The organism is Pikeienuella piscinae (genome assembly GCF_011044155.1).
Taxonomy (GTDB): Bacteria; Pseudomonadota; Alphaproteobacteria; order Rhodobacterales; family Rhodobacteraceae; genus Pikeienuella; species Pikeienuella piscinae.
Genome location: NZ_CP049056.1, coordinates 2,136,462 through 2,193,656 on the forward strand (window position 1 = coordinate 2,136,462; position 57,195 = coordinate 2,193,656).

General features: G+C 67.3%; 48 protein-coding genes and 1 tRNA gene (2 of these 49 running past the window's edge). 21 read left to right on the forward strand and 28 right to left on the reverse strand.

All coding sequences use genetic code 11. The annotated features are described in order from the left end of the window. Window positions 1-488, reverse strand: the start of a protein-coding gene (locus G5B40_RS10340) for a glycosyltransferase family 4 protein (RefSeq protein ID WP_165098213.1). Its footprint begins 520 nt before the window's first position; only the first 488 of its 1,008 coding nucleotides appear in the window; it begins with the start codon at window positions 486-488; its stop codon lies off the left edge, out of view. Window positions 489-494: 6 nt separating this feature from the next. Further along, window positions 495-1,829 (reverse strand): KpsE/RkpR family capsule polysaccharide export protein, encoded by a 1,335-nt coding sequence (locus G5B40_RS10345; protein WP_165098215.1) that lies wholly within the window; start codon window positions 1,827-1,829, stop codon window positions 495-497. A 208-nt stretch (window positions 1,830-2,037) separates the two neighbouring features. Between G5B40_RS10345 and G5B40_RS10350 the strand changes: the two genes are divergently transcribed. After that, window positions 2,038-2,838, forward strand: a complete 801-nt coding sequence (locus G5B40_RS10350; protein WP_165098217.1) for an ABC transporter permease — start codon at window positions 2,038-2,040, stop codon at window positions 2,836-2,838. A gap of 10 nt (window positions 2,839-2,848) precedes the next feature. Next, window positions 2,849-3,508 carry an ABC transporter ATP-binding protein gene (locus tag G5B40_RS10355; protein ID WP_165098219.1) on the forward strand — a complete coding sequence of 220 codons (660 nt, stop codon included), beginning with the start codon at window positions 2,849-2,851 and terminating at the stop codon, window positions 3,506-3,508. A 5-nt stretch (window positions 3,509-3,513) separates the two neighbouring features. Here the strand turns inward: G5B40_RS10355 and G5B40_RS10360 are convergent, their stop codons facing one another. After that, window positions 3,514-4,746: a capsule biosynthesis protein gene (locus tag G5B40_RS10360; RefSeq protein WP_165098221.1), complete on the reverse strand. Its 1,233-nt coding sequence runs from the start codon at window positions 4,744-4,746 to the stop codon at window positions 3,514-3,516. A 138-nt stretch (window positions 4,747-4,884) separates the two neighbouring features. Between G5B40_RS10360 and G5B40_RS10365 the strand changes: the two genes are divergently transcribed. Together G5B40_RS10365 and G5B40_RS10370 are read left to right on the forward strand one after the other, a co-directional pair. Further along, window positions 4,885-6,135 carry a capsule biosynthesis protein gene (locus G5B40_RS10365; protein WP_165098223.1) on the forward strand — a complete coding sequence of 417 codons (1,251 nt, stop codon included), beginning with the start codon at window positions 4,885-4,887 and terminating at the stop codon, window positions 6,133-6,135. Then, window positions 6,132-6,887 (forward strand): SDR family NAD(P)-dependent oxidoreductase, encoded by a 756-nt coding sequence (locus tag G5B40_RS10370; protein WP_165098225.1) that lies wholly within the window; start codon window positions 6,132-6,134, stop codon window positions 6,885-6,887. Before G5B40_RS10365 ends, G5B40_RS10370 begins: the two co-directional genes overlap by 4 nt. A gap of 27 nt (window positions 6,888-6,914) precedes the next feature. On the opposite strand, the gene G5B40_RS10375 is transcribed toward G5B40_RS10370, so the two are convergent. Continuing rightward, complete coding sequence (locus G5B40_RS10375) at window positions 6,915-8,267, reverse strand: aminotransferase class I/II-fold pyridoxal phosphate-dependent enzyme (RefSeq protein WP_165098227.1); 1,353 nt, start codon at window positions 8,265-8,267, stop codon at window positions 6,915-6,917. Window positions 8,268-8,281: 14 nt separating this feature from the next. After that, the gene (locus tag G5B40_RS10380) at window positions 8,282-15,730 is read right to left on the reverse strand and encodes a type I polyketide synthase (protein ID WP_165098229.1); all 7,449 of its coding nucleotides are present in this window, start codon (window positions 15,728-15,730) and stop codon (window positions 8,282-8,284) included. A gap of 217 nt (window positions 15,731-15,947) precedes the next feature. On the opposite strand from G5B40_RS10380, the gene G5B40_RS10385 reads away from it, so the two are divergent. Beyond that, entirely contained in the window at window positions 15,948-17,297 is a 1,350-nt protein-coding gene (locus tag G5B40_RS10385; RefSeq protein WP_246209845.1) for a glycosyltransferase family 2 protein, read from the forward strand. Between the two features lie 28 nt (window positions 17,298-17,325). On the opposite strand, the gene G5B40_RS10390 is transcribed toward G5B40_RS10385, so the two are convergent. From G5B40_RS10390 to G5B40_RS10400, 3 genes are read right to left on the reverse strand one after another with little or no spacing between them, the layout of a single operon-like run. After that, on the reverse strand, window positions 17,326-18,138 hold the full coding sequence (locus tag G5B40_RS10390) for an ABC transporter permease (RefSeq protein ID WP_165098233.1): 813 nt from the start codon (window positions 18,136-18,138) through the stop codon (window positions 17,326-17,328). Next, on the reverse strand, window positions 18,131-18,898 hold the full coding sequence (locus G5B40_RS10395) for an ABC transporter ATP-binding protein (RefSeq protein WP_165098235.1): 768 nt from the start codon (window positions 18,896-18,898) through the stop codon (window positions 18,131-18,133). Before G5B40_RS10395 ends, G5B40_RS10390 begins: the two co-directional genes overlap by 8 nt. A 33-nt stretch (window positions 18,899-18,931) precedes the next feature. Next, window positions 18,932-19,951: an ABC transporter substrate-binding protein gene (locus G5B40_RS10400; protein WP_165098237.1), complete on the reverse strand. Its 1,020-nt coding sequence runs from the start codon at window positions 19,949-19,951 to the stop codon at window positions 18,932-18,934. Window positions 19,952-20,213: 262 nt separating this feature from the next. Here G5B40_RS10400 and G5B40_RS10405 point away from each other — a divergent pair, with 262 nt between their 5' ends. Further along, on the forward strand, window positions 20,214-21,158 hold the full coding sequence (locus G5B40_RS10405) for a collagen-binding domain-containing protein (protein ID WP_165098239.1): 945 nt from the start codon (window positions 20,214-20,216) through the stop codon (window positions 21,156-21,158). On the opposite strand, the gene pgi is transcribed toward G5B40_RS10405, so the two are convergent. Together pgi and eda are read right to left on the reverse strand one after the other, a co-directional pair. After that, window positions 21,155-22,741: a glucose-6-phosphate isomerase gene (gene pgi, locus G5B40_RS10410; RefSeq protein ID WP_165098241.1), complete on the reverse strand. Its 1,587-nt coding sequence runs from the start codon at window positions 22,739-22,741 to the stop codon at window positions 21,155-21,157. The two genes, G5B40_RS10405 and pgi, sit on opposite strands and share 4 nt — an antisense overlap. After that, entirely contained in the window at window positions 22,738-23,391 is a 654-nt protein-coding gene (eda, locus tag G5B40_RS10415; RefSeq protein ID WP_165098243.1) for a bifunctional 4-hydroxy-2-oxoglutarate aldolase/2-dehydro-3-deoxy-phosphogluconate aldolase, read from the reverse strand. Before eda ends, pgi begins: the two co-directional genes overlap by 4 nt. Before the next feature lie 301 nt (window positions 23,392-23,692). On the opposite strand from eda, the gene G5B40_RS10420 reads away from it, so the two are divergent. The 3 genes from G5B40_RS10420 to G5B40_RS10430 are packed head-to-tail and all read left to right on the forward strand — an operon-like array spanning window position 23,693 to window position 27,820. Then, on the forward strand, window positions 23,693-24,400 hold the full coding sequence (locus G5B40_RS10420; RefSeq protein ID WP_179961616.1) for a response regulator: 708 nt from the start codon (window positions 23,693-23,695) through the stop codon (window positions 24,398-24,400). Window positions 24,401-24,452: 52 nt separating this feature from the next. Then, window positions 24,453-25,616, forward strand: coding sequence for an FIST N-terminal domain-containing protein (locus tag G5B40_RS10425; RefSeq protein ID WP_165098245.1), 1,164 nt, complete (start codon window positions 24,453-24,455; stop codon window positions 25,614-25,616). Between the two features lie 5 nt (window positions 25,617-25,621). After that, window positions 25,622-27,820: a PAS-domain containing protein gene (locus G5B40_RS10430; RefSeq protein WP_165098247.1), complete on the forward strand. Its 2,199-nt coding sequence runs from the start codon at window positions 25,622-25,624 to the stop codon at window positions 27,818-27,820. A gap of 15 nt (window positions 27,821-27,835) precedes the next feature. Here G5B40_RS10430 and G5B40_RS10435 read toward each other — a convergent pair whose 3' ends face one another. Next, window positions 27,836-29,191 carry a sensor histidine kinase gene (locus tag G5B40_RS10435; protein ID WP_165098249.1) on the reverse strand — a complete coding sequence of 452 codons (1,356 nt, stop codon included), beginning with the start codon at window positions 29,189-29,191 and terminating at the stop codon, window positions 27,836-27,838. Beyond that, window positions 29,188-29,439, reverse strand: a complete 252-nt coding sequence (locus tag G5B40_RS10440) for a DUF6324 family protein (protein WP_165098251.1) — start codon at window positions 29,437-29,439, stop codon at window positions 29,188-29,190. The genes G5B40_RS10435 and G5B40_RS10440 overlap by 4 nt, the downstream gene beginning before the upstream one ends. Before the next feature lie 126 nt (window positions 29,440-29,565). Here G5B40_RS10440 and G5B40_RS10445 point away from each other — a divergent pair. Continuing rightward, window positions 29,566-29,642, forward strand: a tRNA-His gene (locus tag G5B40_RS10445). Window positions 29,643-30,031: 389 nt separating this feature from the next. Here the strand turns inward: G5B40_RS10445 and G5B40_RS10450 are convergent. From G5B40_RS10450 to gcvA, 6 genes are all read right to left on the reverse strand, one after another. After that, window positions 30,032-30,832 carry a COG3904 family protein gene (locus G5B40_RS10450; protein WP_165098253.1) on the reverse strand — a complete coding sequence of 267 codons (801 nt, stop codon included), beginning with the start codon at window positions 30,830-30,832 and terminating at the stop codon, window positions 30,032-30,034. 5 nt (window positions 30,833-30,837) lie between these two features. Next, on the reverse strand, window positions 30,838-32,136 hold the full coding sequence (locus G5B40_RS10455; protein ID WP_165098255.1) for a hypothetical protein: 1,299 nt from the start codon (window positions 32,134-32,136) through the stop codon (window positions 30,838-30,840). Window positions 32,137-32,327: 191 nt separating this feature from the next. Further along, the gene (amt, locus tag G5B40_RS10460; RefSeq protein ID WP_165098258.1) at window positions 32,328-33,683 is read right to left on the reverse strand and encodes an ammonium transporter; all 1,356 of its coding nucleotides are present in this window, start codon (window positions 33,681-33,683) and stop codon (window positions 32,328-32,330) included. Window positions 33,684-33,715: 32 nt separating this feature from the next. Beyond that, window positions 33,716-34,054: a P-II family nitrogen regulator gene (locus G5B40_RS10465; RefSeq protein WP_165098261.1), complete on the reverse strand. Its 339-nt coding sequence runs from the start codon at window positions 34,052-34,054 to the stop codon at window positions 33,716-33,718. Window positions 34,055-34,259: 205 nt separating this feature from the next. Beyond that, window positions 34,260-34,997, reverse strand: coding sequence for a type 1 glutamine amidotransferase (locus G5B40_RS10470; RefSeq protein ID WP_165098265.1), 738 nt, complete (start codon window positions 34,995-34,997; stop codon window positions 34,260-34,262). 67 nt (window positions 34,998-35,064) lie between these two features. Further along, window positions 35,065-36,006, reverse strand: a complete 942-nt coding sequence (gene gcvA, locus G5B40_RS10475; protein ID WP_165098268.1) for a transcriptional regulator GcvA — start codon at window positions 36,004-36,006, stop codon at window positions 35,065-35,067. Between the two features lie 103 nt (window positions 36,007-36,109). Here gcvA and G5B40_RS10480 point away from each other — a divergent pair, with 103 nt between their 5' ends. Continuing rightward, window positions 36,110-36,277: an RSP_7527 family protein gene (locus G5B40_RS10480; protein ID WP_165098270.1), complete on the forward strand. Its 168-nt coding sequence runs from the start codon at window positions 36,110-36,112 to the stop codon at window positions 36,275-36,277. Between the two features lie 103 nt (window positions 36,278-36,380). Here the strand turns inward: G5B40_RS10480 and phbB are convergent, their stop codons facing one another. The 3 genes from phbB to G5B40_RS10495 form a co-directional block, all read right to left on the reverse strand. Then, entirely contained in the window at window positions 36,381-37,103 is a 723-nt protein-coding gene (gene phbB, locus G5B40_RS10485; protein ID WP_165098272.1) for a beta-ketoacyl-ACP reductase, read from the reverse strand. A gap of 104 nt (window positions 37,104-37,207) precedes the next feature. Then, a complete protein-coding gene (locus tag G5B40_RS10490; protein ID WP_165098274.1) occupies window positions 37,208-38,383 on the reverse strand; it encodes an acetyl-CoA C-acetyltransferase in 1,176 nt (391 codons plus the stop codon). 94 nt (window positions 38,384-38,477) lie between these two features. Then, complete coding sequence (locus G5B40_RS10495; RefSeq protein WP_211907446.1) at window positions 38,478-39,716, reverse strand: alpha/beta fold hydrolase; 1,239 nt, start codon at window positions 39,714-39,716, stop codon at window positions 38,478-38,480. Between the two features lie 320 nt (window positions 39,717-40,036). Between G5B40_RS10495 and phaR the strand changes: the two genes are divergently transcribed. After that, the gene (gene phaR / locus G5B40_RS10500; RefSeq protein WP_165098276.1) at window positions 40,037-40,657 is read left to right on the forward strand and encodes a polyhydroxyalkanoate synthesis repressor PhaR; all 621 of its coding nucleotides are present in this window, start codon (window positions 40,037-40,039) and stop codon (window positions 40,655-40,657) included. A 25-nt stretch (window positions 40,658-40,682) separates the two neighbouring features. Here the strand turns inward: phaR and G5B40_RS10505 are convergent, their stop codons facing one another. Continuing rightward, on the reverse strand, window positions 40,683-41,981 hold the full coding sequence (locus G5B40_RS10505; protein ID WP_165098278.1) for a GGDEF domain-containing phosphodiesterase: 1,299 nt from the start codon (window positions 41,979-41,981) through the stop codon (window positions 40,683-40,685). A gap of 83 nt (window positions 41,982-42,064) precedes the next feature. Between G5B40_RS10505 and G5B40_RS10510 the strand changes: the two genes are divergently transcribed. From G5B40_RS10510 to G5B40_RS10525, 4 genes are all read left to right on the forward strand, one after another. Beyond that, the gene (locus tag G5B40_RS10510) at window positions 42,065-42,664 is read left to right on the forward strand and encodes a DNA-3-methyladenine glycosylase I (RefSeq protein WP_165098280.1); all 600 of its coding nucleotides are present in this window, start codon (window positions 42,065-42,067) and stop codon (window positions 42,662-42,664) included. Window positions 42,665-42,838: 174 nt separating this feature from the next. Next, window positions 42,839-43,216: a type 2 periplasmic-binding domain-containing protein gene (locus tag G5B40_RS10515; protein ID WP_165098284.1), complete on the forward strand. Its 378-nt coding sequence runs from the start codon at window positions 42,839-42,841 to the stop codon at window positions 43,214-43,216. Between the two features lie 56 nt (window positions 43,217-43,272). After that, the gene (locus tag G5B40_RS10520) at window positions 43,273-44,109 is read left to right on the forward strand and encodes a 4-hydroxythreonine-4-phosphate dehydrogenase PdxA (RefSeq protein WP_425500081.1); all 837 of its coding nucleotides are present in this window, start codon (window positions 43,273-43,275) and stop codon (window positions 44,107-44,109) included. A gap of 255 nt (window positions 44,110-44,364) precedes the next feature. Then, window positions 44,365-44,664, forward strand: a complete 300-nt coding sequence (locus tag G5B40_RS10525) for a DUF1127 domain-containing protein (protein ID WP_179961617.1) — start codon at window positions 44,365-44,367, stop codon at window positions 44,662-44,664. 919 nt (window positions 44,665-45,583) lie between these two features. Here the strand turns inward: G5B40_RS10525 and G5B40_RS21530 are convergent. Then, window positions 45,584-46,126: a pyridoxal-phosphate dependent enzyme gene (locus G5B40_RS21530; RefSeq protein WP_425500082.1), complete on the reverse strand. Its 543-nt coding sequence runs from the start codon at window positions 46,124-46,126 to the stop codon at window positions 45,584-45,586. A 53-nt stretch (window positions 46,127-46,179) separates the two neighbouring features. Next, window positions 46,180-48,165, reverse strand: coding sequence for a hydantoinase/oxoprolinase family protein (locus tag G5B40_RS10535; RefSeq protein ID WP_165098290.1), 1,986 nt, complete (start codon window positions 48,163-48,165; stop codon window positions 46,180-46,182). A 229-nt stretch (window positions 48,166-48,394) separates the two neighbouring features. Here G5B40_RS10535 and G5B40_RS10540 point away from each other — a divergent pair, with 229 nt between their 5' ends. From G5B40_RS10540 to G5B40_RS10560, 5 genes are all read left to right on the forward strand, one after another. Then, the gene (locus tag G5B40_RS10540) at window positions 48,395-48,838 is read left to right on the forward strand and encodes a YtoQ family protein (RefSeq protein ID WP_165098292.1); all 444 of its coding nucleotides are present in this window, start codon (window positions 48,395-48,397) and stop codon (window positions 48,836-48,838) included. A gap of 144 nt (window positions 48,839-48,982) precedes the next feature. Further along, complete coding sequence (gene pcaF, locus G5B40_RS10545) at window positions 48,983-50,185, forward strand: 3-oxoadipyl-CoA thiolase (RefSeq protein WP_165098294.1); 1,203 nt, start codon at window positions 48,983-48,985, stop codon at window positions 50,183-50,185. 418 nt (window positions 50,186-50,603) lie between these two features. Next, entirely contained in the window at window positions 50,604-51,662 is a 1,059-nt protein-coding gene (locus G5B40_RS10550) for a TRAP transporter substrate-binding protein (RefSeq protein WP_165098296.1), read from the forward strand. A 105-nt stretch (window positions 51,663-51,767) separates the two neighbouring features. Next, window positions 51,768-52,430 carry a TRAP transporter small permease subunit gene (locus G5B40_RS10555; RefSeq protein WP_165098298.1) on the forward strand — a complete coding sequence of 221 codons (663 nt, stop codon included), beginning with the start codon at window positions 51,768-51,770 and terminating at the stop codon, window positions 52,428-52,430. A gap of 3 nt (window positions 52,431-52,433) precedes the next feature. Next, the gene (locus G5B40_RS10560; protein ID WP_165098300.1) at window positions 52,434-54,053 is read left to right on the forward strand and encodes a TRAP transporter large permease; all 1,620 of its coding nucleotides are present in this window, start codon (window positions 52,434-52,436) and stop codon (window positions 54,051-54,053) included. Between the two features lie 39 nt (window positions 54,054-54,092). On the opposite strand, the gene galE is transcribed toward G5B40_RS10560, so the two are convergent. The 4 genes from galE to G5B40_RS10580 form a co-directional block, all read right to left on the reverse strand. Next, window positions 54,093-55,082: a UDP-glucose 4-epimerase GalE gene (gene galE / locus G5B40_RS10565; RefSeq protein ID WP_165098302.1), complete on the reverse strand. Its 990-nt coding sequence runs from the start codon at window positions 55,080-55,082 to the stop codon at window positions 54,093-54,095. Next, entirely contained in the window at window positions 55,079-55,864 is a 786-nt protein-coding gene (locus tag G5B40_RS10570) for a 3-deoxy-manno-octulosonate cytidylyltransferase (RefSeq protein ID WP_165098304.1), read from the reverse strand. Before G5B40_RS10570 ends, galE begins: the two co-directional genes overlap by 4 nt. Before the next feature lie 5 nt (window positions 55,865-55,869). Beyond that, on the reverse strand, window positions 55,870-56,661 hold the full coding sequence (gene cysQ / locus G5B40_RS10575) for a 3'(2'),5'-bisphosphate nucleotidase CysQ (RefSeq protein ID WP_165098306.1): 792 nt from the start codon (window positions 56,659-56,661) through the stop codon (window positions 55,870-55,872). A gap of 91 nt (window positions 56,662-56,752) precedes the next feature. Next, on the reverse strand, window positions 56,753-57,195 hold the 3' portion of the coding sequence (locus G5B40_RS10580; RefSeq protein WP_165098308.1) for a glutathione S-transferase. The gene runs 187 nt beyond the window's last position; the window shows 443 of its 630 coding nt (coding positions 188-630); the start codon falls outside the window, past its right edge — the gene reads right to left on this strand; it ends in the stop codon at window positions 56,753-56,755.

The window sequence follows — 57,195 nt, forward strand, 5'->3', positions numbered from 1 at the left end:
TGCACCTGGCTGCCGAGAAAGGCCACCCGGAACGGCCCATCGGCGCGGTGATGCGACAAGCTCGAAAATTCCGTTTTCCAATAAGGATTTAATACCCTCACATCGAGCCCCGACGCCCGCGCCCGGATCATCCCTTCCAGCGCGGGGGAGCTGACCACCGCCGCCGCCGCGCCGGGCAGGAAGCGCGCCGCCGCCGCGCGCTCCACATTGTCGAGCTTGAACCGCCAGTAGCGCGAGAGCGCCGCGTCCGCGCCGTCGAGATCAATGGCGTCGTCGATCAGATAGACATGCCGGGGCCGCAGACTGGCCCGCCCGGCCCGCCCGTCATGGCGAATGACCAGCCGCACGGTCGCGGAGGCGAAGACCGTCGGCGCGTAGCGCGTGACCAGCCCGCGCCGAAGCCAGTCGGCGCAGGAATCGGCGAAATAAAGATCGGCCGTGGGAGAGTTCAGCGTCGTCAGCGCGCGGGTGAAGACGCGGCGCAGCATCCCCGCTCAGCGCCGGTCCTTGATGTTATAGGCGATCATCACGAGGACGACCCACCCCATAAAGAGGAAGACGAAGCTCAGACCGCCGAGCATGTACCGCTCCGGGTACTCCGCCGTCTGGGCCAAAGTGGGCGCGACATGGGCTGAAAGATACCGCTGCTGGCGACGCGCCTCCCCCTTCGCGTTTTCGAAGGACGCGAGCGCGACGGCATAGGCCTGTTCGGCGAGTTCGCGGTCGACGGTCAGCTCCTCGAACTTGCCGACGGCCTCGGAAAGCGTCTCGCCGGCGCCGTTCGAAGCGAGCTTGGCGCGCTCCTCGGAGATCGCCGCCTCCAGCGAACGGATCCGGCGCTCGGCGGAAACCACGCGCGAATCGCTCTCGTCGGCGAACTGCCTGAGCTGGTCGAACTTCAGTTGCTCGGTCGTGAGTTTCGCCTCCAGTTCGCCGATGCGCTGCATCAGCGCCTGCACGTCGAGCGACGGATCGACACGCTGTTCGCTCGCGCGAAGCTCCGTGAGGCGGAGCCGCACGTCGCGCAGATGGTCGACCGCCTCCTCGAGATAGACACGCGCGTCGCGCAGCGCATCCTCGCGCGCTTCCGCCGAAAGCCGATTGATCAGCAGCGTGCTCTCCTTCAGCACAGCCTTTGCGATGGTCTGCGCATCCTGCGGATCGAACGCGCGCACCTCCACCTCGACGATGCCAGCGTCGAACGAAACGAGAACCATGCTCTTCCAATACTCGGTCAGCGCCTCGATCGAGGGATCGTCGCCGAGCGAATACCACCAGTCGGTCGCCTGCGGCCGGTTGTAGATGGTCCTGAGGTCGAGCTCATCCTGCAGCTTCTCAACCAGGTTCTGACTCTGGATGTAGCCGTAAAGCACCTCTGCGTCGTCGGCGACAGCACCGCTGGAGCCGCCGAATATCGCCCCGAGCGTGCTGAGCGTCGGGCCATCGTCGGACTGGATGGTGAACGCAAGCTGCGAGGCGTACTGGTCCACCGCCCGGAAATGTAGATACCAGTTCACGAAAGCGGACGGCGCGACGACGAAAAGGACGAAACTAACGACCAGCAGCCAGTGGCGGAACCTGAACCGCGCCCGCGTCTGGCCAAGGGGTCGGCGCGGCGGGCCGGGGCGCCGGGCGACGATGCGGCCCGGCCCGTTCCCACCACCTTGCCCGGCGAGCGGCTGCGGCTTCGGGTCCGACTTCACGGCGCCGCCCGCCCTGCGCGCCGGCGCTGCGACGGCGGATTTCGTCTGCCCCTTCAGCGGCGGCGCCGTGAACACAGCGTCGCCCACCGATCGAAGCGGAGCGGATTCGGCTTTCTTGTCAGTCATTGGCCCACCCGGGATCCATCTGGCCGCGCGCTCACGGTCCGCCGCGGCGCCGGCGAGATATGCGCGTATCCGCCGAATTTTGCAACGCGGCGAGGCGAACTCCCAACGCCGGCGCCGCACGGCGATGATCCGCCGCTTTGACAATGGCCCGCGCGCTGGCTAGCCGTTGCGGCGGAAGCGGCGCCCGGTGGCGCGGCCGGAGGCGAATATGGCGCGAAAGCAGGCGGTCACGAAACCCCTCCCGAGCTTCGCGAACATCCGCGTCATTGTTGCGCTGATGATGCGCGAGATGTCGACCCGTTACGGCCGCTCGGCCGGCGGCTACATGTGGGCGTTGCTCGAACCGGTTGGCATGATCGCGATCATGTCGGTGGTTTTCGGCATGGCGATGCGCTCGCCTTCGATCGGCAGCAGCTTCCCGCTGTTCTTCGCCACCGGCTTCCTCACTTTTCAGTTCTATACGGAGCTTTCGTCGTTCTCGTCGAGCGCGATCAACATGAACAAGCCCCTGCTGACCTATCCGCGGGTGACGCCGATCGATGCGATCCTGGCGCGGTTCCTCCTGCAGTTCTTCACGCTGGCCACTTCGGCGATCGTCATTTTCTCCGGCATCATCTATTTCGAGGAAATCCGCACGATCTACGATTTCACCGCGATGCTGAAAGCGGTGGGCTACGCCAGCCTGCTCGGGCTCGGCGTCGGCGCGACGAACACGGTGATTTTCACCTTCGTGCCGACCTATCAGAACGTCTGGAAGATCATCAACCGGCCGATGTTCCTGATTTCCGGCGTTTTCTTCACCTATGAGGACATGCCGCGCACGGTGCAGGATATCCTCTGGTTCAACCCGGTGATGCACGTCATCGGGTTGATGCGGCGGGGCTTCTACCCCAGTTATCACGCAACCTATGTCTCCGAGTTCTATGTCGGCGGCATGGCGATCGGATTTCTGACGATCGGGTTCTTTCTGGTATACTCCAACAAGACCGCCCTGATCGAAACGCGGTGAGCCGACGACGATGATCGAACTGATCGACCTCTCGAAAGAATATCGTTCCGGGTCTATCCGGCGAACGATCGCGGAGAACATCAACCTGACGATCCCGCGCGGGCGGAGCCTCGGGCTGCTGGGGCGGAACGGTGCGGGAAAATCGACGCTGCTGCGCATGATCGCCGGCACGGTGGAGCCGGATTCGGGGCGCATCATTCGCCACGCGACGGTCTCCTGGCCGCTCGGATTCGCCGGCAGCTTTCACGGCATGATGACCGGGGCGCAGAACGTCCGGTTCGTCGCCCGCATCTACGGGCGCGACCCGGACATGCTGATCGCCTATGTCGCCGATTTTTCCGAACTCGGCGAAGCGCTTTACATGCCGGTCAACGCCTATTCCTCCGGCATGCGCGCCCGGCTCGCCTTCGGCGTCTCGATGGGAATCGATTTCGACTACTATCTGGTGGACGAGACGACGGCGGTCGGCGACGTCAATTTCAAGAAGAAATGCCGCAAGGTCTTCGCGGAAAGACTGGCCGCCTCTGACGTGATCATGGTCTCGCACGCGACCGCGACGCTTATCGATTATTGCAAGGCCGGCGTGGTGCTGGAGGATGGAAGGGTCACCTATTACGAGAATATCGCGGATGCGGTCGAAGCGCATGAAGCCAATATGGCGATGCGCTGAACGCGTCAGCGCGCCCAGTCGGGGAACGGCCGGCGGGTAAGCCGCTCAACGGCCTCGGCCACGGCGCGCTTCCGGCCCTCCGGATGAAAGAACGAACCCTTGATCTGGATCTCGCGGGCGAGCGCGCGCACCAGCGCCGCCTCGAGCGTGTGATCCACCGGCTCCGGCGCCGTCCAGAAGCTATCCAGAGACCCCTGATGCGTAAGACCGGGCATGTCGTAGACCGCGCTCCCCAGCACCTTCACCGGCGTCCCGGCCCGTATGCTGTGCAGCCCGACCGTAGAGTTGGCCATCACCGCGCCCTTGGCGTGACGGATGAGGAGGCCGAGATCGCCGCCCCGAATCAGATCGACGCGGCCGCCCAGCCCACGCCGCCGGGCCATTTCCGGCACGCGGCGGCGCCAGTTCAGATAATCGCTGTCCAGGGGGTGCATCTTGACCACCAGCCGCCGCGTCGCCGGCGCCGCGCGCGCCATCGAGTCGAGCACCTCCTCGATCATCTCCGCGTAATCGCCATAGGGCGAGGAGGCCCGGATCTGATAGTCCTGCGCAAGTTGCATGGCGAAGAGCGTGTAGTCGGAATCCGCCGTCGCGCAGCGCGCCTGAACGGCCCGCGCCGCCCGCTCGTCCCGGCGTTCGCTCAGGAGCGTCGCGATCCAGTGATAGTAATGGGTGAAGATCGAAAACGGCAGATCCAACCGGTAGTGCGGATAGAATCCGAAACCGGCGATGGTGGACGCATACATACCGATATCCGCCATCGCCTCAGCGATAAAACCGCTGGGATAGAGCGCCGCGTCATCGTGCGGATCATCCGGCCCGGGCGCGCCAAGCCGGCGAATGACGTCCGGATCCTTCGGAAAGCGCGAGAACGCTCCCATCGCTTCAGGCTCCAGCGTCAGCCAGTTCGGCCGGAGATACCCGAACTCGATCGTCCAGGCGCGGACGCCGGCGGCTTTCGCCGCATCCAGCGCGTCGATATTCCAGGGATGCCGGTCGGCGTAGTAAATGACGTCCGTGATTCCCTCGTCCGCCAGATAGGCGTCGAGCCAGGGTCGCCAGCCCGCCTTCGGCCCGCGGTAGGAGCGCGCCCCGAGTCGCGGCCAGTAGAGCCAGTCCTGTCCGGAAAGCCGCACCTTGGCGACGGCGTGTCCTTCGGCCTTCAGCGCGTCCGCGAGCTGCAGCCAGAACTTCGAGTGATGCCCTTGCAGGAACAGGAAGCTCTTCCGTTCAGTCACGCGCCGCGCTCCACGATGTTCTCTGGCCCCCGCCACGTCTTGGCCTCTCGCATGGAAGCGGGGGGTGAGGCAAGGCGCGCCCGGCTTGGCGCGGGGCATCGCCTGTGCTTTTGTCCGCCGCGCATGACAGGAGAGACGATGAGAGATGACCGGGGCCCTGACGAAGAGCGCGTCTTCCTGCTGTTGCAGGGGCCGATGTCGTTCTTCTTCACCTATCTCGCCACCGCGCTCCGGGCGCGGGGCGCCTCCGTCCGGCGGGTCCTCCTCTGCCCCGGCGACCGGCTCTTCTGGCGCGGTCCAGGCGCCGTCTCCTATCGCGGACGGCCCGAGGGATGGGCGCCGTGGCTGCGCGCGCTGATCCAGGCGGAGCATGTGACCGATATCGCCTGCCTCGGCGACGGCCGGCGCTGGCATGAAGAAGCCGTGCGCATCGCGGAAGATCTCGGGCTCCGCGTGCATGTCGTCGAGCAGGGATATCTGCGGCCCGGCTGGCTGACGGTGGAGCCAAGCGGAACCGGTGGGCGGAGCCGCTTTCCCCGCGACTGGACCGCGATCGAGGCGCTCGCCGGCCCGGCGAAGGCGCCCCCCCGTTTCAGGACCAGCTTCTTCGGCTACGCGGCGATGGACGTCGCGTTCAACCTGGCGAACATTTTCACGTCATGGGCGCTCTATCCGCATTTCCGGCTGCATACGCTGGACCATCCAGCGCGCGAATGGGCCGGGTGGATATTTAACAAGGCGCTACCCTTCCGGCGGCGCCGGCGTGAGCGCAGGGCGATGGAGGCGCGGATCGCGGAACACCGGGGCCCGCTCTTCGTTCTTCCCCTGCAACTCGACACCGACTACCAGATCCGCCTTCACGCCCCGCCGGGCGGCGTTGCGGCGCTGCTGCGGCGAACGGTGCTCTCTTTTGCGGATCACGCGCCCGCCGACGCGCTGCTCGTGGTGAAAATCCACCCGCTCGACCATGGCGAGGCCGACTGGCGCGCGGTCATGGGCCGCGCCGCCGAGGCGGCCGGGGTCGCGGACCGTTGCGTCTTTCTCGATGGCGGCGACCTCGACGCTCTTCTCGGGCGCGCTGCGGGCGTCATCGTAGCCAACTCCACCGTGGGATTGACGGCGCTCGGCGCGGGCGCACCGGTCGTCGCCCTCGGGACGGCGATCTATGATCTTCCCGGCCTGACCTTTCAGGGCGGGTTGGACCGGTTCTGGACCGACGCCGCGCCGCCCGACTCGGCGCGGCTCGATTCACTGATCCGCGCCCTTACCGCGACAATCCAGGTGCCGGGCGGATTTGACGGGTCCGGCGCGCGGCCGGGCGCCGCCGCGATGGCGGAGCGGATGCTGGCGCCGCCTCCGTGGAACCCTGCGGAGGCGCCAGCGCGATGATCCGCTCCATGGTCCTCACCGGCGCCTCCAGCGGCATCGGAGCCGCTCTCGCCGCCGCCTACGCCGCGCCCGGTATCTCCATGCTGCTGATCGCGAGAGATAAATCCCGACTCGAGGCGACCGCCGACGCGGCGCGTGCCGCTGGCGCCGATGTGGAGACCGCGACGGTCGACGTGACCGACGCGGAAGCGCTCGCGGCGGCGATCCTCGACTTCGACGACCGTCGCGGCGTCGATCTCGTGATCGCTAACGCTGGCGTGGCCCTCGGCGGGTTGCCCGAGCCGGCGGGGCAATCGCGCCGGCTGATCGAGATCAACCTGCAGGGAACGCTCAATACGCTAGAGCCGCTGATACCGCGAATGATCGCCCGCGGCGCCGGCCAAATCGGCGTGATCAGCTCGATCTCGGCGATCCGGCCTTCCGCCGATCTGCCAACCTACAGCGCGGCGAAAGCCGGCGTCAGGGCCTATGGCCAAGCGATCCGGTCGGGCCTGCGGCGCCACGGGATCGCGGTGACGGTGATTTGCCCCGGCTTCGTCACGTCGCCGATGTCGAGCCGTCATCACGGGCCGAAACCATTCGAGATAACGGCAGAAAAGGCGGCGCGGATCATTCGGCGCGGCATCGGGAAGCGGCGCGGCGCGCTGACCTTCCCCTGGCCGTTCTCGGTCATGGTTTTCCTCGGCAATCGTCTGCCGCCATTCCTCTCGGACTGGTTCGAGCGCCGTTACGCGGCGCGGATCGGAGATTGAGAAACGGCGCGGCAGACCCCGCCGCGCTCAGCCTCTGAGGCTGGCGAACAGGTCGACATCCTCCAGTTCGCGCACCACTTCGGCGGTCACGTCCACGGCGCGGTCGATCTGTTCTTCAGTATGGTCCGCGGTCAGGAAGAACCGGATGCGCGCCTGCTGCTCCGGCACCGCCGGGAAAATGATCGGCAGAGCATTCACGCCACGCTGGAATATCCTGTCCGCCGCAACCACAGCGCGCGGGCTGTCGCCGATGATCACCGGCGTCACGGCGTAACCTTCGGTCAGGCCGATATCGAGCCCGGCCGCCTTCGCCCGATCGCGGAATCTCAGCCCGTTGGCGCGCAGACGCGCCACGCGCTCCGGCTCCGCCAGCATCGCCTTCACCGCCGCCGTCGCGGTCGCCGCGACCGGCGCGGGAATGCCGACGGAAAATACGAAACCGGGCGCCTTGTGCTTCAGATAGGCGATCAGCGCCTCTGATCCGCAGATATAGCCGCCGCAAGAGACCAGGGTCTTGGAGAGCGTGCCCATCCAGATCTCGATCGTCTTCGGGTCGACCCCTTGAAGTTCCGCGATGCCGCGCCCGGTCTCGCCGAGCACGCCGAAGGCGTGCGCCTCGTCGACCATCAGCCAAGCGTCATGGCGCGCCTTGACCTCGACAAAGCGGGCGAGATCAGGAAGGTCGCCATCCATCGAATAGAGCCCCTCGACCACCACCAGCACCCGCTCGTAGCGGCCGCGGACGCGGGAGAGCGTTTCGTCCACCCATTCGAAATCGTTATGTGGAAAGGTCAGTCGTGCGGCGCCGGAAAGGCGCGCGCCCTCTGAGATCGAATTGTGAATGAGCTGATCCATCAGGATCAGGTCTTTCGGCCCCAGCATCGCGCCGATGGTCGTCACATTGGTGGCGTGCCCGGACACCATCGCAACCGCCGCTTCAACGCCGTACGCCTCCGCCAGCGCCCGCTCCAATTCGCCATGATAGGGCCGCTCGCCGCCGACGAGCCGGGAGGCGTTCGCCGAGACGCCCCATTTCTCCGCCGCCTTGACCGCGGCGCGGCGCACGTCCGGATGGCCGCCAAGGCCGAGATAGTCATAGGAGGCGAAGTTGATCCGCTCCTCGCCGTCGATCACGCAGAGAGCGCCGGCGCGATCCTCGATCTCGCGGAAAAACGGCGTACCAATACCCAGCGTCTGGCCAACCGCCTCCTGAAATCTCATCTGTTCGAAAATCGGCAAGGTCGAGAAGTCGAACGCCTTGGTCGGTTTGCCGCCGACTGGCTTTGGCGGCGCCGCGACGCGCGCGCCGCGCGCGCGGGCTTCGCGCACCTTGCGAAGCCGGTCGACCAGCGCGCTTCTATCCTTCTCCGCGGCCCCCATGCTCAAAACCCCTTTCACTCCGCCTTCATGCCTTCCGCCTTCTTCGCGAGTTTCTCCACCACCTGGCGGTCCTTTTCGTCGATCCGGCCGGAAACGTGCTGCGAGACGACGGCGCTCACCGCCGCGGTCTCCGCCCCCGCCGCGCGCCCTCTCGCTTCGTCAAGCAGTTTCTTGGCCAGATCGGCGAGCCCGACCCCGTCCGAGAGCGACATCAGCGGCAGCGAGGCGCCGATCCGCTCCTCCACGGCCATCTTCAGGTCGACCGCCATGAGGCTGTCGAAGCCCATTTCGGTCAGCGGCCGGCGCGGGTCAAGCTCGCCCGGCGGCTGGCGAAGGATGCGGCCGGTTTCCGCAGCCAGAAATTCGATGATCGCCTTCAGCGCCGAAACATCGTCGAGGCCTTCGATCATCGCCTGGATGTCGAGCGCGCCCTCGGCCCCGCCGGCGGCGTCGCGCGCCGTCTCGACCCGTTCGAACAACGGCGTGGCGAGCAGCGGAAGATCGGCCGCCAGCAATCCCCAACGCACCGGCGCGAAGGTGACGGCGACATCCGGCGCGCCGGCGGCGAGGATCACGTCGAGGCCCTGCAGCGCCTCGGTCGCCGTCAGGAGCGCGCCGCCCATCCGCTTCGCCAGTTGCTCGCGGGTTTTCTCCTCGCGCGCCAGATAGCCGATATCGCCGATCGGCCCCCAGCCAACGGCGAGCCCCGGGCGGCCCGCCGCCCTCCGCGCCGCCATCAGGCTCTCCAGGTAGGCGTTGGCGGCGACATAGGCCGCCTGGCCGGGATTGCCGAACAGCGTGGCGACGGAGGAATAAACGATGAAATGATCCAGCCCCACATCCCGCGTCGCCGCATCGATCAGCGCCGCGCCGGCGATCTTCGGGCGCATCACCGCCTCCAGCCGCTTTGGATCGAGACTCTCGAACAGCGCGTCGTCAAGCACCATGGCGGAATGAATGACGCCCTTCAGCGGCGTGCCTTCGGTCTTGATCTCTGCCATCAACGCCGCGACGGCCTCCGGATCGGCGGCGTCGGCGGCGACGCAGTTGACCGTCGCGCCGGCCTTCCTCATCGCCGCGACCGTGCTTCGCCCCTCTTTGCCCACGACGCCGGAGCGCGAAGCGAGCCAAAGCGTACGCACCCCCTTGCCGACGAGCCAGGCGGCCGTCTCAAGCCCGAAACCGCCGGTTCCGCCGACGATCAGCCATGCCCCTTCGCCAATCGGCCGGGTAGCGACGGGCTCCGCCGCCGGAGCGCTCGGCGGGCGGATCACGATCTTGCCGACATGGCCGGACTTCTGCATCAGCCGGAAGGCGTCGACCGCCTCGTCGGATTCGAACACCTGCGCCGGCGGCGGCGTGAACGCACCCGAGGCGAACCCGTCCGCGAGATCCCGGAACAGCCGATCCGCGAGATCGGGACGAGCGGAAAGGAGTTGATCGGCATCCACCCCGAAATAGGTCAGGTTACGCCGGAACGGGCGCAGGCCGATCGGCGAATTGGCGTAGTAATCGCGTTTTCCAAGCTCGACGAAACGACCGAAAGGCCGGAGACAGCCGAGCGAGCGCTCCATCGCTTCGCCGAAGAGCGAGTTCAGGACCACATCGACGCCCTCGCCGCCAGTCGCCGCCATCACCTGATCGGCGAAAGCGAGCGAGCGGCTGTCAAACACAGCATCGGCGCCGAGCGCCCTCAGCAGGCGACGCTTCGCCGGCGATCCCGCCGTCGCGATGATCCGCGCGCCGATCCGCCGAGCGATCTGTATCGCCGCGAGACCGACGCCGCCGGCCCCGCCATGGATCAGCACGGTCTCGTCGGAGCGGAGATTCGCCAACTCCACCAACCCGTATTGCGCGGTTATGAAAATCGTTGGCACCGCGGCGGCGGTGTCGAAGGACGTGCCCGCCGGCAAGGGCGCCACGGCGCGCGCCGGGATCGTCGCATGGGTGGCGAAGCAGGCCGGGCCGAAAGCGATCACCTCCTCGCCCGCCTTGCGCCCCGAGGCGGCGCCGGCGCGGCAGACGACGCCCGCGCACTCCATCCCGAGCGTGGCCCCGGCGAACCCGTCCTCCAGCGCTTCTTCGGGCAAGAGGCCCTGAGCCCACATGACGTCGCGGAAATTCAGGCCGGCGGCGCGGATCTCTATCTCGACCTCGTCCGGGTCCGGCGCCCGGCGGATGCTCGGCGCCCATTTCAGACTATCGAAGGAGCCTTGCTGGCCAATCTCCAGCACGCGCGCCGCTTCGACGCCGGCGGCGCCGTCCTTCGCGGCGTCGAAAAGACCCGGCACGGCCTCGACGCGCGGCGCGGCGCGGCCGGCGTCGTCCCAGATGATCTCGCGCTCGGCGGACGGCGCGGCCAGTTCGGCCGCCAGAAGCTCCACCAACCGTTCTGTATCCATCGCCGGATCGAAATCCGCGAGGCGGATCTCGGGCTGACCGGGCTCGTTCGCCAGCACTCGACCGAGCCCCCAGAGCGCGGCGTCCGGCGGGCGGCGCGCACCCGCGGCGCCCCCTGCGGCCGGCCGGCCGCCACGGGTGACAAGCCAGAGCCGGGCGGGGCTCTGTGCGGCGAGCCAATCATGCGCGCGCCCGACGCGGGAAGCGGCCCGGCTCAAATCATCGCCGTCATCGGCGAAGAGACCCGGCAGGAACACGCACTCCCATCCCGGCTCCAGCCCTTCCGGCGTGTCGCCGACCGCGGCGATGCGCACTTCGCGGCCGATCGCCGCCATCGCGGCTTCGATCTCGCCGGCGGCGGCGATCTCTTTCGCAGCGCCGTCATGCAGGATGAGGACCGCACCCCGCCGCTCCTCCGTCGTCTCCGCCCCGGAAAGCCGACGCCGGGCGCGGGCGAACAGCGCCACAGCCTCCGCCGTCTCGACCTTCAGCGGCAGCGCCGCGACGTCGACGAGCCGCGCCTCCGCGAGCGCCGCGCACCAGTCTTCGGCCGGCTGGCGTCGTCCGACCGGCGCCTCCGGCGTCAGCGAGCCGGACCACCAATCCCCAGCAACGCCCATCAGCAGGTCGGACATCAGGTCCGGCGCGCGCTCGACGGCGCCGAACAGACCGCCGGAAAGCATCCCGGAGGCGAGCCGCGAAAGCCCGTCGCGGCCAAGCCGGGAAAGACTGTCGCCACAAATCACCACGTCATACCCGGCCGTAGCCGCTTCATCGAAGGGCGCGATGCGCAGTTTCGGCCGGCGCGCCGCGATCTGCGAAAGCGTCTCGACCACGCGCGCATCGGGGTCGGTGACCGTCAGCCTCGTCAATCCCTCCAGCGCCGCCAGCCGGCGGATCGCCCCGACCGGGGTGGCGCCGACGACCAACGCCTCCAGGCGTCTTTCGGCCGACCAGCCCGCGGCGATATCCGTCAGGACAATCTCAACCGCGGACCAGACCGCGCGCGCGCCGGGCGTGATATCGGCGGCCGAAGGCGCCGGCGCCGCGTCGAGCAGCCCCGACTGCAGACGCGCGGGCAGGTCCGCCTCGAATTTCAGCAGCGCCATCAGGTCGCCGCCGCGCGTCGGCGCTTCCTCCGCCAGCGCCTGCGCAAGCTCCTCCACCGTCGGATAGGGACACTCGGCCGCGAGCCGGCCGACGCCCAGCGCCTCGGCGGTGAACGCGCCGTCCTCCTCCAGCGCCAGAAGCGCGCGCGCCAGAAGCGGACGCGCCGAAGGGTCGAGATCGATCGCCGATGCGATATCGATCCGCATGTCGACATCGGCGAAGCGGCGCGCCATGTCCCAGGCCAGCCGCCGACTCAGCGCATCAACGAGCAAGGAGCCGACATCCGGCTCCGGCGCCCGTTCGGCGGCGACCCCGAGGGCCGCGGCCCGCGCCGCAGGATCGGCCCAGCCGGCCGGCACCGCCGCATCCTCGTCCACGACCGCGAGCCGCGCCAGATCCTGCCGCCAGACCCGGCCGATATCGCGCGCGCCCCGATTGAGCACCACGGATTTGAGGCGCAGCCCGGTCACCGCGGCGACCAGCGCGCCGTCTTCGGCCAGAAGGTCGATCTCCGCCTCCGCCCCGCGCGGGCTGAGCTTCGCCAGCCGCACCACGGCGCGGGCGGCGGGCGTCTCCACCGCGTAGAGCCTGATCCGCCCGACCCGGACGGGAAGGAACGCGACCCCGGCGCGCAGCGCCTGGTCGCCGGCCTGCCGCCGGATCAGCGGGAAAATGGCATGCATCGCGCCGTCGAGCACGGTCGGGTCGAGCGCCATTCCGTTGACCGGCGCCGGCGCTTCCGTCAGCCGCGCTTCGGCCGCGACGCCATTGATCCGCGCCGCCTTGATCCGTTGGAAGGCCGGCCCGTAATTCAGTCCGTACCCATCAAGCGACTGGTAGAGTTGGCGACCGTTCAGTTTCGACGCGCCCTTCAGTTCCAGCGCCGCGGGCGCGGGAGCCGAAACCGGCGTCTTTCTGAGGATACCGAATGCGTTCAGTCCCCAGTCCGCGCCAGTCAGCCGGCGCCGGCTTTCGATCCGGATCTGCCCGTCGCTCTGATCGAAACTGACCCGCGTCTCCACCGCCGCGCCGTCATCGAGCACCATTGGTCTAAGAATCTCGAACTCAGAAAGCTCGGCGGCGCCGAACACCTCGCGCCCGGCAGCGAGCGCCATTTCGACATAACCGGCGGCTGGATACACCACCGCGCCGTCAATCATGTGGTCCGCGAGCCAGGGTTGAAGGCCGGTGTCGATCACGTTGCTCCAGACACCCTCGCCCGCCTTCAAGCGCCAGCCGAGAAGCGGATGCACCCCTCCGAACCCGAAAAAGTCGACGCTCTCCGGCCCCGGCGTCATCCGGTACGTCGTCGCGCGCCAGGCGTACCCCGGCAATCCGCCGCGATAGGGGATCGGCGCGCCGAAAAAGCGCGCGTCGTCTATCTTCGCGCCATGCGCCAACGCCCGCGCCGTGATCGAGCGGGCGGTCGGCGCGATGCGCGGATTCTGCTCCAGCGTGGTCACAACCGAGGCGCCCCAGCCGAGCGTCTCCAGCGTATCGGAGACGTAGGACTGCAACACCGGGCGCGGCGCGATCTCGACGAAGACACCGCAGCCGAGCTTGGCCAGCGCGCCCACCGCCTCGCGAAAGCGAACCGGTTGACGAGCGTTACGCCACCAGTATTCGGTGTCGAGCGCGACGCCCGGCGCCTCCCGGCCGCTGGTCGACGAGACGTAGATCGCATCGCCCTCATGCGGCTCGATATCGGAGAGATCGGCGATCAGCTTGGCGCGGATCGGGTCGATCGCCGGGCTGTGATAAGGGTAGTCAATATCGAGGAGTTTCGCCGCAATGCGGCGCTTCCGGGCGAATTTCGCGAACCCTTTCAACGAATCCACCGGTCCGGCGATGGTCGAGGAACGGGGCGAATTGTCACCCGCGACGGTGATGGAGGCGTCGCCGAAATCGGCCAGCGCGGCCTCGACTGCCTCCTCTCCGGCGAGGACGGCGGCCATGCCGCCCATGCCTTTCATGAATTCGAGCGCGGTCGAGCGCGTACGGATAAGATGCACCGCATCCGCGAGGCTGAGAACGCCCGCCGCCCAAGCCGCCGCGACCTCGCCCACCGAATGGCCGGCGACCGCGTCGGGCTTCAGTCCCTCCGCCGCCAGCATTCGGACGACACCGACCTGCACGGCGAAGAGTATCGGCTGCGCGATGCGGCTTTCGGCCAGCAGATCGCCGAGTTCATCCGAAGCCAGAAGCGCGGAAAGGTCGATGTCCGATTTCGCCGAAAAAAGAGCGGAAACCTCGTCAAACCCCGCGCGGAAGGTTTCGTTCTCCTCATAAAGGTCGAGACCCATGCCGGCCCATTGCGAGCCGTTCCCGCCAAAGACAAACGCGGTCTTCTCTCCACGTCCGACACGCTGGCCGGTGACGCAGGCCGCGGGCACCTGCGGCTCGACGCCTTCCTGATGCGCGGTCAACGCCGCATGAATACCGGTCGCGTCGTCACCGAGCGCCACCAGCCGATGCGCCGCGCGCTGACGCCGATGCGCCGCGGCGTTGACCAGGCGGTTCGCTTCGGCGGGCTCGGCCGCGTCGAGCGCCTCGCGCCAGCGCGCCACCATGTCTTCAAGGCTCTCGCGGCTCGCGGCGCTGATCGTCAGCGCGCGGGCGGGCGGCGCCGCCGGCTGGACCGGGATCTCCGCCGCTTCCGGCTGACGAAGGACGACGTGGGCGTTGGCGCCCCCGAACCCGAACGAGTTCACCCCCGCGAGCCAGGGCCGCTCCCGCGCCTCGATCGCCACCGATTCGCCGGCGACTTCGAGGTTGAGATCGTCGAAGGCGATGTTGGGATTCAGTTCGTTGAGATGCAACGAGGCGGGAAACACGCCCTTCTCCAGCGCCATTTGCGCCTTCAGAAGGCCGACAAGCCCCGAAGCGGGCTCCAGATGACCAAAGTTCGTCTTGGCCGAGCCGATGGCGAGCGGGGTCGCCCGGCGCCGGCCGAACACCTCGCCGATCGCATGGGCCTCCATCGGATCGCCGACCGGGGTGCCGGTGCCATGGCATTCGAGAAACGCGAGGTCGTCGGGATCGAACTGCAGCTCGCGCCGGATCTGGCGCAGAAGATCGGCCTGCCGCTCCGCCGAGGGCATCGCCATGCCGACCGTGCGGCCGTCGGAATTGACGCCCGAGCCGACGATCACGCCGCGCACCGGATCGCCTGATGCGGCCGCCGCATCCATGCGGCGAAGAACGAAAACCACCGCCCCTTCGGAGCGCACATACCCGTCCGCGGAAGCGTCGAACGCCTTGCAGCGCCCCTCCGGCGACAGCATCGTCGCGCGCGAGAAGCCGATGAAGGAGAAAGGCGAAAGCAGCGCGTTGACGCCGCCGACGATGGCGGTGTCGATCTCGCCCGATTTCAACGCCTGCACCGCCTGATGCATGGCGTAGAAGGACGAGGAGCAGGCCGTGTCCACCGTGTAGCTCGGCCCCTTCAGGTCGAGCAGATAGGAAATCCGGTTCGAGACGATGGAAAGCGTGTTCCCGGTCATGAACTGCGCGTCTACCGAGGCGGGATCGCCGAGAAAGGTGAATGAATGGTCCGAAGCCGACGCGCCGACATAGACGCCCGTGCGACCCTCGGAGAGGGTCTCGGGCGTCAGCCCGGCATGCTCGACAGCCTCCCAGACCGTCATCAGCAGGAGCCGCTGCTGGGGGTCCATCTGCACCGCTTCGCGCGGCGAAACGCCGAAGAAACCCGGATCGAAGTCCCAGATCCCCTCCACCTGCCCCGCCGCGAAAGTGTATGAGCGGCCAAGCGCAGTCTTGTCGCGGTGATGGAAGCGCGCCTTCGACCAGCGGTCGTCTCCGACTTCGGTTATGACGCAGCGTTTCTGCTCAAGAATGTCCCAGAAATCAGTTGGCGTCGCCGCCTGCGGGAGGCGGCAGGCATAGCCCGAAATCGCGACGTCATACGTCGTCTTATTGGCTTGCGCGTTCATTTTTGCGTCCTAACCCCTCGACACTAAAGTAACAACAGGCCCAGCGCAGCAAACGCCAATCAATAACTGCTGCACTCTGAAATCAAATGTCATGTCTCGCCATGTCGAGTCGCCTGTCCTGACATCGATGGGGCGACGCGTTGAAACCCACGCCTTGCATCCCATCCTCGTTCCACGCCAAGAATCGGTCATATACCGGGAATTCACAAGGGTGAAGATGAACGCGCCGGAGAATGACGCATCGCGGTGTTGCGGCGCGGCGCCAGTTTGCGGCGCCGGGCTGCCCGAAGCCGAGAGAATCTGGCGGCTCGGCCCGGGCGGATCGGCGGCGCCGGCGGGATGGTCCTTCGCGCTCGGTCCTGACGATGCGCTCGCGCCCGGCGCCGGACCGCTGATCGAAGGCGCACCAGACGACGTTGATGTCGTGATCGCGGACGATCTGACCCGGGGAAGAGCCGACGCGCTGCGCCTGAAACCGTGCCATGACCCGCTCCTCCTGGAGCGAATCGATTACGCTGGGCGCGCGGTGTTCTTCCGCGCCAGCGCGCTCGGCGCCGAGGCGCGGTCGGCGCTGGAGGGGGGCGCCGCGCCCTCCGGGCTGATCCGCCCCGATCACCGCGTCGCTCATCTCCCATACCCCGCCGCGATCCTCGCCCCGACAGACGCCGCCCCGGCCCCGCCGCCGCTTCGCAGCGCGCTCGGCCCGGTCGCCGCGATCATCCCGAACCGCGATAGCCCGCGCCTGATCCGCGCCGCGCTTCAAGCCGTTCTGGACGAGACGGAGGAGCCGGCGCCAGTCGCGGTGGTCATCGACAACGGGAGCACGGACCCGGAGACCCTGACGCTCTATGAATCCATTAGAGCCAATCCCCGCATCCGCATCGAGATGAACCCCGCCCCGTTCAATTTCGCCGCCATGGTCAATCGCGGCGCGGCGCTGGCGCGCGCCGAGTTTTCCGAAGTCGCCGCGTTTCTTCTTCTCAACAACGACATTGAAGCTCCCGCTCCGGACTGGCTTCGGCCAATGGCGGAGACGCTGGCGGCGCCCGGTGTCGGCGTGGTCGGCGCGAAACTGCTCTTTGCCGATCGGACAATCCAGCATGCGGGGGTGATCGTCGGTCATGGCGGCGTCGCCGGTCACGACCTGAAGAGCGCGCCCGAAGACGCGCCCGGCCTTTGCGGCCGGATGGCGGCGCCGCATCTGCGCGAGGCGGTGACGGCGGCGGCGATGCTGATCCGGACGGAGGTGTGGGACACGCTCGGCGGCTTCGACGCTTCGGCCTTTCCCGTCGCGTTCAACGATGTCGATTTCTGTCTTCGCGCCGGAGCCGCCGGCTGGCGCGTGGCGCTCGAGCCGCGCGCCGCCCTCATCCACCATGAGGGGGTGTCCCGGCGCCGCCCGTTCTCGCTCACTCGGTTCGTGAAACATCAGCGCGAGCGGACGATGCTCCGGTTCCGCCATCACACCATCGGCCGGATCGACCGGTTCGAGAGCCCGTGGCGCGACCCGGAGCGCCTGACGCCCGTATTCCGGATGCTCAAGAACCTGCCGCCGATGCGCTTCTAGCCGCGTTTCCAGTCGACCCGAACGCCCTCTAGCCGCGCCAACCCAGCAGCCGCCGCTCCGCCAGCCCGACCAGGAACCCGACCGTGAGCCCCATCGCCGACAGGATCAGAACTCCGGCGAATAGCCTGTCGAGATCGTAGAGCGCGCCGGCCTCCAGTATATAGGCCCCGACGCCGTATTCCGCGCCCAGCATCTCCGCCGCGACCAGCAGGATGATGGCGATCGCGAGACTGACGCGCAGACCGGAGAGAATCCCCGGCAGCGCCCCCGGAAACACGATCTTGGCGACGATCGCGCCCCAGGGCATCCCGAAGCTCTGGCCCATGCGGATCAGCGTTCGGTCCACATTGTCCACCGCGCCCCAGGTCGACACCACGGTCGGGGTGAAGGCGCCGAACGCGATCAGCGCGTATTTCGACGGCTCGCCGATCCCGAACCAGATTACGAACAAGGGCAGGAGCGCGATCTTCGGGATCGGGAAAATCGCCGCGATCAGCGGCGCGAGCCCGGCCCGCACCAGCGTGAACAGCCCAATGGCGAAGCCGACAGCGACGCCGGCGCCGACGCCAATCACGGCGCCGACGATAAGCCGGGTGATCGACGGGACGAGGTGCTTGAAGAGGAGCCCGGACTCCCAGAGTTGCGCGAATGTGGCTGCGACGCCGCTGGGACGCGGCAGGGTGAGCGCGGAAATGACGCCGGTCCGGGTTCCCGCCTCCCACACGCCGAGGATCAGCAGAAAGACGACGGGCGCGACCCAGCGCGCCCGCCCCGGCTGAAATCCGCCGCCGCGAAAGGCGACCGGGCGGCGCGCGGACTCTCGCGGCGCGGCTTCAACCATCGACGATCTCCCTGTCGGCCTCCATCGCCTCCTCCCGCATCAGCGTCCAGAGCCGGGCCTGCACCGCCTCCAGCGCGCCGTCGCCCGGGCCGCGGGCGTCCAGAGGCGCGTCGATCTCGACCACTTCGCGCACGCGTCCGGGTCGGCGCGAAAGGACGACGATGCGGTGGCCGAGCCGGACCGCCTCGGCGAGGTTGTGCGTCACGTAGACAGCGGTGAAGGGCTGGCGCGTCCAGAGCGCGACGAGATCGTCCATCAGCAATTCGCGGGTCTGACTGTCCAGCGCGGAAAGCGGTTCGTCCATCAGCATCACCGCCGGGTTCACCGCCAGCGCCCGCGCGATGGCGACGCGCTGCTTCATGCCGCCCGATATCTGCCGCGGCAGCGCCCCGGCGAACTCCGTCAGCCGCGTCCGCTCCAGCACGCCGGCCACGATCCCGGCGCGCCGCGCGCGCGTCATGCCGTGATGCTCCAGCGCCAATTCGACGTTTCCCTCGACCGTCCGCCACGGCAGCAAGGCGAAATCCTGAAAGATGTATGTGAGCGGATTCAGACAATTCTCCGGCGGGGCGCCGATCAGGCTGATCTCTCCGGCTTCGGGTCGCTCCAGCCCGCCGATCAGGCGCAAAAGCGTGGACTTGCCGCAGCCCGACGGACCGACCACGCAAAGGATCTCTCCCGCCGGAATGGCGAGAGAGATGTCGCTCAGCGCTTCGGTCGCGCCGTAGCGATGGCTAACCCGTTCGAGAGCGATCTCCATATCGGCGCCGTCGCTTTGCGGCGGCGATCCAGTTCAGATCGCGGGAACGTAGCTGCTGTCGACCAGCGTCTCCATCGTCACGTCGGCGGAGACCAGAGCCTCCGCCTTGAACCAGGCGAGTTGATCCTCGATCGAGGCGATGTTGAGCGCGGCGCCCTCGTTCATCCGCATCGCGCCATTCACGATCTTCGGCGCCGCCTTCGCGTAATCATCATCCGCGTAAACATATTTGTGGATCAGCTTCGTCATTTCCTCCGCCGCCTCGTCGCCCGCCGTCCTGTCGACCAGCGCAGCGTTGAAATCGGCGGCGCCTTTCGCGAAGGCGGCGATGAAGGCTTCGGTTTTCGCCCGCTCGTTGGCCGCGGTTTCGGCCGAAGTGAAAACCGTCGTCACCTGGTAGTTCGGCAAATAATCCGCGACCCAGCCAATCTGTTTCGCCGCCTCGCCGCCGACCAGCGCCTTGCCGATATGCGGCACGATGGCCCAAGCGTCGATCTGGCCCGATTTCAGCGCCCCGATCACCGCGCCGACCTTCTGGAGCGGCGTCATCTTAAGTTCGCCCGCGAACCCCTCCGCCGCCGCAATCTTCGAGCCCATGTAGTGAAAGGAGGACCCCGCCGTGGTCATCCCGAAACTTTTCCCCCGCAGCCCGGCGGGCGTGGTCAGCCCGTCTTCATGCGCGGCGTTGGAGGCGAGGATCATCTGCCCGTCTATCCCCTTTTCCTCCTGCAGACCGCCGCCGATCACCTTCACCGCGCCCTTGTCCGCCAGGCTGATCAACCCGCCGGAGATCGCGGTGACGCCGAAACCGACATCGCCCGAGGCGATGGCCACCGCCATCGGCTGTGCGGCCTGGAAGAAGCTGAACTCGACGTCGAGTCCGGCCTCCTTGAAATAGCCGCGCTCCAGCGCGACGAAGCTCGGCGCGTGGCTGGTGAAACGGAGCGCGCCGACGACGAGCTTGTCTGCGGCGAGCGCCGGCAAGCCGAAACCGGCGGCGCCGGCGGCGCCGGCAAGCCCCTTGAGGGCGCCGCGGCGGGTGAGCATGGTCATCTTGGGTCTCCCTTGAAGGTCAGGCGTTTTCCGGCCCCGCTCTTAGCAGAGCGCCGACGGCGCGGCAAAGCGCGTTCAAGCGTCCCGCAAGGATTGCGCGCGCCCCACGACACACAGACGAAAGCCTTACATTTACAAAGTTTCATCAATTTTGAGCCTTGATTTCGCCAAGGTTTACCTTTACGTCACCCTTCAGCGCTCAAGGGAGAGCGCGACATTGTTTCAGGTGAATCGGCGCATAGCGCCTTGTGGGGACGTCAGGATGAACAAGATACTCGCCATGTCGGCTTGCGCGGCCGCCATCTCTCTCTCGGGTCACGCGTACGCGGCGGCGGTGAATCCCATCGAACTGCTTCAGGGATTCAACGTGATCACGCTGGGCGACTTCGACAACGGCGTCCACGTTCATGGCCGCACCTTCGTCGGCGGCGATTATACCTCGCCCCAACTCTCCGAGTTGACCAAGGATCCGGTTTCGAACTTCACCTTTGACGGTGGCCCCTCGGGCACGGTCTTCATCGGTGGAAACGTCAGCGGAAGCGGCATCCGCTCCTTTAATGGCGGCGATGTGGTGATCGGCGGAACCGTGGCGCCCGGCGTGAATGTCGAGGCGCAGGGCGGCGGAACCGTGACGCAGGGCGTCGCCGGCATCCCCGTCGCGGAGGTGAGCGACGCTCTCTTCGGTCTTTCTGATTACCTCAAGGAACTCGGCGTCACTCTCGGCGACACGGGCGTGCTCGAAGGCGATTCGAACAATTCCAGGTTCGCCGCCGGCGCGACCGCAGACGCGATCGAGATCTTCAATTTCGATGCGTCGGATTTCACCAACCAGAACACAAACTTCGGCGCAACGACGTCCGTCCCGACGATCGTCAACGTCTCGGGTGAAATCATCAACTTCGCCGGAAAGATCAGCAACGCCACGCCGAACCTGATCTTCAACTTCTACGAGGCGACATCGCTCTCGATCAACCAGACCTTCAGCGCGCATATCATCGCGCCGAAAGCGGAGGTCAGCGTCGCGGCTAATTTCTATGGCATGATCGCGGCGAATTCCCTTTCGCTGCGGAACGGCGAGATTCACCCGATCGCGTTTCCGGACCTGCCCTATGATGACGTGACTGTCGCGCCGCTGCCGGCGCCGGGTCTGCTGCTTCTCGGCGCGCTCGGCCTTCTCGGCTACCGCGCCCGGCGCAAGGCGGCCTAAGCGCCCCTGATGGCCTGCAATAGCCCGGCGGTGGAGCTGTCCAGCTTCTCCGCCGGCGCGCCTTTCAGCATCGGAATCAGTTCGCTCGCCAGCACCTTGCCGAGTTCGACCCCCCATTGGTCGAAACTGTCGATTCCCCAGATCGCCCCCTGAACGAAGACCTTGTGTTCGTAGAGCGCGATCAGCCGACCGAGGCTGTGCGCGTCGAGCCGGCGATGAAGGATCGTCGTAGACGGACGGTCGCCAGGAAAGGTCCGGTGCGCCGCCAGCCGGTCGATTTCCCGCGCGGACTGCCCCGCCCTCGCCATTTCCGCCCGCGCCTCCGCCTCCGTCCGCCCGAAAGCCAGCGCGCGACCCTGCGCCAGGCAATTCGCGAGGAGAAGCGCGTGATGGTCGCCGAGCGCCTCGCGTGGCTCGACGGCGGCGATGAACTCCACGGGGATCACGTCGGCGCCCTGATGCAGAAGCTGGAAAAAGGAATGCTGGGCGTTGGTTCCCGGTTCGCCCCAGATCACCGGCCCGGTCGCCCGGCCGACCGGCTCGCCTGCCAGCGTCACGCGCTTGCCGTTCGATTCCATGTCGAGTTGCTGAACATAGGCCGGGAACCGCTCCAGCCGCTGATCGTAGGGGATGAGCGCGACGGTGGGCCAGCCCATGCAGCTCCGCCTGAAGAGCCCGACCAACCCCAGAAGCAGGGGCAGATTGCGCTCCGCCGGCGCGGTCAGGAAATGCCGGTCCATCGCCGCCGCGCCCTTGAGGAAAGACCGGAACCCCTCCGCCCCGATGGCGATGGCCAGCGGCAGGCCGATCGCCGACCAGATCGAATAGCGTCCGCCGACCCAGTCCCAGAAGCCGAAGACGCGGCGCTCATCGACGCCAAACTCCGCGGTCCCTTCCAAATTGGTGGAGACCGCCGCCAGATGCGCCCCATGCTCGACCCCGCTGGCGGCGAGCCATTCGCGCATCGAGCGCGCGTTGGTCATCGTCTCCTGCGTCGTGAAGGTCTTGGAGGCGATCACCGCCATCGTCGTCTTCGGGTCGAGCCAGGCCAGCACGTCGGTCAGGTGCGCGCCATCGACATTGGAGACGAAATGCATACGCGGCCCGTCATGATCCGGCCGGAGCGCCCTGACGGCCATGACCGGGCCGAGGTCGGAGCCGCCGATGCCGATATTGACGACATCGGTAAACCGCCCGCCCGCCGCCGGCGCAAAGCGGCCGGCGCGCACGTCCTCCGCGAAGGTCAGGAATCGCTCCCGCACCTCGTTCACCTCGGCCGGGGCGTCGTCGACGGAGCCGCGGAGCGCCATGTGCCAGACGGCGCGGCCCTCGGTCTCGTTGATCGGCTCACCCCGAACCATCGCATCCCGCCGCGCCGCGACGCCGCGCGCTTTGGCCAGCGCCAGCAGCGCCCGAAGCGCGCCCGCGTCGATCTTCTCCTTCGAGAAATCGATCAGCAAGTCGTCGAGCCGGAAGGATAACCGCTCGAACCGTTTCTCATCGGCTTCGAAGAGCGCGCGCAGCGAAGTCGCCTTCAGCCGCGCGGCGTCGGCGTCGAGCGCCGCCCATGCCGCTTCACTCATCGCCGCGTCCCGAGCGCCGCCGCCTCGCGCGCCAGCGCCGTGATCCCGTCCCAGTCGGCGGCCGCGACCAACTTCGCCGGGGCGACCCACGAGCCGCCGGCGCAAAGCACGTTCGGTAAAGAGAGATATTCCGCCGCGTTGGCGACGCTGACGCCGCCCGTCGGGCAGAAGGAGACCGCCGAGAGGGGCGACGCGAGCGCCTTCAGCGCCGCCACGCCGCCGGACGCTTCGGCCGGAAAGAACTTCATGAGATCGTAGCCGCGCTCCAGCAGCCGCATCGCCTCGGTCGCAGTCGCCGCGCCGGGCAACAACGGCAGGCCCTCGGCCTCTGCGGCGTCGAGAATCGCATCCGTCGAGCCGGGTGAGACGCCGAAACGCGCGCCCGCCGCCTTCGCCGCTCTCACATCGGCGGGACTCATCAGCGTGCCGGCGCCGACGACGCCGCCGGCCACCCCCGCCATCGCCCGGATCGCATCCAGCGCAGCCGGGGTTCTAAGCGTCACCTCCAGCGCCGGCAACCCGCCAGCGACCAGCGCGGCGGCCAACCCCTCCGCGCGCGCCGCATCCTCGATCACCAGAACCGGAACGATCGGCGCGAGCGCCGCGATCTCGCGCGTTCGCGCGCAGGCTTCTTTCGCCGTCATCGCCATTCTTGTTCCCTCGAGTCGCCAGTACCGCCGGCCGCGTCCGCGCGCCCGGTTCGGGAACCGTCCAGCGCGCCGGCCGCCGCGTCAACCCTGCACGCGCCCCCGCGGCGCCCGCTCCGATCACTCCCACGCCGTGCGGCGTATCGGCGCCGCGACGCGCGCGACCGGTTTCGACCTACATCTTTGGTCGCGGGGCGGGCGGCGGCGCCTTGCGACGGCGTCGGCCTTCATGGTGAAATAACGCAGTTTTTGCGTTCTATCCGATAATGGCTCCAACCGGAGCCGCAGGAAAGGCGGAATCTCCATGCGGGCGCAAGGGACCGAAGGGAAACCGAACGCGATGAAATCGGCGCTGATCGTGGACGATCATCCGCTTTTTTGCGAAGCGCTTTCGATGACGTTGAAAGCCTGCGTCGGTGTCACCGATATCCGCACAGCGGCGAGCCTCGCGACTGCGCTCGACATCCTCCGCGCGGGACCGGCGCCCGATGTCGTGCTCCTCGATCTCAACCTTCCCGATGTCGATGGTCTCGACGGGTTGATCTGGCTGAAGAGGGCGGCGCCGGTCACGCCGGTTCTGGTCGTCTCTTCGATGGCGGAGGACAAGATCGTCTCTCTGACGATCCGCGCCGGGGCGTCGGGTTTCGTGCCCAAGCACAGTCAGGTCGACCGATTTCGCACCGCGTTCGACGCCGTTGCGAGGGGCGAGGTCTACGTCCCCGACGACTACGCCGCCGCGGCTAGGATCGACGGCGCGAACGAACCCGGCGTCGACACGGTCGAACGCCTTTCGCAACTGACGCTGCAACAGGCGCGGATACTGGAGTTGGTCTGCGAGGGCCGGCTCAACAAGCAGATCGCGCATGAACTCTCCATCGCCGAGACGACCGTGAAGGCGCACATGACTGCGATTCTCAGAAAACTCGGCGTTCAGAGCCGAACCCAGGCTGTGCTGATCGCCAGTCGGGCGAATTTCTCGGAGCTGTTGCGCCAGAATGGCTCCGGCGCCTAATGTCTCCGACAAGATCGGGGTGGTCGCATAGCCCCGAAACCGGGGGTGAGAGATGGACGGAACCCGCGCGCCGGCTAGCGGGGCGGCGGCAGCGGCGGTTCGGAAGGCGCATGCGCGCTCGGCCGATCCGGACGCCGCGGTCGCGGCTATCCGCGCCGGCCTCGGCGTCGGACAATTCGCGCTGATCGCGCTCTTCGTGTCGCACGAGGGCGATTTCGCGCGCATTTCGGCAGGTGTTCGCGCGGCCTGTCCCGAGGCTGCGCTGATCGGATGCACCACGGCGGGCGAGATCTCCCCGGCTGGTTACGCCAGCGGCGAGGTTGTGGCGCTCGGCTTCCCCGCCAGCGCGTTCGCCGCGGAGTTGCTGACAATCGACGACGTGAATTCGATCGACCAACAGGCCGTCGGAATGAGCGCGATACGCGCGCGCGCGGCGCTGGCCGACGCTCGGCCCGACTGGCGGCGCGATTGCGCCTTCCTGCTGGTCGACGGGCTTTCGATGAAGGAGGAAGACGTCGCCGCCGCTCTTTCCACCGCCCTCGGCCCGACGCCGCTTTTCGGCGGTTCGGCAGGCGACGGTCTCGCCTTTCGCGAGACCCGCGTGATGGCGAACGGAGACGTCCGGTGCAACGCAGCCGTCGTGGCGCTGATCCGTACGCGCTGCCCGATCCATACGTTCCGGCTCGACCATCACCGCCCGACCGTGATCCGCATGGTGGTGACCGCCGCCGACCCCGCGCGCCGCCTGGTGCGAGAGATCAACGCCGAGCCGGCGGCGCGCGAATACGCGCGCATACTCGGGCAGGACCCCGAACAGCTTTCCCCGTTCATCTTCGCGGCGAACCCCGTCCTGGTCCGGATCGGCGGCCAGCACCATGTCCGGGCGATCCGCGAAGTCGCGCCGAACGGCGATCTCGTCTTCTTCTCGGCGATCGACGAGGGGCTGGTGCTGACGCTGGCGGACCCGGACGACATCGCGCTTCATCTCGAACGCGAGATGAAGGCGCTCGCGGAGCCGGCCGCGCCGAGCCTCGTCCTTGCCTGCGACTGCCTCTTGCGCCGGGTCGAGGCGGAACAGAAGCAGGCGACCGCTGCGGTCTCGCGCTTACTGGCCGCACACAACGTGATCGGCTTCAACACCTATGGCGAACAGTTCAACGGCGCGCATGTGAACCAGACGATGACCGGCCTCGCGATCTATCCGCCAGAGGACTGAAAACGGTGACGCCGACGCTGCTCAACCCCGAGGACGACGCCGAGCGGAACGTCGCCAAGCTGCTGAAGATCAGCGAGGCGCTGATGCGCCGGGTCGAGCAGACGACCGACGAGTCCGGCGCCGGCTATGCGCATTTCCAGCGCGCGGTGATGCTGGAGGAGGAGATCCGCCAGCGCACCCGCGATCTGGAGAAAACGCTGGAGCTTCTGAACGATTCGAACGCCCGCCTCGCCGCCGCGAACGAAGCCGAACAGCGCGCCCGCGCCAACCTCGGCAACGCGCTGGAGGCGGTGGAGGAAGGGTTCGCGCTGTTCGGCCCGGACGGCCGGATGGTGATGTTCAATTCGCGCTTCTGCCGGGGGCTGCCGGATGTGCGGGGCCGGCTTTCGGTCGGCATGCGTTTCGACGAGTATATCGACCTCGTCAGCCGGACAGCCGCGCTAGATCCGACTCAGGAAGGGCTCGCGCTCACCTGGGCGGACCGTCTGCGGCGGTTGCACGAAAGCGAACACGAGATATTCAATGTGCCGCTCAAGCGCGGGGTGTGGCTCCAGGTCAGTGAGCACCTCACGTCGGACGGCGGCGTGGCGATCCTGCAGACCGATATAACCGACATGATCCGGCAGGAACGGGCGGAGCGCACCAAGCTCCTCGACGACCAGGCGCGGATGAGTCGCGCAACGCTCGACCATATCAATCAGGGCGTCTGCATCTTCGACGGCGAAGGGCGGCTCGCCGACTGGAACCGGCGGCTCGGCGCGCTCCTGACGCCGCCGATCAAGCTGGTGAGGCGCGGCGCGCCGTTCGACGCCCTGTGCGACCACATCGTCCGCGGCGCAGTCTTCACCGACGGGATGTCGGCCGAAGGCATACGCGCCTGGGTCGCCGAATCCGCCCCGCGCGCGCCGGTCAAGTTCGACATGGAGCGCGCCGATGGCGTAATTCTGAGCGTCTTCGCGACAGAGATGCCGGATCATGGCTTCGTGATATCCTTCACCGACGTCACCTCGGAGCGCCGGGCGGTCGAAGCGCTCTCCACCGCGAACGAATCGCTTGAGATGAGGGTCCGGGAGCGGACGCTGGACCTTGAGCAGGCGGTCAGCGTCGCCGAGAGCGCGAACGCGACAAAATCGCGCTTCGTCGCCGCCGCGAGCCACGATCTCCTGCAACCGCTCTCCGCGGCGAAGCTTTTCATCTCCTCCCTGGAATCGATGGACCTCGACACGCGGACGAATGAAATCGTGCGACGGGCGGAAAATGCGCTTGGCAGCGTCGAGAGCATTCTCGGCGCGCTTCTCGACATCTCGCGACTCGATTCCGGAAACGCCGACCTGAAGCGCGAACCGATCGCGCTGCGCCCGATGCTTGAGCGCCTGCACGAGGAGTTCGCGCCCGCCGCCCGCGCGAAAGGGTTGGCGCTCCGCCTCGCTCCGACATGCGCGGTCGTCGAAAGCGACCAGTCCTACCTCAGGCGCATCCTTCAGAACCTGATCTCGAACGCGATCCGCTACACCGGGACCGGCGGGGTGCTGATCGGTGTCAGGCGCGCGGGAAATGACGAAGCGCGTATCGGGATATGGGACACGGGGCCCGGCGTGCCGGAGGACCGGCGCGCCGATATCTTCAAGGAGTTTCATCGACTAGACGCTCATGGCAACGCGACCGAAGGGATGGGGCTCGGCCTCACCATCGTCGAGCGGGCCTGCGCGCAGCTCGGGCATCGGCTTCAGCTCCGCTCCACCGTCGGGCGCGGCTCCTGCTTCTCGGTCACGGCGCGACGGGCGACGGCCGCCGCGACCGCCCGCGCGGCCGTCGCAAAGCGCGGCGCGAACGCGATCGGCGACGATCTTCTGGTGCTGATCGTCGAGGATGACGAGGAAGTCGCCGCGGCTTTGGCCATGCAGCTTGAAGCCTGGGGGATCTCGGCGTTCGAAGCGAGGAGCGGCGCGCTGGCGCTACGGTTGCTGGAAGAGACGGGCGTCTCGCCCGACATCGTGCTGGCGGATTACGCGCTCGAGAACGGCGAGACCGGCCCCGAGGCGATCGCCGCCATCAGGGCGCAGCACGGCCCGATCCCCGCCGGGATCGTAACGGCGAGCCAGGCGCCCGCCGTGCGCTCGGAGTGTTTTCGCCTGGGATTGCGGATGATCCCGAAGCCGATCAGCGAAACCCGGCTCTTCAGTTTCATCGCCGAGGCTTCATAGGGAGCAAGGCGATGTTCAGCCGGCCCGAAACACCAACCGCGCGGCGAACCCCTCGCCGGGCGCGGTCCTGATCTGCAGCCGCGCCCCGATCGCAGCGGCGAGCGCCTTCGCATTGGAAAGCCCGAGCCCGCCCGTGCGTCCGCCCGCACCGGCTTCGCGTCCATAGGGCCGGAGCGCGGCGGCGAGCGCTTCCGCGCTCATTCCCGGCCCGTCATCAGCGACTTCAATCGCATTCGCGCCGCGATCGAGACTCACCCGCACCGCGCCGCCCGGACGGCGACCATGCTCCAGCGCGTTGGAGACGAGATTGCCGAGAATGCGTTGGAGCGACGCCGCGTCGCATTCTGGCTCCACATGCGAATCCCCCTCGACGCTCAAAGTCACGCCCGCCGCCGCCGCTTCAGGCGCGTGGAGCCGGGCGATCTCTTCCGCCAGGGCGCGCAGATCGACCGGCCCGCACCCTGACCCGCGCAGCGCGGCCGGGTCCGTTCCGGGCGCGCCAAGCGCGACGATCTCCTCCACCAGCGCCAGCATCCGCCGGCTCGCGGTGCGGATATCATCCAGATAGCCTGCGCGCCGTTCGGCGCTCATCTCGTCGCCCGCCATCGCGATGAATTCGGCGAAGCCCTCGATCGCGGTCAGCGGTGAGCGCAGATCATGCGCCAGCTTCGCGATATCGGACGCCGTGGAAGTCGCCTCCGCGCGCGTCGGCGCCGGACGGTCGGAAAGATCCTGAAACTCGGCGATCACCGCCAGCGCGCCGGTCGACGGATCGCTCATCCGGCGCAGGGACACCCGGTGTCGGGACGGCCCGCCGGCGCCCATCGTCTCCGACTTGCGGCTATACGCGCCGCCGCTCAGCGTCGCCGCCAGCGCGTTTCGTCCCTCCGCCGGGTCGACATAGCGTTCGACGAACCCGCCCGGCCCGGCGGCGAAGCCGCGCCGGTCGGCCTCGTTCCGCGCCAGAAGCGCGCCAGTTTCTGAAAAGATGGCCAGCGGCTGGGGCGCGGCGTCGAACCCGGCCCGCATCAGCGCCAGCAGCCGGTCATCCGGCGGTTCGACTTCGGATAGCGCGACGCGCAGCCGCAACCGCCCGTCCGCGCCCCGCTCCAGCGTCGTGGCGGCCCGCGCCCAGACCGGCGCGCCGCGAGGATTGAGCGCAAGCCGCCCGGCCCCGTCGCCGCCTTCGCCGATCTCCGCGATCCGCGCCGCCAGCGCCCGCGCCGTTTCGTCGCCCGGCGCGAAGACCCGTTCGGTAAGGTCGATCAGGCTCTCTTCACCCCAGAACGCCAGCCCATCGGAATTCGCCCAGACCAGCCGCAGCCGCTCCGGATCCCAGATGAATTCCGGCTGCGCGCCGGCGGCGTTCATTTCCCGGCTTTGCCGCCGCCCCCGCCACCCGATTTTCCGCGCGACCTGCCCGCCGCCTTGCCGCTAGCCTGTCGGCGCGCCTGAGCTGCGGACGCCCGCAATTCCTCGGCGATCTCCTCGGCTTCCTCGGGTTCGAAATCCATCGGGATCTCATGCCCGCCGCTTTCGACATAGATCCGCACCATGCCGAGCGTGGTCGGGCCGATCTGCAGGTTCGCGTCCGCAGCGGATTCCTTGTCGATGCCCATGCTTCGCCCTCCCTGACCCTTGATGGCTCAGGCGTAGGGCGGCTGGCAAGCGCAGAGCGCCCCGATCTTGCAAAATACCGTCGCCAATTGTAGACGAAGCCGGTTCCGGGCGCGCGCCCGGTCAGCGCCGACGTAGCTCAGTTGGTTAGAGCACTAGATTGTGGATCTAGGGGTCCCCCGTTCGAGCCGGGGCGTCGGTACCATACGCCAGGGGAGGAGCGAGAGCTTCCTCCCCCGACGCGCGGGCGCGCCATCGCGAAAAGGCGTCGCCATCGTTCCTGAACACGGGCTCCCCTGAACCGCCAGCGCAAGCCGCGAGCGCCGCCAACGCGACGAGCGAAGGGGAGAGAAGCGCGATCAAAGTGGCCGGGCCGTCCCCAGCTTCAACATCCCCGATCAGCCGGAAGAGGCCGCAAATCAACAGCCCCGTGGACGAGACCGCAAACGCTAGAACGGCGGCGAGCCGCGCCCTTCTCAGAGCCTGGCCATCGTCGATTTTCGGACCACTCGCCGCCATCGCCCGTTCCCGCCGCCGGATTGGTGCGGTCAGTCAAGGCGGACCGGGTTAAGAAACCGCTAACAATCGCCAACTTCAGGGCGTCATTTCCGTCGCGAGGCCGTAGCCAAGCAGTTCCTCCTCGACGAGGAGATAGATATCTTCGGGCGGCGTCTTCAACCCGTGCGCCAGCATCACCGGATCGATCCCCATCTCCTCGAGATAGAGCAGCGTGTCCCCCTGACCGGCCTGAATCGCCTCGACCGCCATGAACGCCGGCAGGATCGCGGACTGATCGTAGTAGTGCTGATGCAGCCCGACCCAGGCCGAACCGGAGACCAGCCGCCTGACGCCGCCGGCCAGAATGTAGGGGCAGGCCGAAACGCAGGCCGCGTCGGGGGTGAGCATCGTCGCGAAACCCGCCTCGCGGATCGCCCGGCCCAGCTTGAGCGCCTCGGCGACCGAGCCCCCGGGGCTGTGGAGCGCGATGAAGTCCGGCGGCGCCTCCAGCCCTTCGACGAAGGTGAGAAAGCGGCCCGCCGCCCTCGCGTCGATCTGGCCGGCGGCGAGCAGGACGACGCCGCGCGCGGCCGTCTCCCGGATCGAGAACGCCATCCGCGTCGGCAGCGTCTCCGGAATGACGATCGGAGCGTCGCGCCGCCGCTCGCGGTCCGGTTGCGCCGGAACGGTGGCCGGTGAGTATGGGCGACGCTGATCGCCGGGGCTGACCGGCGCGGTCGGCACTGTCCGAACCTCGTCGCGGCCGCGAAACTCGATCACGCGCCAGATATCCTCGGAAAAGACCGCCAGCGCCACAAGAACCTGCGCCGCCAGCGCGCCGATCAGCACCGCGCGGATCGAAGGCAAACGGTCGCGAAGAGCGCTGTCGCCGGTCATGCTCGCTATTCCGCCGCGCTCGCCGGTCCGCGCGCGCGGGGGCTTCGCAAACCCATCGGTGCGACCGCCGCCTCATCGGTCGATCCGGTCGAAATTTCGATATCCTGCACGGCGCGCAGCGCGGCGCGAAGATCGGCGAGGGTGAGCGTGTCCTCGACGCCCGCGCCGTCCCGCCCGCGTCGGATCGCGGCCTGCGTGATGGCCAGGATGAAAACCAGAACGCCCGGCAGGAGATCGATGGCGATGGCGCCGGCCCAGGAGGGAATGAAATTGCCGGCGTAGCGGATCACCGCGTCGGCGCCGGTGATCGGTGTGTAGGTCGTCTCCACTGGCGGCGGCGTCGCCAGCACCGATTCGGCCGCATCCTTCAGCGTCCGCGCCCGGCTGTCCAACGCTTCGAGGACCGAGCCGATCGTCGCCTCCTGATCGCTCCTGATCCGCGCGTTGCGCCCATCGAGTTCAGGCAGAACTACGGAGGCGCGCAGGTCCTCGGCCGCGCGCGCGACAAGCTGCGCGACCTGCAATTGCCGCATCGTGGTGATGACCCCGGCGAGGCGGACCGATTCCTCAGAAAAAGTCACGGAGCGCTGCTTGACCGATCCCTGCTCGACGATCAGCGTGCGCATCCGGCTCAGGATTTCATTGCCTTCCTCGAAGGCGCGGCGGATCGGCTCGTCTTGCTCGGCGATTTGCCGCTCCAGCGCCCCCAGTTCGGCCGCCTTCTGATTGAGCAGGCGAAACACCGCGCCCCGCCCCGCCGTGCCGGAAAGATTGCCGCTCTGCTCCTGCTCGGACAGGTCCTCGAAGCTCTGGCGCACCCGCGCGACATCGCGCGCGAGGCCCTGCGCGCTCACCGCGATCTCGTTCGCCCGCTCCAGACTGGACTGGTAATCCTGCACCGTCCGCGCCAGATGCCGCTCGACCGCGGCGCCGCCGGCGAGCGCGGCGGCGTTCAGCCAGCTCGACATCGCGATGATCGCGGCGGAGCCGACCAGCATCGCCACGGTGAGGCCGATGAAGCTCGACGCGCTCCGCATCGCCGGCATGAGTCTGAGCATGTAGCTCCAGAAGACGAAGATGCCGACCGAAACCGCGATGGAATAGGCGACCGCCGCGAAGAAGGTCATCGCGCCCGAACCGTTCAAGAGCGACGAGACCCCGAGATAGGTGTAGATGCCCGAAGCGATCGCCAGCACGCCGAGCGCCGCCGGGGTGAAGCTGTCGAGCCAGAGGAGATGGGCCTCCAGCTCGCGCGCCGATCTGAGGCCCTTCATATCATTGCGGGAGCGATCTGCGCTGTCCATGTGCTTTCCTCGCTGTTGCCCCCCAATGGCCACATGATCGCGGGGCGGAGTCAATCGCGGAGCGTCGAGGGGGGCGTCGCCAAGGGCCCGTCGGCGCGCGAGGGTCGGCCCCCCCAAAGAAAAACCCGGGCCGAAGCCCGGGTTGAGTGAGGACGGCGCGCCATGGCGCCGTCCCGAGGATCGAATGACGATCAGCTGATCTGCGAGCCTTGGCCGAACTCGGGATAGGCCTCCATGCCGAGCTCGGACATGTCGAGCCCGTTGACCTCGTCCTCCTCGCTGACGCGGATGCCCATAGACAGCTTCAGGATGTACCAGACCACGCCGGAAACGCCGAAGACAAAGACGCCGACGACGATGATCGAAATCAGCTGCGTCACGATCGAGGCGTCGGAATTGGTCAGCACGACCGCGACGGTGCCCCAGATCCCGGCGCAGAGATGCACCGGGATGGCGCCGACGACATCGTCGATCTTCAGCTTGTCGAGGAAAGGCACCGCGATGACCACGATCACCCCGCCGACGGCGCCGATCAGCGTCGCCGCGCCAAGGCTCGGCGTCAGCGGCTCCGCCGTGATCGAGACAAGCCCGGCGAGGGCGCCGTTCAGCAACATCGTGAGGTCGACCTTCTTGTACACCACCTGCGTCAGGATCAGCGCCGCAATCGCACCGCCGGCCGCCGCCGTGTTGGTGTTGGCGAAAATCCGGCTGATATCGGCGACGTTGCCGGCCGAGTTCATGTAGAGTTGCGAGCCGCCGTTGAAGCCGAACCAGCCGAGCCAGAGGATGAATGTGCCGAGCGTCGCCAGGGTGAGATTCGAGCCCGGCATCGGATTGACCCGGCCGTCCTTGTACTTGCCGAGTCTCGGCCCGAGGATCAGCGCGCCGGCGAGAGCGGCCCAGCCGCCGACCGAATGCACGACCGTGGAGCCGGCGAAATCCAGGAAACCCATTGAGTCGAGGAAACCGCCACCCCATTTCCACGACGCCTGTATCGGGTAGATCAGGGCGGTGAGAACGATGATGAAGGCGAGGAAGGGCCAGAGCTTGATGCGCTCCGCCAGCGCTCCGGAGACGATCGACGCGGTGGTGGCGCAGAACATCAGCTGGAAGAAGAAATCCGAACCGACCGACGCGTAACTCAGATCGGTTTCGGTCCCGGCGAGACCGACCGGCTCCAATGCCGCCATCGAGAACGCGCCGAGATAACCGGCGATGCTCCATCCCTCGCCCGGATACATCAGGTGATAACCGATCACATAATAAGCGATCGCAGCGAAGGCGAAGAGCGCAATGTTCTTGGTGAGCTGCATCGTGACGTTCTTGGTGCGCACCAGCCCGGCTTCGAGCATCGAGAACCCGGCGGCCATGAACATGACCAGAAAACCGGCCACCAGGAACATGAACGTGGTGAAGATATAGCCGATCTCGCCGGCGACGGGTGGATTGGCCGCGACATCGGAGGCCTCGTGCGCAAGCGCCGGCGCGGTGAACGCCGCGAGACCGAGCGCGGCGCCGAGGCCGGCGCGATTGAGAGTTCTGGTCATATGTCTCTTGTTCCCTGCATGTTTGTCGCGCATCAGAGCGCTTCCTCGCCCTGCTCACCCGTCCGGACGCGCAAGGCCTGTTCGATATCCCAGACGAAGATCTTGCCGTCGCCGATCTTGCCGGTGCGGGCGGTCCGGCTGATCGCGTCGACGATCTTCTCGACTTCGCCATCGGGCGCGGCGACCTCAAGCCGGATCTTCGGCACGAAATTCACCACGTACTCGGCGCCGCGATAGATCTCAGTATGACCGCTCTGACGGCCATATCCTTTCACCTCGGAGACCATGAGTCCCTGAACGCCGATGGCGGTCAGAGCTTCTCTCACCTCTTCGAGCTTGAATGGTTTCAGAACTGCTGTGACGAGCTTCATGTCATCCCTCTCATCCGCGCGCCCACGAGGGGCGCGCTCCCGGCAAGAGCGATGCAAATGACGTGCCAAATTTTCGTGCGTCAGGCGGAAATAAAATTATTAAGCGATTTCAACAATATGATTGGGTCGGATCGCAACAGCCGCAGGATGAACCTCGGCGGACCCGTGAACGATGATTAAAATTTGGGCTAAATATTCATTTCGATTAATTTTTGTGCAGCTTCAGAAAATCGAAGAACCAGCGCGCCGCCCAGTCTCCGTCGAGCGCCGGCGGCGCATCAGGCGAAAGCCGCGCGAGCGCGGCGTCCGAAAGCTCGTCAGGGAAGCCTCCGCCGCGCCGCGACGCGATGAGGTCGCGCATGAAATCGACGGTGAACTCCGGGTGCGGCTGTATCGAGATGGCGTAGGGGCGCTCGGGGTCACCATAGAGGAGGGCGGCGTTCGCGCAGAACTCCGACGTTGCGGCGCGGGTCGCATCCGGCGGCGCCATCGTCACCTGATCCTGATGCACCGCGGGGATCAGAAGACGCGCCGGCGCGTCGCGCATCCAGCCCGGCCGCGCGACGACATCATACTCTTTTGGGCCAAGACTCCATCCTCCGGCGAACTTTTCCGCCCGTCCGCCCAGCGCCTCGGCCATGATCTGATGGCCGAAGCAGACGCCGATCATTGGCGCGCCGCCGGCGGCGGCTTCACGGATGAAATCCTTCAGGCGCGGAATCCAGGGATGGTCTTCGTAGACGCCATGCTTCGAGCCTGAGATGATCCAACCGTCGACGACATCGACGCCGGGCGGAAATCCGCCATCTACGACCCGCCAGCCCTCGATCTCGATCGCCGGATCGGCGCGGCGCATCAGCGCGCCGAATACCCGGTCGTACTCGCCGTAAGTCGCCGTCAGATCTTCGGGCAGGAGCCCGGTCTGCAATACACCGATCTTCATGCTGTCCACTCCCATCCGTCAGCGCCAGAGGTAATCCGGAGAGCGCAGCGGGGGAAGAGCGAAGAGATCAGTCTATCCGCACGATACGCATGCCTTCGCCCGGCGCGCTTTCGTCGGACAACTCGTCGCGGAGCCAGTCCAGCAGCGCGACGTATTCGGGTCGCGTCTCCATGCCTGCAGGACAGACAAAGTTAAAATGCGCGCCGGTGTCGATGGCGATATCGAAGGGCGCGACAAGCCGACCGGAGCGCAGGTCCGTCGTCGCCAGGCTCAGCCGGCCAAGCGCGACGCCGCCACCCGCCGCCGCCGCTTCCAGCGCCTGGTCAGCGTTGGAGAATTTCGGGCCGCGGCGCCAATCCATCTCGACGCCAGCCACCTTCAGCCAGTCGCCCCAGTTCGGCGGCTTCTGCATCAGCGCGAGGCTCTCGTCATGGACCAGCGGCGCGCCAATCAGGTCGGACGGATTCTTGAGCCGCGCCGCCAGCGCCGGCGCGCAAACCGGACTCATCAGTTCGTGCACCATTGTTTCGACGTAGCAGCCAGGCTCTTCGTTATGTCTGGTGAAACGGATGGCGGCGTCCACCTCGTCACGGTTGAAATCCAGCTTCTTGAGCGACGCGACGAGTCGGACTTCGATATCCGGTCGCCGCTCGACGAAGCGATAGATCCGCGGCGCCAGCCATTTCGCGGTGAAAGCCGGCCCGGCGGTGAGAACCAGCCCGCGTCCGTCTCGCATACGGTTGACGTTCCTGACCGCCGCCTTCAACGCCTCGAACCCGTCCGCGACGCCGGGCGCGAGCAGTCGTCCCGCCTCGGTCAGTTCGACCGCGCGATTGAGCCGGCGAAACAGTTGCACGCCGAGGTCGGTTTCAAGATTCTTTATTTGGTAGGAAAGCGCGGCCGGGGTCACATAAAGCTCCTCCGCCGCCCTGGCGAAGCTCATGTGGCGCGCGGCGGCGTCGAACGCCCGGAGCGCGGTGAGCGGCGGCAGACGGTCAGTTAAGGCCATCTTAATCGGACCTCGCGAGGAACTAGTTTGTTGCGCTGCAACGTAATGACTAACTGAAAAATCAGCAAGCGGCTCTGTCCGTAGGGTTTCTAGGAGATCGAAGATGCAACCCGAAATCGTTCGCGACTACGACCTCGCGGTTTATCTGAACCGCGGCCGGCGGCTTCGTTCCGCCGCGGTGAAAGACGGCTTCACCATGATCGCGCGGGGCGTGCGCAGGCTCTTTACGGGCCGTCGCCAGTCGGCGCCGCGCGTCTACCCCGCCGAATAGCGCGCCGGCGCTTACGCCCCGGCGAGCTTTCGATACATGAAAAGGGCGGCGCCCGCCGGCGCCGCCCTTCGCTATCTTGAACTACTGACCTTCGGTCTCCGCCTCAGGTCAGATACTGCCCGCCATTTGCGGTCAGCGTCGCACCGGTGATGAAGCCGGCGTCATCGGAAGCGAGGAAAGCGACGCAGCGGGCGATATCCTCCGGCTCGCCCAGACGGCCGACCGGGATCTGCGCGATGATGCTGTCGCGGACCTTTTCCGGCACCGCCATCACCATGTCGGTGGCGACATAACCCGGACAGATCGCGTTGACGGTGACGCCCTTGAAGGCGCCTTCCTGAGCGAGCGCCTTGGTGAAGCCCAGATCCCCGGCCTTGGCGGCGGAATAGTTCGCCTGGCCCATCTGCCCCTTCTGCCCGTTGATCGAGGAAATGTTGACGATCCGGCCGAAACCGCGCTCGCGCATCCCGATCCAGACCTGGTGGGTCATGTTGAAAAGGCCATTGAGATTGGTGCCGATCACCGCGTCCCACTGATCCTTGGTCATCTTGTGGAACATGCCGTCGCGCGTAATGCCGGCGTTGTTCACCAGCACGTCAACCGCGCCGAGCGCCGCCTCGACTTCGGCGACACCCGCCTTGCAGGCGTCATAATCGGCGACCGACCATTTGAAGGTTCTGATCCCGGTCTTGTCGGTGAAGGCCTTCGCGGCCTCGTCATTGCCGGCGTAGTTGGCGGCGACCGTATAGCCCTCCGCCGTCAGCTTCTCCGAAATCGCCGCGCCGATGCCGCGTGTGCCGCCAGTGACCAGTGCAACCCGTGCCATTCGCTATCTCCAATTCCGTTGTTATATCCTTTCGTATCGCGGAGCGCCCGCGAACGAAAGTTACTTTTAAATGGCGCCGCCCTGATCGGGCGGCGCGCCGGGGTTCAGCCGCGTTCGACGCACATCGCGACGCCCATGCCGCCGCCGATGCAAAGCGTGGCGAGGCCCTTTTTCGCGTCGCGCCGCTTCATCTCGAAGAGGAGCGTGTTCAGGATCCGCGCGCCCGAGGCGCCGATCGGGTGGCCAATGGCGATGGCGCCGCCGTTCACATTCACGATCGACGGGTCCCAGCCCATGTCCTTGTTCACCGCGCAGGCCTGCGCCGCGAAGGCTTCGTTCGCCTCGACGAGGTCGAGATCCTCGGCCTTCCAACCCGCCTTTTCCAGCGCTTTGCGGGAGGCGAAGATCGGCCCGGCGCCCATGATCGACGGGTCGAGGCCGACCGTGGCGTAGCTCACGATCCGCGCCAGCGGCTCGATGCCGCGCTTTTCAGCCGCGTCCGCCGTCATCAGAACGGTCGCCGCCGCGCCGTCATTGAGACCCGAGGCGTTGGCGGCTGTCACCGTGCCGTCCTTGGTGAAGGCCGGCCGGAGCTTCTGCATCGCCTCCATGGTCGCACCGTGACGGATATACTCGTCGTTCTCCACCACCGTCTCGGCCTTGCGGGTCTTGATCTTCACCGGCGCGATCTCGTCCTTGAACCTGCCGGCCTTCTGCGCCACTTCCGCCTTGTTCTGGCTGGCGACGGCGAACGCGTCCTGCGCGTCGCGGCTGATCTGCCATTTCTCGGCGACATTCTCGGCGGTCTGGCCCATATGGTAGCCGTTGAACGCGTCCCAGAGCCCGTCCTTTATCATCGTGTCGATGAACTTGACGTCGCCCATCTTCGTGCCGGCGCGCATATGCGCGGCGTGCGGGCTGAGGCTCATGCTCTCCTGCCCGCCGGCGACGACGATGTCGGCGTCGCCCAACGCAACATGCTGCGCGCCGATGGCGACGGCGCGCAGGCCCGAGCCGCAGACCTGGTTGATCGACCAGGCCGCGCTCTCGATCGGCAGACCGGCGTTGATATGCGCCTGGCGCGCCGGGTTCTGGCCCTGGCCGGCGGTCAGCACCTGGCCGAGGATGGTTTCTGAAACGTCCTTGGCGTCCAAGCCGGCGCGCTCCAGCGCGGCCTTGATGGCGATGGCGCCGAGATCATGCGCCGGCGTGTTCGCGAATGCGCCGTTGAATGAACCGACGGGCGTGCGCGCGGCGGCGGCGATGACGACATTGGTCATGGAACGATCCTCTTGGCTCTGCGGTTTTGCGGCGCGCGGCGGCGCGAGGCCGTCAGCCGCCAATCTATGCTGCAACGCAGCGCATACCGCAGACTCAGGCGGAAAGAAAGTCCGCCAATGGCCGCCACAGCGCGGCGCGCGCGCCGCGCCCGACGATCATGCCGACATGGCCGGAAGCCGGCCGAATGATCCGCACGTCGCCAAGCGCCGCCGCGACCGCTTCGGTCGCCGCCGGCGGCGTGATCCGGTCCTGACGCGCCGCCGCGACCAGCACCGGCGCGCGCACCGCTTCCGGCCGCACAGGCTCGCCGGCGACGCGCCAGCGCCCGCGCATCGTGGCGTTCTCCAGATGCCAGTCGATCAGCGCCTCGCGCGTGGCGGGACCGGACAGCGGCGGCCCGGCGTTCAGCCAGTCCTCGATCAGCACGAATCGCCGCGCCTCGGCCCCCTTCTGGTCAAGCTTGGCGAAACGGCGGAACTTGCGCGCGGCGAGACCGGGATCCAGCTGCGCGAAGACCGCCTGAAGCACTGTGACCGGGGTCGCGCCGAACGCGCCGGCGACCCCTTCGATCATCCGTTCGAGCGTCGCTCGATCGCCGGTTGCGCCGAGCGCGGCGAGCGCGCCGCGCATCGGAGTCATATGCGCGAAATCCCAGGGCGCGCCGATCAACGCGAGGCGCGAAACCGCGCCGGCTCGCATCCCGGCCAGCGCAACCGCCAGCGCGCCCCCCATGCAATAGCCGGTCAGGGCGATGCGCCCGCCGAACGCTTCATGCGCCGCGTCGAAAGCCGGCAGCAACCGCCGCTCGACGTAATCGGAAAGTCCGAATCCCCGCTCCTCCGCTTCCGGCGCGCCCCAGTCCAGGAGGAGCGGACGGAGCCCTGCGCCGGCGAGATGGCTCATCAGCGACGCCCCCTCGTCGAGATCGAGAATATGATGCCGGTTGATCAGCGAGGGCGCGACGAGCACCGGTCGTCCGCCCTCGGGCCCGAAATCCAGCAGCCGCGCCGCGCCGCGCCGCCAGATCGCCGGAGGATCGGGCAGCGTCCGGACGATCGGGCTTGCCTGATAAAGTCGAAGACCGCGCAGCATCGCGCTCAGCCGGTCCGCCCCTTCAAGCCGGAGCGCGAGCCCCATTCCCACGCCCGGCGCCGCGGCGACTTCCCGCGCCAGCGCGGCCTCCTCGGGCGTCGGCGCGATCGCCCAAGGGAAGCGGGGCTGATCCGCCACCGGCGCCAGGCGCGCGCCCGATTCGAAAATCTCCGCCGCCGATTGAAGATGCTGGATCAACGGCGCCGGGACCCCGCGCCTGTCGGGCGGGACGCCGTTCACGGCGTCTCCGCTCGACCCACGCCCACGTCGCCCATCGCGGGCGGTTTGTCGGAGGGGCCGCGGCGCGCATGCTCGGAGACCTGCCGCTCCCACAGGTCGAGGAATGCGGCGGCGCGCCGGCGCGCGCTCGCGCCCGGCCAGCCCGTTGGCCGCCCGCCGCCACTTTCATCGTCTTGATCGCAAGTCATGAAAGAAGACTATCGGCGCGGCGCGCGAGCGTCCATCATCGCAGATCGTCAATTGCGGCGTTGCGGCAAATTGAGGTTGCGGCGCGATGCGGCGCGGGAATATGCTGAAATCGCATGTGAAGGGAGCAATCCATGGCGGCGGCGAAAGACGCGGCGTCGAACGGCGCGGGTGGGGACGACCCGGTTGTCATCAAGAAATATGCGAACCGGCGGCTCTATAACACCGCGCGCAGCAGTTACGTGACGCTCGATCATCTCGCCGCGATGGTGCGCGAAGGGCAGGACTTCATCGTCCGCGACGCGAAATCCGGCGACGACATCACGCGTTCGGTGCTGACCCAGATCATCTTCGAAGAGGAGACGAAGGGCGCGTCCATGCTGCCGACGAATTTCCTCAGACGGATCATCAGTCTTTACGGGGATTCGCTGCAAAGCGTGGTGCCGGGATATCTAGAGGCGTCGATGGAGACCTTCACCCGCAATCAGGAGCAGATGCGCGAACATGCGACCCGGCTCTTCGGGGCCGCTCCGGCGATCGAGAAGTTCGAGGCGATGACCCGCCAGAACATGGAGCTTTTCAGCCAGGCGATGCGGATGTTCTCGCCTTTCCCGCAGGAGATAGGCGGCGCCCGCAAGGCGGAGCCCGGGGAAGACAGCGCGCCATCGTCGAGCGCGTCGGGAGAACTCGGCGCGCTGAAGGATCAGCTGGCGCAGATGCAGGCCCAGCTCGACAAGCTGGCGCGAAAGTCCTGAGCCGCGGCACGTTCCGGCGCGCCCCTCAGCCCGCCACCCCGCGCCCCGCGTGATCCTCATCCGACCAGACGAGGGCCGGCCTGCCGAAAAAGAAGCCCTGAAACCCGTCGACGCCGAGCGCGCGCAAAGCGCGCGCCTCGGCCGCCGTTTCGACGAATTCGGCGATCACCATCATATCGAACTGCCGGGCGATGCCGACCAGCGCGGAAACCAGCATCTGGTTGTCGGCCGAGGCGTCGATGCCGCGGATGAAGCCGCCGTCGATCTTCACCATATCGAAGCGGAAGTCGCGAAGATGCCGGAACGACGTGCGCCCGGCTCCGAAATCGTCGAGCGCCAGCGCCGCGCCATGAGCGCGAATCAGCGAGAAAAGCCCGATCGCCGCCCCAGCGCGCGCGATCGCGGCCTCCTCCGTCACTTCGACGATCAGGCGCGCCGCGCAGTTCGGCTGCGCGGCGGCGAGCCTGGCGAAAGCGTCCGGCCAGCGTCGCCTTGTGATCGCCGCGCCGGAAAGATTGACTGAAATGCGGAGCCCGGGGTCCTTCGCCAATTCATCGAACGCGAGCCGGAGCGCGGCCACGTCCGCCTCCTCTGTCATGCCAAGCCGCTCCAGTTGCGGCATGAAGCGGTCCGCCGGGATGGCGGCGCCGTCCAGTCCGGTGACGCGGATCAACGCTTCGCGAAACATCAGCCGGCCGGAGGCGTCGGCGTTGACAACCGGCTGCAGGGCGATCGAGGCGCAACCGGCGCGGATCAGGTCGAGCGCGCGACGCGCCCGGCCGAGTTCGTCGCGCTCCGCCGCCGGGTCGAAGAGTGCGAGCTCGATTTCACGGCCGCCGCTCGCGGCGCGGTCGAGCGCGCCGAGCGCCGCGGCGATCAGCGTCTCACCCGCGCCCGGCGCCAGCGCCGGAGTCCAGGCGGCGCCGAGCCGCGGATCGACCGCAGGGCCATCGGGCGCCGCCGCCATCGCGTCGGCGAGGGCGCGCGCCAGCGCCTGCGCCGCCTCCGGCGTCTGCGCCGGCGCGAGCACCACGATTTTCGCGCCGGAAAGCCGGGCGACCAGCGCCCCTTCAGGGGCCACGGAAAGCACGCGCGCGGCCGCACCCTCGACCAGCCGATCCCCGGACGCGTGACCGTAGATCCGGTTGACCGCGGAAAGCGCGCCCATACTCGCGACGAGAAGCGCGGAGGGCGCCTTGACCCATGACAGACGCCGCGTCAGCGCGTCCCGCTCCATGATCGCCGACGGCGCCCCGCCTGCGCTTTCGATCGCGCGTTCGCGCTTGCGTTCGCCGCCTGCATCCATCGCCAGCACCCTGCCCATCCCCGTTCCCTTTCGAGAGGATTTCCGAATCGACTCTAAATGTTCTATTAATGTTCTAACATGTGATGAAGAGGAATTGGTTAATGCCTGATCTTTCCGCGAGCGACGCGACCAACCGCTGCCCCTGGTGCGGAACCGACCCGCTCTACGTCGCCTATCACGACGAAGAATGGGGCGTGCCGGAGCGCGACGGGCGGGCGCTTTTCGAGAAACTGATCCTGGACGGGTTCCAGGCCGGCCTCTCCTGGTTCACCATTCTGAAAAAGCGCCCGGCCTTCCGGACCGCCTTCGACGGGTTCGAGCCGGAGCGGATCGCGCGCTATGGCGAAGCGGATGTCGCGCGCTTGCTGGCCGATTCCGGCATTGTCCGACATCGCGGCAAGATCGAAGCGACGATCGACGGCGCCCGCGCCTGGATCGAGATCGGCGGTGCGGACGCGTTCGAACATTTCCTCTGGGATTTCACCGGTGGCGCGCCGATCGTCAACCGGTTCGAAACAGCAGCGGAAGTGCCGGCCGAGACCCCGCTCAGCCGCGAAGTGTCGAAAGCGCTGAAATCACGCGGCTTCCGTTTTTGCGGCCCGACAATCGTCTACGCCTTCATGCAGGCGGTCGGCATGGTGAACGATCATCTCACCGGCTGCCCCCGCCACGCCGCCGTCGGCGGAGCGCGCCGACCGTAAAAGGGGGATGCGCGTCGCCATGGCGCACACATGAAATATCCTCGTCATGGGTTCGCCGCGGACGATGTTTAGCGGAGCGTGAAGCCGAGACCATGGGGGTCCGGCGCCCCGGCCCGCACAGGCTTGCGGGAAAGCGCGGAGGTGTGGTCTTCTGGGCTCGTGCGGCCCTTAGGGTTGCGTCCGGCGACCGACGCCGCCGTCAGCTACAACACGTCCCGGACGCGCTCGAACGTATTGTCGATATGTTCTTCAAGCACCGTGGCGAGGGCTTCGCCGTCGCGCCGTCCCAGCGCCGTGGCCATCCGCTCATGTTCAGCCATCGGCGAGACGCGCTTCGCCGAAGATCTCGCCAGCTGCATCGAAGAGCGCGCCGAAGGACGCGTGCAGCTCGACGTGTTCCCGAACTCGCAATTGGGCAACCTCTCGAAGATGCTCGACGGCGTGCGGGTCGGCGCCATCCAGATGGCGCACCACGACTTCTCGACGCTCTATCGGTTCTATGATGACACCGCCGTCTTCAACGCGCCATACGCATTTCGGAGCGCCAATTAGGCCTTGCGCGCGACCGCGCATGAAAGCGCAGCAGGTCGATCCAGCTCTGGAGCGCCATGCTGACGGGTATGGGCGCCATCCCGGCGCCGGTCGGGATATCCGAGATCGTGCCGGCGCTGATGACCGGGCTTGTCGAAGGACAGGAGAACCCGCTCAACAACATCATCGCCCGCAAGAAGTACGAGGCGAACAAGTACCTGATGATGACGGGACATATGGAGAGCGTGCTCGCCGTCTTCGTGAACGAGGGCGCGTGGGAGGCGGTCCCGGTCCACGACCGGGCGATCATCGAGGCGCGCATCGTCGATGCGATCCGCCTGACCCACATGGCGAGGGAGGCGCCGGGCGTCATGAACCCGCGGATCGGCGTCGCCGCGCTCAATCCACACGCCGGCGATAGCAGGAATTTCGGCCCCAAGGATGACGCCATCATCGCCCCCGCGGCGGAGACCGCCGCGAAAAGGCGGTCCAACGTCGTCGGGGCCGTTCCCGCCGACACGATCCATGTGCGAGCCTTGACGGGTGAGTTCGACGCGGTGCTCACGATGTATCGCGATCAAACTCATTGGATTCGATCGTGGAGTCACGCCGATCGGCGGTTTCCCGTTCTGGATAGCGTCGCCGGCGCATGGCACGGCCCAGGATACCGCCGGTCAGGGAATCGCCAAGGCGGGCGCGACGATGAAGGCCCTGCAGCTCGCCGCGCGCCGCACACCTCCGGCGGGCCGCTGCTTTCGGAGCGCCCACAGCCGCATTCGCGCCATTCGCGCGGCGGCTCCATGCGATGCGCCGCGGCTCGAGGCGATGAACATCGGCCCTTCCTGCGCAAAAGGTCGCACTGGACGCCGGGTCCGTTGAACGCCGCTGCCGCACTGACCAGATTCAAGCCATGACGATGTTCAGCCTTCACAGGAGGTTCCTGCTTTCCGCGGGAATATTACTGAACCGCCGGTAGCCCCGGGCCGGACGTGCGCCTGTCCGCCACCTGTCCGCGCGCCGGGGTCTGCAAATCTCTCATCACCGGATGACAACGACGGGAGCGTTCGCGCCGCGCGGTTCGCGCTGTTCGGAAATCCGCATCCCGCCGTGTCCCGAGCCTTGTGGCCGGCGTCGTCCCAGTGGAGGCGTCCCTGGAACCGGAGGATGACATGTCCATCTACCTGACAAGACGAATGATTGACCCGTCCACGCCGCGAAGCGCGGCGGACCCTGAGCGCGGTCTGTTGAGCCGCTTGCGTCACGCGGCTGCGCGGCGACGGCGGCGACGCCGGACGCTCGCCACGTTACATGGCCTCGACGACAGAATGCTCGCCGATATCGGCCTGCGCCGGAGCGACATTCCCGACCTGGTCGAAGCCCTCAACTCGCGCGAACTCTCGCTGGCGCCGCTAACGCCGGCGCCGCGCGCGGAGCACGGCGACCTTCATGCATTTCCGCAGGGGGCCTGAGCGCCGCCAAAGCCTGTAACGGTCCCGGCGACGATAAACGCGAACAGATCGGAAGGAGCCGAACAAAGATGTTCCGCAATGCTGAATACGAACCACGGTTTCCCGCAGCTTTCGATGCGGCGCAGCTTTCCCTCGCGTCGAGGCGGGCCCGTGGCCCGGGCGCGTCCTGCATCGCGCGCTGGGAGGATGACGGCGGCCGAACCGCCGACGAGCCCGCGCCAGGGCGGCACCCGGCGCGGAGGCGACCCGGCGCCGTGGCCGCGCCCGTATGACCCGGAGCGCGGTTCCGGCCGACGCCCTGATGCGGGCGCGGCTCTACGCGCTCTCCGGGCCCTCTGACGCTATGATCATGCAGGGCGCCCCCGGATCGAAGGGCAGCGCGGGGGTCGCGGCGCAGCCCGCTGCGCCGCTGGGCGTTGTCGCGCCCCCCCCGCCGCCAGTAGGTCCACCGCCTCGGCTGCCGCATGATCGCTGATGGCGATGAATATGTCGGCGACGCGCCTGAGCGCTTCATACGCGAGCAGGGAAGCGTCCTTGCAGTCGGGACGCCCCATGTTCGACGCCGGAGCCCAGCCCCGGATGAGCCGCCCGGCCCGCGCGCTTTCAATGAGGCAGGGCGCGGCTTCGGGCTCGACGACGACGATCTCGGCTGCTCGGCCCATCGGGCGCGGATATGCGCCGCCACCGCGGCGGCCAGACCGCCGACGCCAGCCTGATGCAGCACATGCGTGGGCCAGCGCCCTTGATCCGCGAAGAAACCGCCGCATTCCTCAGCGAAATCCGAGCAACCCTCCATCACCAAGGTCGGCGCCGAGACATACCCTTCCCACGATCCGTCCGCGAGAAGCAGCCAACCGTTCGCCGCGGCGAGGCGCGCCGCTTCCGGCGACGCTGTCCTCGTATGAGCCGGCGAAGCGGATCACCTCTCCGCCGCTCCTGACGATGCGATCCGCGAAGGTTTCCAGAACGCCAGACGTGACGACGATTTTCGAGCGCGACGAGAAAATCCTCGCGCCGGCGCAACGGAGAGACCGTGATTGCCGGCGCTCGCGGTTGTGAACACGGTCTTCGCCGCGAACCCGAGGGCAGCAGGCGAGGTCACGTCCGCGACGCCCGCACGATCGAGAATGATCCGCGCGACTGCAAAGGCGCCGCCCAGCGCCTTGAAACTGCCGAGACCCATTCGCGCGGTTTCGTCCTTGACCAAAAGCGCGGAGACGCCCGACTCCCGCGCGAGCCGAGGGCTCCCGCAAAGTGGGCTCGCTTCATAGGCGGGGCATGAACTCAAAAGCGCGAGCGGTCGCTCGGCGGCGCTTCGGACTCCCCTGTCCGGCCTGTCGTCGCGTCTTTGACTATCGAAGAGCAACAAATGCGCAGCATGCATGCAAACGGCGCTCCTTGCGGTCAAGAAAAGCCCCGCGCTGGAAACATATTCCGCGAAAACCTTTCGCAATTCCGCCATGCGCCGCGCGCTGATCCGGAGAGATGCGCTCCGGGTCCGGCCGTGCTCAGCCTTCAGAATCGCGGCCGCCCGCTCGCCACGGCCGTCACCCGCGCCTCAACCAGCGTCTCGCGCGCCTCGACCGAAGCGCGCTTCTCATCCCACGCGACGCGCACTTCCGGCGTTTCCGCCCCGGCCGCCTCCGCCCGTTTCAGCGCCTCCTCGCGCGCCCGAGTTTCGGCCAGCGCCTTCGCTTCCGCCAGTGTCTCCATCTGCACCGGCGCGCCGCCCGCCATCACTTCGAAGCGATCGCCGTCGGGTGAGAGGATCAGCGCCTCCGCCTTCGCCTCCACCCGTCCGACGACGGCGCCGACCGCGTTGGCGACGTCGGCGTCTTCGGGGATCACAGCCTCCGCGCCGGCGATCCGGGCGACCATCGGATAATAGACCGGGGCGGAGGCGCCAAGTCCGATCAGAGGAGCGTTCAGCGCCAGCGCAGGCGCGGCGAACCCCCGCCGCCCGTCGAGCGCGGCGGCGGCCAGCGGGCGCTTCGCCATCCCCTCCGCCTCGAACCCGTCCTCGCCGAGCGCGGCCTCAAGCGCCAGTTCCGCCGAGCGCCGGGCCAGCGCGTCCACGACGCGCCGCGCAAGCGCCGGTCCATCGGCGGCCAGCTTCTCGCCGTCGTTACCCTTCTGGCGGGCGAGAAGCGTCGCCGCCTTCGCCGCCGCCTCGCCGTCCCATTCGCCATGAAGCCCGAGCACATGCGCGGCATCGGTCGGGGTGAAGGCGGCGCGCCTGAGATAGCCCGCGCCGATCAGCCTCCTCAACGCGAGGCGGCCGCGCGAGTCGAGCGAGAGCGACTCCACCGCCGCGCCGACGCCGACTTCACCAATGATGTCCGCCGCCCGTCCCTCCAGCGTGTCGAGCCCGGCGCGCCGGGCGCCAGGCATGACGAAAACCCCGTCATGCGTTTCGGCCCGGGTTCGCGCCAGTTGCCGGTCAAGCACTTCATGCGCCGCCGGCCGCTCCATCGCATAGAGACTGATTGGCGCCGCGCGGCGCGGGCCGAGCGCAAGCTCCGCCACCAGCCCGTCCGGCGCGATCGTAACCTCGCTGTCACCGCCTAGCCCGTGCGTGCGCATCGCCACCGCCTCGACCATCGTCAGCCAGCCGCCGACGCGCGCGCCTTCGGGCGCGAGCCGCGGGCGCCCGCCCTCGAGCACCGCGATATCGGTGGTGGTGCCGCCGATATCGGCGACGACGGCGCGCGCACGCCCGGTCAGATGCGCGGCGCCGACAAGGCTGGCGGCGGGGCCGGAAAGGATCGTCTCGATCGGGCGGGCGCGGGCCACCGCCGCGCTCATCAACGCGCCATCGCCCTTGACCACCATCACCGGCGCCCTGATTCCGCGCTCCGCGAGCCGCGCCTCCGTCCCTTCGATCAACCGGTGAATCATGCCGACGAGGCGTGCGTTCAGGAGCGTCGTCAGCGCCCGGCGCGGGCCGCCGAGCCGCGCCGATAGCTCGTGGCTGCAAGTGACAGGCAGCCCGGTCTCCGCCGCAATGATCTCACGCGCCCGCGCCTCATGCTCCGGGTTGCGGACCGCGAAAACGCCGGCAACCGCGAATCCCGTCACGCCGCCCGCCGCCGCCCCGACCGCGCTCCTGAGCCCCGCCACATCCAGCGCCGCCGCTTCCGCGCCATCGCTCCGATGACCGCCAGCGACGATGATCGACGGGTCCGTCCCGAGCGCGGCCTTCAATCCGGCGCGCGCAAGGTCGGCTTCCTGAAACCCGATCAGCACCAGCGCCGCGGGGTCGCCATGCCCCTCAACAAGCGCGTTCGTGGCGAGTGTGGTGGAGATCGAGATCAGCGCGACGGCGCCCGGCGCGACATCCGCCGCCGCCAGGGCCGCGTCCACCGCCGCCGCGACGCCGGCGCCGAGATCCTGATGCGTGGTCAACGCCTTGGCCTTGCCAAGAATTTCTTGCGCCGCCTCGTCATAAACCACCGCGTCCGTGAAGGTGCCGCCCGTGTCCACGCCCAGAAGGATCGCCATTCCCCGCCCTTTCCACCCGCACATCCGCGTCATGTCCGGTATACGAGCGCGCGGCGCGGGATCAATGGCGTGTCGCCAACGTGCGCCTGACGGATGCGCACGGGCGACAATCAGCCGCTCGACGCCGCGCCGTCAACACGGATCCCCTCTTCCCCTTTACCCCGCCGCCGCCAGCGCAGAGAAAGGGTCGGAGACATCTTCGTGCTGACGGGAAACAAGGAGAGTTCGGATGGAGCTGAACGTGTATCTGGCCGGCGAAATTCACACCGATTGGCGTGACGCGATCATCGCGGCCTGCGGCGGGCTTGGGATCGAATGGTCCGGTCCGGTGACCGATCACGCCGCCTCGGACGATTGCGGGGTGGAGATTTTCGGGGCGGAGGCGAACAAGTTCTGGCATGACCGCAAAGGCGCGCTCCTGAACGCGGTCCGCACCCGAACGGCGCTTGAGCGCTGCGACGTGCTGGTTGTCTGCTTCGGCGAGAAATACAAGCAATGGAACGCCGCGTTCGACGCCGGCTACGCGGCGGCGCTCGGCAAGCCGATCATCGTTCTCCACGCGCCTGAGCACGATCATGCGCTGAAGGAGGTGGACGCCGCCGCCAACGCCGTGGCGCGGACGCCCGATGAGGTGGCGCGCGCGCTCCGCTACGTCACCGCCGCGAAGCTCTGACCACGGCGCGGGCGGCGGGCGCTCAGCGCCGGCCCGCGCGACGGCATCGCCAATTCCCGCGCGGGCGTTTACCCTGCCGGCGTTAACGGCGAGAAAGGCGTCCGGCGCGGCGCGCGCCGGCGGCGTCAACCGGAGGAACACAGGATGAACGAAGCATTTCTCTGCGAAGGTGTGCGCACTCCGATCGGCCGCTATGGCGGCGCGCTCTCCGCCGTGCGTCCCGACGATCTCGCCGCCCACGTGATCCGCGCGCTGATGACCCGCGTTCCCGATCTTCCCGGCGACGCCATCGACGACGTGATCCTCGGCGGCGCGAATCAAGCCGGTGAGGACAATCGCAATGTCGCGCGCATGGCCGCGCTGCTCGCGGGCCTGCCGCAAAGCGTGCCCGGCGCGACGATCAACCGTCTTTGCGGCTCGGGGCTCAACGCCGTCGGCGCCGCGGCGCAGGCGATCCGCACAGGCGAGGCGGAAGTGATCCTCGCCGGGGGGGTCGAGAGCATGTCGCGCGCGCCCTATGTCCAGTCGAAACCGACCGCGGCCTTCGACCGCGGAGTCGAGCTTCACGACACCACCATCGGCTGGCGCTTCGTCAACAAACGGATGAAATCCGAATACGGTGTCGATTCGATGCCGGAGACCGCGGAGAACGTCGCCGAAGAGTTTCAGGTAAGCCGCGCCGATCAGGACGCCTTCGCGTTCCGCTCGCAGACCCGCGCGCTGAGAGCCCGTGAAAACGGTCGTTTCGCGAAAGAAATCGCCCCCGTTCCGGTCCCGCAAAGGAAGGGCGACCCGATCCTCGTCGAGCATGACGAGCATCCGCGGGCCACGACGCCGGAGAAGCTCGCCGCCCTGCCGACCCCGTTCAGGGAGGGAGGCACGGTGACGGCGGGCAACGCCTCCGGCGTCAATGACGGCGCCGCGGCGCTGATCGTCGCCTCGGCGGCGGCGGTGGACAAATACGGGCTGACCCCCCTGTCGCGGATCACCGGCATGGCGGTCGCAGGCGTCGCGCCCCGGATCATGGGCATGGGTCCGGCCCCGGCCTCGGAAAAGCTGATGGCGCGGCTCGGCCTTTCCATCGGCGATATCGACATCGTCGAATTGAACGAGGCTTTCGCTGCGCAGGGTCTGGCGGTGATGCGTCAACTCGGCCTTCCCGACGACGCTGGTCATGTGAACCCGAATGGCGGCGCCATCGCGCTCGGCCATCCGCTCGGCATGTCCGGCGCCAGGCTCGCGCTCACCGCCGCCACCGAGCTGCGCGAGCAAGGCCTGAAGCGCGCGCTCTGCACCATGTGCATTGGCGTCGGTCAGGGCATCGCGCTGATGCTTGAGGCCGCCTGAGGCCGCTCGACAGACCAAGACCCAGCTTGTTCCGTCGGGTCATCGACGCGAGGGCGACCGAGCGTCCGCGCGCCGGAGCCTGAACCTCCGGAGCGCTACGGCGCAGGGAGTCCGGGGCGCGCCGCGCGGTCGACTCTCTGGCGCGCTCAATATGAAATCGCCGAGCGCGCGCCTTCGACGTGACGCGGGCGGTGGACTCGTTCTTCCTCCGAAAGTGCGTGTTGCACCGCCCTATCCGTGCTGCAGGGCCGTCGATTTCGGCTGTTTCGCCTGTTTTTGAGGCGCCTGAGACGATTTCTCTGTCGCAGAACCGATCGTTGATTGACAGGCTTAGCCTAAGATTGCTTAACCTGATGCGCTGAAAAAACTAGGGTGCGACGAAAGTACCCAGGCATTCGCACAACACGGGAGTAGACGCATGATACCGACATACCTGACGAAGTTCGGCACAGTCGCGGCGGCCGCCGCTCTGGCGGTCTCGCTGGCGCCAACGGACGCCGACGCGCAGGAGCGCGTGCGCTGGAAGCTGCACTCGGCCTATGGCACCAACCTCGCCGTTCTCGGCCCCGTCCCGGGCAGAATCGCCGAAATGGTGAGCAAGATGTCCGGCGGCAAATTCGACATCAAGGTGTTCGAGCCGGGCGCCCTCGTCGGCGGCAACGCCTATTACGACCCGGTCAGCCAGGGCGCTTTTGAGATCGCCTACGGCACGCCCGGGTATCATCAGGGTCGGGATTCCACCTACAACCTCTTCTCGTCCTGGCCATTCGGCCCCGGTGTCGGCGCATATCTCGCCTGGTTCAAACATGGCGGCGGCTACGAGCTCGCGCGCGAACTCTACGCCAAGGACAATATCAAGTTCTTCATGTGCGGCATGATCCCGCCGGAGACCTCGGGCTGGTTTCGCGACGAGATCACGAGCCTCGATCAGCTGAAGGGCCTGAAGATGCGGTTCTTCGGCATGGGCGCGCTGGTGATGCAGAAATTCGGCGTCTCGACGCAACTGCTCGCCGCCGGCGACATCTATCCGGCGCTGGAGCTCGGCACAATCGACGCGACGGAATTCTCGATGCCCGCCATCGACCGATCGCTCGGCTTCTACCAGATCGCAAAGTACAACTACTTCCCCGGCTGGCATCAGCAGGCCACGACCAACGAATTCCTGATCAACATGGACGCCTGGAACGCGCTGTCGCCCGAGTATCAGGCGATGTTCGAGACCGCTTGCGACGCCAATTTCACGGCCGAGTTCGCGGAAGGCGAAAACCTGCAGTATCAGGCGATGCTCGACAACGAAGCTGACGGCGTCGAGAACAAGACCTGGCCGCCGGAAATCCTCGACCAGCTTCGCGCCGCCTGGGACGAAGTGAACGCCGAGGAGATCGCCAAGAACCCCTTGTACGCCAAGGTCTGGGAAAGCTGGGCCACCTTCGAAGAGAAGTACAGGGTCTGGGGCGACCGCGGCTACCTCAAGTAGGCCGCATCATCGATACCTGACGCCGACGCCGGAGCGCTTCGCCGCTCCGGCGCCTAGACCGCCGCATCCCGATGCGGGCGATGGGGAATTGCGATGAACGGATTGATGAAAATCGCCGATGGACTCGACAGCATCGTGCGCCGGGTCGGATTGGGATGCGGATGGCTGATCATACCTCTGATCCTGATCATCGTGTTCGACGTTGTGACGCGGAAGCTGGACTATACTCGGCTGCTGTTCTCCGAGTTCACGCAGGTTTATGGCTACTCCGTCTCGACCATCCTGCAGGATTTCGAGTGGCACCTCCACGGCGTGATCCTTCTGATGAGCTTCGGCGTCGGCTACCTCGCCAACGCTCATGTCCGGGTCGACGTTTTTCGCGAGATGGCCTCGCGGCGGAAGCAGGGGTGGATGGAATTCTGGGGCCTTCTGCTGATGGGGGTCCCGTCGCTCCTGATCCTGATCTGGTATTCCTTCGACCTCTGGGCGATTTCGTTCAATCAGAACGAAGGCTCGGAATCCATGACGGGCGTGGGTCTTCGCTGGATCGTCAAGTTCTTTCTGCCCCTCGGTTTCATCTTCCTTCTCATGGCGGTCGTGGTCACGATGATCCGGCTGATCGCCTATCTGCGCGGTGATGAACAGGCGCAATACAAGGGACTCGACCGGCTTGAGATCTTCGCCGACGACCACGCCGCGCTCGAGGCCGCGCGCCTCGCCGCCGAAACGGCGTTGAAGGCGGAAGCCGAAAAGAACAAGGGGCCCTGATTGATGGAATTCCTCGCTGAGTTCTGGGCGCCGATCTACGATCATCTCTACGTCTATATCGGCGCCTACATGTTTCTCGCGCTGGCGCTGATGCTGTTCACCGGATTTCCGGTCGCCTTCGCGCTCTGCGGCGTGGCGACCGTGTTCGCGCTCTGGTCGATCCATCTCGATTTCCTGGATTGGCCCGTGTTCTATCAGGTTGTCCAGAGGATCTGGGGCGACAGCGGCTCCGGCGCCGTACACAACTCCATTCTCGTCGCCATTCCCTGCTTCGTCTTCATGGGCACGATGCTGGAGAAATCCAGGGTGGCGGAGGATCTTCTGCATATCCTCCAGATCATGCTCAGGCGCATTCCCGGCGGGCTGGCGCTCTCGGTGACGGTGATGGGCACGATCATGGCGGCGACGACCGGGATCATCGGCGCATCGGTGGTGATGATCACGCTTCTGGCGCTGCCGACGATGCTGGCGCGCGGCTATTCGCCGGCGCTCGCCACCGGCACCATCGCCGCTTCATCGACCCTCGGCATCCTGATCCCGCCCTCGATCATGCTGGTGCTGATGGCGAATCTTCTGGCCGTGTCGGTTGGAAATCTTTTCATCGGCGCGATTCTGCCCGGTCTTGTCCTCTCCGGGCTCTATTTCCTCTACATCATGGTCTACGCGGCGTTGCGCCCGTCGAAAGCGCCGACGATCCGGAAAGCCGATATCGACATGGAGCCGACCGGACGGGGCAATATCGCCCTGTTTTTCGCGATCGCCGCCGCCGCCGTTGCGGCGGCCTGGGCCGGCGTCGCGTCTGGTCTCGGCGAAACCATCAACTGGCCGTTGCTCGCCTTTCTCGCGGTTTTCGTCGCCGCCATGTGGGTCGGCAAGCGGGAGGGGAATACGCTGCTCGGCGGCATCCTCAAAGGCTTCGTGCCGCCGATCTTCCTGATCGTGATGGTGCTGGGTTCAATCTTCGCCGGATGGGCGACGCCGACCGAAGCGGCGGGCGTGGGCGCCTTCGGCGCGATCGTGCTGGCCCGGATCAACGGGACGCTGACGATGGAAGTGTTGCGCGCCGTCGTCCACCGCACGGCGCTGACCACGGCGCTGATCTTCTTCATCTTCGTCGGCGCCACCGCCTTCTCCACGATCTTTCGCAACGTCTATGGCGAGGATCTGATTATCGAACTGATCGAGTGGCTGGAGCTTGGCCCCTGGCCGCTGCTCTTCGTCCTGATGGGCGCGATCTTCCTGATGGGATTCTTCTTCGACTTCCTGGAGATCACGCTGATCATCCTTCCGGTATTCGCGCCGGTGATTCAAACGCTCGCACCGGCGTTCGCGCCGCATCTCGGCATGGAGCCGGCGGCCAATCAGGCGGCGCTGCAGGCGACCCAGGCGCAGGTCACCTACTGGTTCGCCATCCTCGTCGCGGTGAATCTACAGACGTCGTTCCTGACGCCGCCTTTCGGATTCGCGCTCTTCTACATGAAGGGGGTCGCGCCAAGCGCGGTGAAGATGCAGGAGATCTATCTCGGCATCATTCCCTTCGTGATCCTGCAGATCATCGGCCTCGCGCTGGTGCTGGAGTTTCCGGCGCTCGCGCTTTACCTGCCGTCGCTCGTCTTCGAATGACGCCGAGGAGCGGGCCCGCATCTGACCGCCCCGCGCCGATCAGGCGTTGAAGCGCCCGGTCGCCCGCCAGGCCCACGCGTCGGCGATCATTTCCGTCATGGTCGAGCGGACGGGCCGCCAGCCGAGCGCGGCATGCGCGGCCGCTCCGCTGCAGACCAGCCGAGGCGTATCGCCCGGGCGGCGCGGGCCGACGCGAACCGGCGCCGTGCGGCCGGTCGTGCGCTCAGCCGCCTCGATGACCTCTCTCACGGAGAACCCGCGCCCGGTTCCCAGATTGAGCGTGAGCGATCCGCCGCCGTCCAGAAGATGGCGGAGCCCAAGAACATGGGCCCCGGCGAGATCCGTCACATGCAGGTAATCGCGGATGCAGGTTCCATCCGGCGTCTCGTAATCGTCGCCATTGATCACGATTTCCGGCCGGTCGCCGGCGATCGCGTCCAGAAGGAGCGGCACGAGATGCGTCTCCGGTTCGTGATGCTCGCCGATCTCCGCCGCCGGGTCCGCGCCGGCGACATTGAAATAGCGGAAGCTCACGGTCTCGATCCCCAGCGCCGCGTAATCGCCGATCATCCGCTCGACCGCCAGTTTCGACCGACCATAGGCGTTGATCGGGTTCTGGGGATGACTCTCGGTCAGTTCGCCCCTCGCCTCGCCATAGGTCGCGCAAGTGGAGGAGAAGACCAGCCTCCCGACCCCGGTCGCCGTCATGGCGTCGAGAAGATTCATCGAGCCGACGACGTTGTTGCGCCAGTAGAGTTCAGGTCGCTCCATGCTCTCGCCGACATCGGAGAGCGCCGCGAAATGCATCACCGCGTCCGGACGGAATCGGTCGAAAGCGGATCTGACGGCGGCCGGGTCGAGCAGGTCGCCCTCCGTGAGAGGGCCGAACCTCACCGCCTCGCGCCAGCCCGTGCGGAAATTGTCGAAAACGACCGGACGATGCCCCGCCTCTTTCAGAAGCTTGCAGGCGTGCGCGCCGATATAGCCGGCGCCGCCGGTGACAAGAACGGTGGCGCACCCCTTCGTCACCGGGGCGCGCCGAGCGCGGTCTCGATCCGGGCGACGTCTTCGGGGTTGTTCAACTCCCAGAACACCGCGCCGCGCGCCTCGACTTCAACGCAGAGAATGTCCGCGCCGTTTTCGAGAAACCGCAATTGCTCCAACCCCTCGCGCCGCTCCAGCGCGCCTTCGGGCCAGGTGAGATAGGCGCGTAGCGCCTCCGGCCGGTAGGCGTAGACGCCAACATGATGCCAGACCTCGGGCGGCGTCCCGCTCCAGCCGGGCGGGGTGAAGGGCAGAACCTCCTTTGAGAAATAGAGCGCGCGGCGATCCGGGCGCATCACCACCGTCGTCCCGCCGACCCGGCCCGCGGCGCGGTCAGCCTGAAAGCCGCTGAGCGCGGTCGCGTCGCACCGCAGCGCCGGCGTCGCCATCGCGATCTCCGGCGCGGATTTCATCGCCGCGATCAGCGCCTCGACGAACCAGGGCGGGGTCAGCGGCGCGTCGCCCTGAAGATTGACGATGATGTCATCGGGGGCGGCCGCCGCGGCGGCCTCCGCGCAGCGTTCGGTGCCGTTGCGCGCGTCTGGCGACGTCATCGCCACCTCCGCGCCAAAATCCCGAGCATGCGCCCTGATCCGCTCGTCATCGGTCGCGATTGCGACGCGATCGACGCCGGAGACGCGCATCGCCGCCTCCCAGGATCGCCGTATGAGGCTTTTCTCGCCATCCGGGCCGCGCAGCGCCGCCAGCGGCTTTCCCGGGTACCGGCTCGAGGCGTAGCGCGCCGGGATGAAGATGGTTACGGCCATGGCGGTCAGACCAACCGAACGCCGGCGGCGTAGGCGATGAAATGCGGATTATCGTCGCCTGGCTTGCCATAGGTCAGCGGCGTAGACGGTGAGTCGGCGCGCACGACGAAACCGCCTGCAGCAGAGAGGACCGCGTGGCCGGCGGCGGTATCCCATTCCATCGTCCGGCCGAGCCGCGGATAGAGATCCGCTTCGCCCGCCGCAACGAGGCAGAACTTCAGCGACGAACCGGCCGGTCGGAACGCCGCGACATTGTAACGGGCGATATAGTCATCCGTCGCCTGATCACGATGCGAAGCGGAGGCGACGACGGTCAGCGCCGCGTTGTCCGGCGTCGCGACGCGGATCGCCCGGCGCGCGCCGGGCGCCGCCCCGAACGCGCCAGTCTCTTCAACCGCTCCGCCGGCGTCGAGCGTCTGGAAAAGCCTTCCCTTCGCCGGCGCGTAGACGACGCCGGCTGCTGGCGCGCCATTCTCGATAAGGGCGATATTGACGGTGAAATCACCGCCTCGCTTCACGAATTCCCGCGTCCCGTCCAGCGGGTCGACCAGAATGAACCTCGCCTCGCGCTTGCCGCCATGGCTGGACGCGCGCTCCTCGGTCACGATCTGCATGTCGGGAAAGGCGGCGCGCAGGCCGTCATGGATCAGCTTGTCGGCGGCGATGTCGGCGCGCGTCACCGGGCTCTCGTCGGCCTTTGTCTCCACCCCGAGATCCGCCTCACCGTAAATCTCCATGATCGCCGCCCCGGCCTCGATGGCCAGGCGGCGGAAAACGGTCTCGAAACTCTGCTGCATCGACGGTCCCTTCGCGATTTTCCGCCGGTATATACGTCGGATCGCGTGATGATAAGGCCGTCGCTCGCCCCCCATGAAGCGCCGACGGCGATCAGACGGTGGCGGAGGGCCGCGCCTTCACCCGGTCATGCCATTCGAGAAGCGCTTCGCACCCGTCCGGAGGGCCGCGCCGCAGGACCCGCATGAAGTCGAGCGCGACCCAAGCGGTGATGTCCGCGATGGTGAAGCGCGCGCCGGCGATGAACGGGCTTTCCCGAAGCCGTTCGTCGAGCCCTTTCAGCGCTTCTTCCATCCGCGACGCGCAGGCCCGGCCCCATTCCGGCACCTGTTCATGCTCCAACGCCTGCATCGCCGGAATCGTATGACGAGCAACGAACGCGATGTTCTGGAGAACGGAAAACTCCATCCGCCGCTGCCACATTTCTATGACCGCCGTCTCCTTCGCGTCGGCGCCCATCAGGTTCGGCTCGGGGTGAAGCGCCTCGACATAGCGGCAGATGGCGACGGTCTCGGTCAGGAAACTCCCGTCGGAAA

Coding starts and splice junctions, on each gene's coding strand:
- G5B40_RS10345 (WP_165098215.1), bottom strand. CDS start 1,829: ATGACTGACAAGAAAGCCGAATCCGCTCCGCTTCGATCGGTGGGCGAC.
- G5B40_RS10350 (WP_165098217.1), top strand. CDS start 2,038: ATGGCGCGAAAGCAGGCGGTCACGAAACCCCTCCCGAGCTTCGCGAAC.
- G5B40_RS10355 (WP_165098219.1), top strand. CDS start 2,849: ATGATCGAACTGATCGACCTCTCGAAAGAATATCGTTCCGGGTCTATC.
- G5B40_RS10365 (WP_165098223.1), top strand. CDS start 4,885: ATGAGAGATGACCGGGGCCCTGACGAAGAGCGCGTCTTCCTGCTGTTG.
- G5B40_RS10370 (WP_165098225.1), top strand. CDS start 6,132: ATGATCCGCTCCATGGTCCTCACCGGCGCCTCCAGCGGCATCGGAGCC.
- G5B40_RS10375 (WP_165098227.1), bottom strand. CDS start 8,267: ATGGGGGCCGCGGAGAAGGATAGAAGCGCGCTGGTCGACCGGCTTCGC.
- G5B40_RS10380 (WP_165098229.1), bottom strand. CDS start 15,730: ATGAACGCGCAAGCCAATAAGACGACGTATGACGTCGCGATTTCGGGC.
- G5B40_RS10385 (WP_246209845.1), top strand. CDS start 15,948: ATGAACGCGCCGGAGAATGACGCATCGCGGTGTTGCGGCGCGGCGCCA.
- G5B40_RS10390 (WP_165098233.1), bottom strand. CDS start 18,138: ATGGTTGAAGCCGCGCCGCGAGAGTCCGCGCGCCGCCCGGTCGCCTTT.
- G5B40_RS10395 (WP_165098235.1), bottom strand. CDS start 18,898: ATGGAGATCGCTCTCGAACGGGTTAGCCATCGCTACGGCGCGACCGAA.
- G5B40_RS10400 (WP_165098237.1), bottom strand. CDS start 19,951: ATGACCATGCTCACCCGCCGCGGCGCCCTCAAGGGGCTTGCCGGCGCC.
- G5B40_RS10405 (WP_165098239.1), top strand. CDS start 20,214: ATGAACAAGATACTCGCCATGTCGGCTTGCGCGGCCGCCATCTCTCTC.
- pgi (WP_165098241.1), bottom strand. CDS start 22,741: ATGAGTGAAGCGGCATGGGCGGCGCTCGACGCCGACGCCGCGCGGCTG.
- eda (WP_165098243.1), bottom strand. CDS start 23,391: ATGGCGATGACGGCGAAAGAAGCCTGCGCGCGAACGCGCGAGATCGCG.
- G5B40_RS10420 (WP_179961616.1), top strand. CDS start 23,693: ATGCGGGCGCAAGGGACCGAAGGGAAACCGAACGCGATGAAATCGGCG.
- G5B40_RS10425 (WP_165098245.1), top strand. CDS start 24,453: ATGGACGGAACCCGCGCGCCGGCTAGCGGGGCGGCGGCAGCGGCGGTT.
- G5B40_RS10435 (WP_165098249.1), bottom strand. CDS start 29,191: ATGAACGCCGCCGGCGCGCAGCCGGAATTCATCTGGGATCCGGAGCGG.
- G5B40_RS10440 (WP_165098251.1), bottom strand. CDS start 29,439: ATGGGCATCGACAAGGAATCCGCTGCGGACGCGAACCTGCAGATCGGC.
- G5B40_RS10450 (WP_165098253.1), bottom strand. CDS start 30,832: ATGACCGGCGACAGCGCTCTTCGCGACCGTTTGCCTTCGATCCGCGCG.
- G5B40_RS10455 (WP_165098255.1), bottom strand. CDS start 32,136: ATGGACAGCGCAGATCGCTCCCGCAATGATATGAAGGGCCTCAGATCG.
- amt (WP_165098258.1), bottom strand. CDS start 33,683: ATGACCAGAACTCTCAATCGCGCCGGCCTCGGCGCCGCGCTCGGTCTC.
- G5B40_RS10465 (WP_165098261.1), bottom strand. CDS start 34,054: ATGAAGCTCGTCACAGCAGTTCTGAAACCATTCAAGCTCGAAGAGGTG.
- G5B40_RS10470 (WP_165098265.1), bottom strand. CDS start 34,997: ATGAAGATCGGTGTATTGCAGACCGGGCTCCTGCCCGAAGATCTGACG.
- gcvA (WP_165098268.1), bottom strand. CDS start 36,006: ATGGCCTTAACTGACCGTCTGCCGCCGCTCACCGCGCTCCGGGCGTTC.
- G5B40_RS10480 (WP_165098270.1), top strand. CDS start 36,110: ATGCAACCCGAAATCGTTCGCGACTACGACCTCGCGGTTTATCTGAAC.
- phbB (WP_165098272.1), bottom strand. CDS start 37,103: ATGGCACGGGTTGCACTGGTCACTGGCGGCACACGCGGCATCGGCGCG.
- G5B40_RS10490 (WP_165098274.1), bottom strand. CDS start 38,383: ATGACCAATGTCGTCATCGCCGCCGCCGCGCGCACGCCCGTCGGTTCA.
- phaR (WP_165098276.1), top strand. CDS start 40,037: ATGGCGGCGGCGAAAGACGCGGCGTCGAACGGCGCGGGTGGGGACGAC.
- G5B40_RS10505 (WP_165098278.1), bottom strand. CDS start 41,981: ATGGGCAGGGTGCTGGCGATGGATGCAGGCGGCGAACGCAAGCGCGAA.
- G5B40_RS10510 (WP_165098280.1), top strand. CDS start 42,065: ATGCCTGATCTTTCCGCGAGCGACGCGACCAACCGCTGCCCCTGGTGC.
- G5B40_RS10520 (WP_425500081.1), top strand. CDS start 43,273: ATGCTGACGGGTATGGGCGCCATCCCGGCGCCGGTCGGGATATCCGAG.
- G5B40_RS10525 (WP_179961617.1), top strand. CDS start 44,365: ATGTCCATCTACCTGACAAGACGAATGATTGACCCGTCCACGCCGCGA.
- G5B40_RS21530 (WP_425500082.1), bottom strand. CDS start 46,126: ATGGCGGAATTGCGAAAGGTTTTCGCGGAATATGTTTCCAGCGCGGGG.
- G5B40_RS10535 (WP_165098290.1), bottom strand. CDS start 48,165: ATGGCGATCCTTCTGGGCGTGGACACGGGCGGCACCTTCACGGACGCG.
- G5B40_RS10540 (WP_165098292.1), top strand. CDS start 48,395: ATGGAGCTGAACGTGTATCTGGCCGGCGAAATTCACACCGATTGGCGT.
- pcaF (WP_165098294.1), top strand. CDS start 48,983: ATGAACGAAGCATTTCTCTGCGAAGGTGTGCGCACTCCGATCGGCCGC.
- G5B40_RS10550 (WP_165098296.1), top strand. CDS start 50,604: ATGATACCGACATACCTGACGAAGTTCGGCACAGTCGCGGCGGCCGCC.
- G5B40_RS10555 (WP_165098298.1), top strand. CDS start 51,768: ATGAAAATCGCCGATGGACTCGACAGCATCGTGCGCCGGGTCGGATTG.
- G5B40_RS10560 (WP_165098300.1), top strand. CDS start 52,434: ATGGAATTCCTCGCTGAGTTCTGGGCGCCGATCTACGATCATCTCTAC.
- G5B40_RS10570 (WP_165098304.1), bottom strand. CDS start 55,864: ATGGCCGTAACCATCTTCATCCCGGCGCGCTACGCCTCGAGCCGGTAC.
- cysQ (WP_165098306.1), bottom strand. CDS start 56,661: ATGCAGCAGAGTTTCGAGACCGTTTTCCGCCGCCTGGCCATCGAGGCC.